We start from the raw sequence: 55,739 nt of genomic DNA on the forward strand, positions 1-55,739 counted from the left end.
GCCCTGCGGGCTGTGGCGAGTGACTTCTTGCTGGCCCAAGAAGTCACCAAGAAGGCCTTCCCCCGCCAATCCGACCGCGATGCGGTTTCCCTCGACTCGGTCGCTAGGTCGGACGGACCGCCGCAGATGGAGCATCCATGCCCCGCTGCGGCTGCGCCATCATCCCTGATGGCGCTCCTGACCTTGCTCCCTCCCCTCGGCGGATTGAAGGGGGGGCCAATACCCTGCCCGGCCGTGACTGAGGGGGCTCTGTTTTGTTGGCCGCTACTCGGCGCTCGAAATGGTGGGTGTCCCGATTTTACCTATATGCATTTTTCGGTTACCTCACTAAACGCCCACTCTGAGAAGACCCTCTCAAGCTTGTACCGATCCATATTTTTTCCTTGATAAATACTATCCGCAACAATGTCATCTTGGTTTTCAACAAATTTCTTATATGCAAGCAGATACGAACTACAAAGCTCTTTAAGTTGCTCATTTTTATCTAAGATAAAAAATGGGAGCTTTATAATTGGAGGCTTTATCTGTGTAACAATAGGAGTACTTAAGTCGGGTTCGTCAGTATGAATTTTGCGCAAATGTTCGAATAGCGCATACGATAATGTGCCTTTGGTATAGTAAAAAAGATCACAATAAAACTTTGCATCTAGTCCATCTCTCTTTTCCGGGTGAGTTACATACTCGACATCAGGAAATGGAACGCATAAACCTTCATTTTGAAAGTGAACGACAGGCAACTCATGCATAACGGCATTTTTGTACTTAAGCAAATAATCGTACTTTACGGGTTTTTCAATTAGAGTATTTTGCCACCAAAAATTACCACCTCGATAATCATCTTCAGATATCGATATAGTAAAATCTGGATCCAACGCATAAAATGCACCATTAACTCCATTGTAGATCCAGTTATCTGTATCTTCTAGGAGCAGTTTAAAGCGAGCTGCAGCAGGTAAATCAAGCCCAAAACGCTCCAGCCACATTGCTTTAATATCTTGAGGGTTTGCACAAGAGTCTTTTGGTGTATTTGTGTCCTTTATCCGTGAATATACCGTACCTGCTCTGAGTATTTTATTGCGATGATTAACTTCTTTCGTAAAGTAGAAAGGCTTTAGCCTTTCATTTTTAATGCTCAAAACCGCTACAGATTTTTCAGCATATGGCTGCTGTCTTAGATAGCCAATAACATCGGCTTGAGAAAAACGACACTCCTCTGAGTCTAAGCCAACAACCTCAAAGTCATCATTTATACCGAATATCAAAAATCGATCGCCATCGTGAATCACGTTTGCCAAACACGTAATGTCATGTAGTAAGTCAAAGAGGTTATCATGAAATTTCTGTTTAAAATCCCACCACAGCCCCTCACTCTTTGACGAAAGTAGGTTATCTAACAGTTTTTCCATATTTCCTCATGATGCATATAACGTCGCGCTCTGCGTCAAATTTAAAGCGCAGCGGAAAATTTGTCCGCCAGCAGCGCCTTGTTAGCACTTCACTTCCGAACAATGACATCTGGCATTTTTAAAAAAGAACCATCACCTCTTCCATAATGGAAGAACCCCCATCTTTTTTCCGGATCAAGAAGATCAACTTTACATATGTGGTGATGGCTTGCTTTTACTGTTGGGGAAAATAGGCGAAATCGAAGCTCTTCAGTGTTTATCTCTACAATAAGCCCAGAAAAATCCAAGTCATAACAGCTTTCCAAAATCTTATGTGTATCACTTGGGAAATTTTCTTTGTATATTTCATTATATCGAGGTTGGAAATATCTGATCAACCCAGCTTCAACCAAGCATATTTGTTCACGCTCTGATAGATGATTTTTAATGATACTTCTAAAACGGTCCATATCTCGATAATCTGATATTACATTTCCTGCTCTGCCGTCCATTTGCGTGATTATTCTATATGGAGCGTACTCGAATGTTAGTATCTGAACTTCATATTCAGGGGATTCATATTGAGCTTGGGCTAAAATTTTCTGCAATGTCGAATGACTTTTTAATCTATCAAATGCTGTCCTTGTTCCATCACCAAATGCTTGCCCAACATATAGCACTTCGATATCACTAAGCTCTGTGTTTTCGAGATGCCATCCACTTCCCATACAAATAGCGCTAGCTGGAAGGTATCTTATTTCATTTCCGTCTTCATCTAGAGTTAATATTTCTCGATGTGGGTATGCTGAGAGTTTTACCTCGGTCGCCCCATCCAACAATGGAAACTCAAATGAAAACTTCTTTTCTCTTAAAACCCCTTCAATACGGTATATTATCTTTCCAGATAACACCCCATCCTGATATTTAAATGATTCCTTACAATAGGAAATAATCGGAGTTTTTCCTATTACATAAATATGGCAGTTATTTGCCACATCCTGCTCTTGCGCCCCCATAGTCCCGCCAGTCATAAACTGACTGGCTGATGTTAAAAGCCATCTAGCAGAGCACAAATTTACTGCAAACTCGGATAAAAACTTTTTCTTCGATTCTTTCATATCATGGTTCTCTAATATGGAGTGCATAACGCCCTGTTAAGGTGTGAGCAACAAAATGGTGGGTGTCCCAGAATCCGCTGGCGCAATAGCGCTCTCATTTCTTCTGCTCGAGCCTCACAGGCATCAGCTTCATTCTGAGAGCCTCTAAACTCAAAAATTTTCTGCCTTGTGACTACATCATGTAAAGAAAAAATCCAGAAACGGCAATTCTTTTCGTCATTAGAAAGAGTGCTATCGGCAAGGTATCAAAATGGTGGGTGTCCCAGAATCCTAATTCCTACACTCTGTAGAAACGCTTTCAAGAGCCTTTTTATCCACGATTTACGACCTACTCATAACGCCGTTGTAACCGGCAGATAATAGTTGGCTAAAATTTGTGAAGCACGAACAAAGCCAACTGTTATTTGTCCGCGTTTACGACTTTGTTAAATGCCCTATATAGAATTTGCTATATTAGCAACCTCTCGATAAAGAGCTCCTGCACTTGACGTAGCTGAGGTAAGATCAATATCTCTTTCTTTAAAATAATGGATACCCTGCGGTTTGCAATGGTCGTAAATTTCATTAAGCATTTCTGGGCTATGTCTTTGTACTATGTATATTCTAGAGTTTACATAGTTAGTAAATTGATTTGCCGTAATATCGATAAATTCATTCTCCACTTGAATCCATACATGACTTTTTACATCTGGATAGCTCTCATGATTATTCAAACACCATATAATCTTTGGTTCAAAACCTTTTTCTCTGAGGTACGCTGCCAGCATATTATTTGCAATATCGCATGAACCGAAAGGGAAAGAATTTAACTCCCCCCATCTTGGTAACATGAAATATTTGTGTGATTGGTAATCAACTACTTGCAAAAGAGCATTTCGAAATTTATGTATATATTCTTTCATTTGACTTCAAAGCTTAATTTGGGCATTTAACGCCGCGCTCAGCCGTAGACAAAAATGGCGCTTGTTTTGGAGCTTTTTGCAAAACAAGTGACAGTTTTGGCTGTCGGTTGCAGCGCCTTGTTAGCCATTTGACTTTAAAACATTAGCTAACTTCTCGATCGAACTATCTATTTGATCAGAACCAATTTCCAATTTAATAATAACTCTGGATCTTATTTGATCTGCAATATCAGTTCTACTTGGTGCCCAGTCACCGTACACAAAATCATCTAGAGTGATAGGGATAAGAATTTCTGAACCGCCTTCCTTGGCCTCTCGTTCAAGAACCCTTTCAATTTCATTTAAAACACCCGACCTCGCAAGGGATTCTTTGGAAGAAAATTGGGACAGTCACCACTTTGGTTCTGTTGGCCACTATGAGGCGCTCAGATGGCGGGTGTCCCAATTTGGTGCTTACTGAGCATCTAAAAAGAGCAATAATAAATATATTGTTCGTATTTTCACTTCGTCTTTGTCGATCAGAATAAGGTGCGATCATGCTGAAATCAGCAATCCCGCTGAGGCCACAAATGCAAGTGGATCAGGTCGGCATGGCACTATGGTAAAAATACTAGCTCCAAGTGTTATTGGTTTTTGCATAGCGTACGACCTGATATATTGCTATGTTTTCAGTTGCCAACAGCCTGATTATTTCAGGTATGCATTGAATGGGTAGCTCCATTTCATAGCCATGGGCCAAGGGTTCTATTTTTTCAGCACGTGCAGGGCCAAGAAAACCAGAGATGATTTTCTTGGCCATACCATCATGATCACGAATCTCGAAATAGACACGGTACATGTCAGATGTGTAATCCAGTGGTGTACCTATTTCTTCGGCCTCATATGGCGGTACTGCGTCTGTATTGTTCATGTTGCCTCTGAACTCTTTAATTTGTGTAATGTGCGAAAGACATTGTATGTTAAAATTTGGATAGTCACTATTTTGGTTCTGTTGGCCACAACGCAGCACTCAACACTATGGGTGTCACAATTTAGTGTTTGATTGAGACTCGGATCTGGAGTCGCTCTAATACCTGAATTAAGTCGTACCGCGGAGCTGCGTTGGATCGCATGAATTATTAGATTTTTCTGGCACGCACAAATAAAACGTCCTGAGAAGTGAAGTCGCTTTCCTGAACGAGGTCGGATTTTGTTTCGATAACAGAAAACCCGGTCTCCAAAAGCAATGACTCCAGTTTCTCAATTGTGAAGTAATGATCCCATAGCACATAGGTTGATGGTTCGCCTGAGGCGGGGATGACAATATATTTTTGTCCCCAAACCTGTTCTTTATCAAAATGCTGGCATTCTGACAGAACGTAACAGGGTGACTCTGACCAGAACCCACCGGCACTTACTTTTTCCCAAGAGAGTCCTGCTATTTTATTTTTCTAAATACCTTTTCCGAATACATCAAATACCAACACGCCCTCTGGGGTAAGTAACTGATAAACATTCAAGAGAAACGTTTTTTGTTGTTCGCTTGTCAATGCTCCAAAGTCACAATAGATACAGGTTGCTATATCAAAATCACCAATATCCATTTTTTCGAGGTAAGACTGATGATGATACTGAACATCCAGTCCTTTTTCTTTTCCTGACTCAATAGCATGCTTAATCGCTGATTCGTTAATATCCACACCTACAGCTGCCCATCCGCGAGCGGAAAACTCCTGAGTGTAAAGACCTGGTCCGCAGCCAAGATCAATAATAGAGCCTGTACCAGACTGATTTTTTAGAACCCAGTCAACGGTTGCTCTGATTGTTTTTGGCTTACGGCTCGCTGCATCAGAATCTGGATTTAGATGTGCTCTTAGCAGTTGCTCTCGAATATAGGGAGCCGACCAGATGTTTGCGTTTCCAGTTTCGTATAGTTCCATTAATTCCCTCGAAAATATAACTCCGCTCCAGCCTGATACGGAATGCGACATTAAATCAATCACTTTACATCTTGCCGCTGGATCTGAATGTATTCTCTTGACCTATTTTTTACGCAACCATTACGACTGTATAGAAAAAGCGAAGGCATTGGCTATGGCAAGCGTCGGCAAGGCTACCGCCCCTGAATGACAGCCTCCAGTCTGCTGCTGTTAACCGGCGATGTGGTGCAGGCCTGGCTCATGGGTGACTCCGGTGAGACGGTTGCCAAACGGCTATGTTAGCGAGCGAAGCGGGGGAGGGAAGAGGGAGATGATGGTTTCCTGAGCAAGATCAATAAATTAATCGGCCTAGGGAGTGCTGGGGTAGCGCCGTGATAGCGAGGGGGTTTATCGGTTCGTTGTTTCAGCGATCAGCAACAGCCGCAGAGCAGGGTATTGGCCCCCTTAAATCCGCTGAGGGGAGGGCGCAAGGTCAGGAGCGCCAGAGGGGCAAGATCTTCAATACCAAGTGCATCAACAACCGCTTCAGAGGGGCAGGGTATTGGCTCCCCCTTCAATCCGCCGAGGTGAGAGAGCAAGGTCAGGAGCGCCATCAGGGATGATGGCGCAGCCGCAGGCGGCACATGAACGTGCCGTGTGCAGCGGTCCGTCCGACCTAGCGACCGAGTCGAGGGAAACCGCGTAGCGGTCGGATTGGCTGGGGGTGGCCTTTCTTTTGGTGACTTTTCTTTGGCCACGCAAAGAAAAGTCACTCGCCAAAGCCCGCAGGGCGGGCGAAACCCCTTCGAGGGCAAGGCCCTCGTGTTCAAGATCCCCGTCGTAGGCAAGGAGCTAGACTGAGCTCCTCCAAGTGGGCGGGCGAAACCCCTTCGAGGAGGAACTCCTCGCATCCCATGCGGCGAAGCCGCATCAAAGTGCCAGCCATCGGCAAGGAGCTCGACCGAGCTCCTACGCGCTGAAGCGGTAGACTAGACCCCGTCGGGGTGCGGGGAGAGCCCCTTTCTGATGCGCTGGATCCCGGCTTCGTAGAGGCCATCCGGCCCCTCCTGATCCTCACGGGTATCGAAGATCTTGAGAAACCACATGTACTGACCGGGATAGCGGCTCAGCTGCTGCTGCACCATGTCGTTCATCCGGCAGGTGTCCGCCATCACATCGCCGCTGGGGTAGTTATCGAACGGCGCCTCTATCTCCAGCCGATAGCAGTGATTGGCCTCGTCATAGCAGGCCAGCAGCGGCACCGCCTTGGCGCCACTTGTCTCCACCAGACGGGGCAGGGCGGGCAGGGTCGCCTTCGAATGGCCGAAGAAGGGGGCAAAGATGCTCTTCTCGCGACCATGGTCCTGATCCGGCAGATAGAAGAAGCTGCGGCCGTTCTTGATGGTTCTGATCACCGCCTTGATGCCGGCGCTGCGCTCATACACCCGGCAGCCATTCTTGGCGCGCGCCCGGTTGAGGTGCCAGTCAAACACAGGGTTGCGCGCCCGCTTCATCATGGTGCACATGGGCACGCCGCGCCGGGTGAAAGCGTACCCCGCCGCATCCACCGGCCAGGTGTGCGGCACCACCAGGATCACAGGGCGTCCGGCGGCCTGCTCGGCTTCGATATGTTCCCAACCGTTCACTTGGATCCGGCTCATCAGATAGCGAGGGCTGCGCACCGTGAACTCGCCAAACCCCAGCAGGCTCTTGAGGCCGACCCGGATCGAGGTGAGTGCGATGGCGTCGCGCTCGGCCGGGGTCTTGTGCGGGAAGCAGATGGCCAGGTTGGTTCTGGCGATATAGATCTGCTTTTTCGAGATGCGAAACACCAGGGGCGCCAGCGCGACGGCGAGCCGGTCCCGCAGTCGCACCGGTACAAAGGCCAGCAACATCAGCACGGCCAGCGCCAGCCAGCTCAACCAGTAACGGGGATGCAGAAAACGGGCCTCGAACGAGGAATCAAAAACGGGATCGGGGGCAGACATGTCATGAGCCAGGCAAAATGGGGAGCTGCATTGTAGTCATCCCGACAGGTAATACCAGTTATGCCTTCAGCGCGTGCGACAAAAACGGGATCGCCGCCTCGAATATGCCACTGCATGGCCCCGAAAATTGGACAGTCACCATTTTGGTTCTGTTTACCACCATGCGGGGCTCAGAACGGTGGGTGTCCCGATTTCCTGCAATACCGAGTGCATCAACAACAGCTTCAGAGGGGCAGGGTATTGGTTCCCCCCTCTGATTCGCCGAGATGAGGCCATCAGGCCAGGTCGCGAGACAGGGATGTCGAGCGAGAGGCGGCGGTCCAAGGATGGACCGTCGGCGCGTACCGTTGGCCTGATGGCTGAGGCGAGGGCACTCGACGAAGGAGAGCGAATCAGCGGGGGGTGGCCTTTCTTTTGGTGACTTTTCTTTGGCCACGCAAAGAAAAGTCACTCGCCACAGCCCGAAGGGCAGGCGAAACCCCCTCGAGGAGGAACTCCTCGCGTCACATGCGGCGTAGCCGCATCAAAGTGCCAGGCATAGGCAAGGAGCTGGGCCGAGCGCCTCTCGGAAAGAGGGGAGAGAGGAGGGGGATTATCCCCCCTTCTCCTCCTGAGGTGGGGTGGCGGTCACCGTCACCTCGATGGCGAGCCCCTGGGCCAGCAGCACCTGCAGATCCTTGAGGTACTCCTCGAGCGTTGGCTCTTCGAGCAGACGGGCCAGCTCGTTGCCGACCGGAGTGAAGCGGTAGTAGATAAGCTTGATGTGGCCCTGCTTGCCATGCAGGCGCCAGCGTTGGTGGCTAAAGGCCAGCTCCAGCCCCTCGGCGGGCAGATCGCCCGACTCCAGCTCTCCCTTGTGCAATAGCCCCAGCTCGAACAGCTGCAGCAGGGCGTTGTAGGGGAGGCGGTATTTACCGAGCCCCATATGGCTGCTCTTGGCCCGGGTCAGCAGCCGGGCGCCCTGATAGAGGCCGGTGAGCAGGCGCCGCTCGTCACTGCCGGCATAGTGGCAGGAGAGGGCGCACAGGCGTTGAAACAGCATGGCATCGCGCTGGGTCATCTCCTTGAGGGTGGCCAGGGCGCGGATGGAGAAGCTGCCCGGTGTCACCACCTCGAGGGCGAAGATGCGCCCCCACAGCTGCTGCATGGGCACAGAGCCTATCTCTTCGGCCAGCTGCAAGAAGCGGGTCACCCAGTCCGGATCCGGCTCGCCCCCGGCCACTATCTCGCCGCAGTGGCGCTGGGCCATTACCATGATGGTCTCGAGGTTGCGCTGGCGGGTCGCTTGCTCGGCGGCGAGGCGAAAGGTGGCGCGCTGCTCGAAGGTGCTGTCGCTGTTTTTGGTCAGCATGCCGTCGATATGGCGGCTGCGCGCCAGGCGCAGGGTCTGCTCCTGGCTGCTCAATATGTTGGTGTTTTCCCGCTTGGGTGGGGGGAGATCGGACATGACGCATTCCCTGTGATGCAATGACGAGATGTTACTCCCGGATGGGCCATGAAAAAACCACCGCATGAGGCGGTGGTTTCGGTTTATGCCGCGGGCGGAGGTTACTCCTCGTAGGGGACCACCTCGACCGCCTCCATGGCGTAGGAGGCGGTGGCCATCTCGTGGGTCGAGCTCACCACCTTCATGGTGCCCTTGACCCAGATGGCGTCCCACAGGTCGTCCACCGGCGCCCCCTTGGGGAAGCGCACATAGACCACCTGGTTGGTGGGCGGGGCCGGCACGTGAACGCAGGCGCCAAAGTAGGGCACCAGCAGGAAGGCGGTGATGGTCTTGGCATCCCCCTCCAGCGGGACCACGAAGCCGGGCAGGCGCACCGGCTTTTCACTGAGCGCCTTGACCACGCCGCCGACCGGTTGCGGGGCTGACATGGGGTTCCCTTCATGGCTGACCGCAGGGGGCGGTGCATTGCGCTCGTTGGCGGGGATCAGGGCGTCCCAGTCGATGGTCTTGTACTGGGTGGCGCCGGCCGATCCCATCCAGAGCAGGGCCAGCAGGCCCAGTGCGATACGTTTCATCGGTATTCCTCTTGTCAGATCAAAAACGAATGCTCATGCCATCGCTCAAGGAGTAGCGGTAGGCGCGCCAGGCCGGCAGCAGCCCGATGACGAGGCCGGCCAGCCACACCAGCACGAGCAGCTGCCCTTCGCGCAAGGTGGGCAGGGTGAGGGGGAATTGCAGGCCATAGTGGCTTGAGAGCAGCGGCGCCGCGATAAGTTGGGCACCGTAGAGCAGCCCCAGCCCCATCAGGATGCCGATGCTGGTGAGGGCCACCGCCTCCAGGGCGAGCAGGGCAAACAGGTGGCGCGGCGTGGCCCCGAGGGAGCGCAGTATGGCGAGCTCGCGGCGCCGTTCGTTGAGCCCCGCCAGCAGGGTGGTGAGCATGCCGATGAGGCCGGCCACCACCACGAAGCCGGCGATGACAGCCAGCGCCGTCTCGGCCACGCTCATCAGCCCCCACAGCTCTTGCAGGGCGGCGCCCGGCAGGATGGCCATCAGGGGTTCGCTCGGCCAGGTGTTGATGGCGCGTTGCAGCTGAAAGGCGAGAATGCGCTGGTTCAGCCCCACCATGAAGGCGGTGAGGGTCTTGGGAGTGAGATCCTGGGCCAGCGCCTGCTCGGCGGAGACCGCCTTGCTGTGGCGCCCCGTCTCCCACCCCAGGTGGATCGCCTCTATGCCGGCGAGCGGCACATGCACGGTGCGATCGATGGGGGTGCCGGTGGGGGCCAGGATCCCTACCACCTTGAACGGCAGGTTGTCGTGCCGGGTGAACGAGGTGTTGCCGGCCCCGTGGGCGATGACGATGGATTGATCGAGCCGGTAGCCGAGCTTGCGCGCCACGTCGGCGCCGAGCACAGCCTCAAAGGGGGTCTCGAAGGGGCGCCCCTCGGCCAGGGTCAGGGGCTGCTGGCGGCCGTAGCGCAGGTATTTGAAGTAGTCCCCGTTGGTGCCGAGCACCCGAAACCCCTTGTGAGAGTCGCCGAGGGAGAGGGGGATGGTCCAGGCGATGCCGCGCTGGGCGCGGATCTTCTGGTAGGTGTCCCAGCCCACGTTGTTGGTGGGGTTGCCGATGCGAAACACGGAGTAGAGCAGCAGGTTCACCTGGCCGGAGCGGGCGCCGACGATGAGGTCTGTGCCCGAGACGGTGCTGGCGAAGCTGTCGCGGGCCTGGGTGCGCACCCGCTCCACCCCGAGCAGCAGGGTGACGCTGACGGCGACGGCGAGCAGGGTCAGGCCGGCGGTAAGCCGGCGGGCCCACAGGCTCTGCAGGGCGAGTCTTAACATTGGCTCCTCCGGTTCAGTTGGCGCAGATCTTCGACCCGGGGGAAGAGGGGCTCGAGGCCTGGGTCGTGGCTGACGAAGATCAGGGTCGAGCCCTGTTTGTCACACTCCTCAAACAGGAGCCGGATAAAGGCGGCCCGGTTGTCGCTGTCGAGGGCCGAGGTGGGCTCGTCGGCGATCACCAGAGGGGGGGAGCCTATCAGGGCTCGCGCGGCGGCCACCCGCTGCTGCTGGCCGATGCTCAAGGCGTGCACCGGGCGGGTGTGGAGCTCGTCGGGCAGCTGCAACGCGCGCAGCAGGCGGCGGGCCTCGGCCTCGGGCGGGGCGCAGAGGCGCTCGCGCTTTTGCGGCGAGAAGGTGAGGGCGCTGGTGACGTTCTCAATCACGCCGAGATAGGGCAGCAGGTTGAACTGCTGGAAGATGTAGCCGAGCTCGGCGGCGCGAAACCCGTCGCGGGCACGGGAGGAGAGCTGGGCCAGTGATTGGCCCAGCACCTCGAGCGTGCCGTGGTTGACGGTCTGAATGCCGGCGAGCAGCCCCAGCAGGGTCGACTTGCCCGATCCCGACGGTCCCTTGATAAAGACCCGCTCCCCTTCGAGCAGGGTCAGTGACGGGATCTCGAGCACGGGGTCGTGGCCCGGCCAGGCGAAGCCGAGATCACTGATGTTTACCACGGTACGGCTCATGGCTTACCAACCCAGGGTCTTGTTGTCGGGGGTCAGCTCACCGGCCACCTGGCCACCCGGGATCAAGCCCTGCACGGTCAGCTTCTCCAGGCTCGGGTAGAAGGTGAAGAGGCCGGCCTCGAGCCCCTTGAGCTCGGTCGGTTGTTGGCAGGTGAAGGTGTAGGTGGCGCCGAGATCAGCGTGCCCCTCGTGGTGGTCGTGATCGTTGGCATCATGATGGTCATGGTCATGGTCGTGCTCATCCTCCTCCTGACCGCCCTGAATCACCTGTTCGGTCAGGGTGCAGCCGGCGGCGGGAGTCGGGATGAACAGGCCCTCGGCGGCCTTGAGCCGGGCCAGGGCCTGGGCCATGCGGGCCTTCTCGTCGTCAGTTTTCGGTGCGTGCTCGAAGCCGATCAGGTCGGCGGCGGGGGTGGTCAGCTCCAGCATCAGCTGGTTACCGTCTTGCACCAGGTTGAGCTGGCCGTGGCCGTGCTCGTGGGCGCCGTGACCGGCACTGGCGTGATCGTCGTGGTGGGCGCTGGCAGAAAAGGCGGCAGCCGCCATCATCAGGGCGATAGTCTTCATAGTTACTCCTGTTAAATCAAAGGGATTGGTGCCATCAGAGGCTCGAGTAGAGGCGATTTAACAGGGGGGTGCCCGGATCGGGTAGTGGCCGGGGGCCGAGAGGGGGATGAATTCGTGCAGGCAAGGGGTGGCCTGCGGGGTGCCCGGCGGTGAGGGTAGTGCCGGCGCGGCAGTGCCGGGCAGCCACTTACCATCGAGATGGACGGCACAGAGTTGGCACAGATGGGGGTGATCGGGAGCCAGGCTGTCGAGCTGGTGCACCGCCAGGGCGGGTTGCATCCATAGCCAACCCGACAGCCAAAGCCAGAGCAGGGCGCGCATCTTGAACATCTTGATGGGGATCGCCCCTGCTCCTCTTGGTTAGATATGGGACTTGATCAGCCCCATGACCTGTTCAATATCGTTTTGTGCCAACTGGCCATCCTTGACGAACAGCACCTTGCCATCCTTGCCGACCAGCACGATGGCCGAGCTCTCCGGCGCCAGATCCCAGGCGTTGCGGGCCATGCCCTTGGCATCGAGCACCATGCTCGACCAGGGGAACTCTTTCTTGCTGTCCTCGGCGCTGCTCTTGACGAAGCCCGAGGTGCCCCAGATGGCATCATTGCTGTTGATGATGGTGACCGTCTGGTACTTCTCATGGGGCAACTTGGCGGCCTTAATCGCCTCGATCATCGGGGCGTTGAGCTCCTTGGCGCTGGAACGACCCGCGATGTGCTGGATCAGGTAGACCTTGCCGGTGAGCACGCCGCTCTGCCAGGGCTGGTAGGCGATATCCTTGCCACTGAGCACCAGCTCGCCACTGTCGCTGATCTTGACGACCGGAACAGGGGTGGATTCCTTGATGTTGTGAGCCATGGCCAGGGGCGACAGCAGCGCCAGGGTAAGAGCCAGGTGTTTCATCCTGATGACACTCCTTTTGTTATGTTATAACGGTTTGAGCCCAGTGGGAACGGGCAAAATGTATCCTAATCTGATCCGACCTGTTTAAAAAGTGTTAAGTGGTGTGGCCGGCATCATGAGGGGACGCAGCATGCCACGGGGAGCGGCAAATGCCACTGCCCCTGCTACTGGTTGGATCAGTGGATCAATAGAGGGGTTCGCTGACCAGAGGGATCTTCGACAGCATCATCTGTTGCACCAGCACGGGAGAGCCGGTGAGCAGCACATGGGGTTGGCTGTTGATCTGGACCGTCTCACCCTTGATGCCACTGTCGGCCGTGATGGCGAGCCAGGCGGGGGAGACGCTGCCGACGCTGATATCGGGGTAGATGATAGAGAGCGAGTAGTCAGGCAGCAGCTCGGCCAGCAGGGCCGCCATCAGCAGGGCCCGCTCGTCGCTGTCGGCCCGGTTTTGCTGAAGTGCCTGCAGGGGAGGGGCGAAGTGATCCATCTGCTCTTTGGGGCTGGGGATGGCCGCTATCCACTCCTGAATCAGGGCGACGCTCTTGGCGGTGTCGGGCTGGATAAACTGCCTGGCCAGGGGCTGCAGCGCATGCTTGAGCTGATAAAAGAGCTGGGAGTAGTTGGGGCGCACACAGGGCAGACGCCGATCGGTCGGGTGAACGCAAGGGGTGATGCGCAGGGCATAGAAGGCATCTTCCTGATATTGATGGTATGCCTGCCAGAAGATGATGGACTCCGGGCTCTGATCTCGCAGGGCGAAAGCCTGCTCGAGGTTGGCAAACTTGACCGCTCCCTCCGGGCTGAGCCGGTTGATCTCGGCGAGGGTCCCCTGCAGCTTCTCTCCCATCTGGTCAAACAGGGTCTCGAGGGGAAAGTTGAGGGCCTTGTCCAGGGTGACCATCTCCAGGCGGCTGGCCTCGAGCGCACTCTCATCGGCCGAGAAGGTGATGTGGTGTTTGTGGCCATCCGGTGAGTGCCATTGCCACTGCAGGGTCAGATTTTCGGCCTGAGTGAAGGGAGAGAGGGTCATACTCAGCAGGACAGGGAACCACTTCATGGCTGTTCACTCCGTAGTGACCCCTTGACGGCGTGTGCCAAGGGAATAAGTTAATTTCTAGGTGAATCCGTACGGCGATGGAGCACTATCTGTCTGCTTTCTAAACAAGCTCATGAAATCGCTGTTCTTTTTTTTCTAAAAAAAATCGGTATGGGAGGAGAAATGGGCGCCTGGGGATCGGGTCTGTTGTTGGTGGCACTGGGCATGGCGGTGCCGGCCATGGCGGGGAGCGTGACCGTGACGCGCGGGGATCAGAAAGTGGATGCCTTTGCCCTGCGCGATCAACTGGCGCGTGAACACGAGTGGCAGGAGTGGCTGCGCCATCAGGAGGCGCTCAAGTGGCTCGAGGTGCTGCCGGTCAACTGTGAGCTGGTGAGCAAAGACGATGGCAGCTATCGCTGTGGCGGGGAGTGGTATCGGCAATACAACCAGGACGGCAAGGATATCTACATTCGCGGCGAGCCGCAGGCTCCGGCCACGCCGCGCACCGTGCCGGACGCACCGCACTAGGTGAGGCCAGAATGCAAAAGGGGCGCCCGTGGGCGCCCCTTTTTCGATCACGCCTTACTTCTTGGCGCGCTCGACGGAGGAGAGGATCTCGGCCTCGGCTTCGGCCTTGTCGCCCCAACCATCAACCTTGACCCACTTGCCGGCTTCCAGCTCTTTGTAGCGCTCGAAGAAGTGCTGGATTTGGGCCTTGAGCAGCTCAGGCAGATCGTTGACGTCCTGGATGTGGTCGTATTGCTTGGTCAGCTTGGAGTGCGGAACGGCCACTACCTTGGCATCTTGACCGGATTCGTCGGTCATCTTCAGCACGCCAACCGGGCGGCAGCGAATGACGGAGCCAGCCAGCAGCGGGTAGGGAGTCGGAACCAGCACGTCAACCGGGTCACCGTCCAGGGACAGGGTGCCGTTCACGTAGCCGTAGTTGCACGGGTAGAACATGGGGGTGGCCATGAAGCGGTCAACGAAGATGGCGCCGCTGTCCTTGTCGACTTCGTACTTGATCGGGTCGGCGTTTTGCGGGATTTCGATGACGACGTAGATGTCTTCGGGCAGGCTCTTGCCGGCCGGTACCAGGTTCAGGCTCATGACGTTTCCTTAAAACGGTTGAGGCGGAAATAAAGTGCAGACGCACATTATAGCGAGCTCGCTTCAAATGACCATATCAGGCGCCTCGCGCCATCCTTCCCGTGCCAAACCGGGGGCGTGATTGCTAGAATGGCGCCCTACTGACATGAAAAGGAAGCGGTATGCACATTCACATCCTCGGGATCTGCGGCACCTTCATGGGCGGTCTGGCCGTGTTGGCCAAGCAGCTCGGATACCGGGTCACCGGGTCGGACGCCAACGTCTATCCCCCCATGAGCACCCAGCTGGAGCAGCAGGGGATCGAGCTCATCGAAGGCTATGACCCCGCCCAGCTCGATCCGGCGCCGGATCTGGTGGTGGTCGGCAACGCCATGAGCCGTGGCAACCCCTGCGTGGAATATGTGCTCAATCGCAACCTGCCTTATGTCTCCGGCCCCCAGTGGCTGCTCGAGCACGTGCTCAAAGATCGCTGGGTGCTGGCCGTCGCCGGCACCCACGGCAAGACCACCACCGCCAGCATGCTGGCCTGGGTGCTGGAGTACGCCAAGCTGGAGCCCGGTTTCCTCATCGGTGGCGTGCCGGGTAACTTCCCGGTGTCGGCACGGCTCGGCGCCGCTCCCTTCTTCGTGATCGAGGCCGACGAGTACGACTGCGCCTTCTTCGACAAGCGCTCCAAGTTTGTTCACTACCGCCCGCGCACCCTCATCATGAACAACCTGGAGTTCGACCACGCCGACATCTTCCCTGACTTGGCCGCCATCCAGCGTCAGTTCCACCACCTGCTGCGCATCGTGCCGGGCACCGGGCGGGTCTTCTATCCCAAGGCCGATGCCAACCTGGCGGCGGTGCACCGGATGGGCTGCTGGAGCGAGGTCGAGCTGGTGGGGGAAGACGCCACCTGGCGCGCGGTCAAACTCAAGGCCGACGGCTCCGCCTTCGAGGTGTGGCTGGACGGGCAGAAGCAGGGTGAGGTGCACTGGTCCTGCATCGGCGAGCACAACGTCAACAACGGTCTGATGGCCATCGCCGCCGCCCGCCACGCCGGGGTCATGGTGGAGCACGCGATCAAAGGCCTGTGCGAGTTCCAGTCTCCCAAGCGGCGCATGGAGCTCAAGGGCGAGGTGGCCGGCATCCGGGTCTACGACGACTTTGCCCACCACCCGACGGCGATCGCCACCACCCTCGGCGGCCTGCGCGCGCGGGTCGGCGGCGAGCGCATCCTGGCGGTGCTGGAGCCGCGCTCCAACACCATGAAGCTCGGGGTGCACAAGGAGGAGCTGGCCGGCTGCTTTGGCGATGCCGACGAGGTGTTCTTCTTCCAGCCCCCCAACATCGGCTGGGATCTGGGGGAGGTGACCCGTCACATGGCCAAGCCGGGCAAGGTGTTTGGCGATCTGGAGACCCTGGTAAACCGGCTGGTGGCCGAGTGCCGCGACGGGGATCATATTCTCATCATGAGTAACGGTGGCTTTGGCGGCATTCACGACAAGCTGCTGACCCGCCTCAAGGAGTATCACGGCCTGGCATGAAACGCATCACCCTCGCCCTGACGGGCGCCTCCGGCGCCCCCTATGCCCTGCGCCTGCTCGAATGTCTGGTGCAGGCCGACTATCGGGTCTATGTGCTGGCCAGCAGCGCCGCCCGGGTGGTGCTCAAGACAGAGCAGGGCATCGACTGGCCCGCTTCGCCCCAGGCCCTCTCGGCGCGCTTGTGCGCCGACTACGGCGCTCGCGAGGGGCAGATCGTCGCCTGCGGCAAGGAGGAGTGGTTCTCGCCGGTGGCCTCCGGCTCGGCGGCCCCCAAACAGATGGTGGTCTGCCCCTGCTCCATGGGGACAGTATCTGCCATTGCCCACGGAGCGTCGGACAACCTCATCGAGCGGGCGGCGGATGTGGTCATCAAGGAGCGCGGCCAGCTCATTTTGGTGCCGCGCGAGACGCCGTTCTCGGCCATCCACCTGGAGAACATGCTGAGTCTGGCGCGTCTCGGGGTGACCATCATGCCGGCCGCGCCGGGCTTCTATCACGAGCCGCGCAGCATCGATGACCTGGTGGACTTCATGGTGGCGCGCGTGCTCGATCATTTAGAGGTAGAGCACACCCTGTGTCAGCGCTGGGGCTATTCCCCCACCTAGGGGCGCGGCATGAATATGAGAAGGGGGCCTGTGAGCCCCCTTTTTCGTTTTCAGAAGTGATAGAGCCAGGAGACCCCTCCGAAGTAGCCCCCGTAGTGTTGGTTCCATTCACCCAAGTTGGCCTCTTCCCCCAGATAGAGGTAGTCCTCATCGCTCACCCGCTCGTAGCGCAGATCCAGCTTGAGGGCCTGGCGTTCGTCCAGCTGGTAGAGGGCGTAGCCGCTGAGCCGGTGCAAGGTGCTGGTGAGATCCGGATAGTCATAGCCGGCACTGGCTTCATTGCGACCCCGTCCATAGCTGTAGCTGTAGTCGAGCCCCAGGGTCAGATCCCGCTCCAGAGCTTGCTTCTTGGTGAGCCCCAGCCCCACTGTGGTGATCTCGTCGCGCACCAGGGTCTGATAGGGAGCCCAATCGGGGGCATAGCGGTAGGCGTGTTGCTGATCCGACGCTATCCACTGCTGATTGAGGAACAGGCTGAGATCGAGTCGCTCGGGCAGCGACCAGTTGGCCGCGAGATCGACCCCATAGTCCCTGTCCTGGCTGCGCCCGATATCGGGCTCGGGATAACTGTCTTCGGCCCACCAGGCCTCTGCCGTGAGGGCCAGGGGGTCGTTCACCTGCCAGGTGAGATCCCCCCTGAGTTCGGCCCTGTCTCTGTCGGCCAGATAATATTGACGCAGGGTAGGACTGCCGCCGCTATCCCCCAGCCACTCGGAGCCGGTGCGGCGGCTGAGGCTTAACTTGGTGCCGGCGCTCAAGGGGCCGACCGGCTGGTAGCGGCCTCGCACAAAAATGGTGTGCAGATCTGTCTCACGCCGATCGGCCTCGTCCCGTTGGTCGCCCCGGTAGAGATAGCCGCCCTCCAGCTTGAGAGTGCGGGAGAGGCGATAGCTGGCGCCAAGCTCCCCCTTGCTGTGGCTGCGGTCGGTCAGGGGACGCTGCCGACCCGTCACCACGTAGCGATCCGACTCATCCTGGCGGTCATAATGCTCGGCACTGGCCTTGAGGGTGAGCGCCCGGGATATCCGGTTGAGCCAACGGGCGTCGGCCTGCCAGGTATTCACCCGCCCGTTGAAGTTCTGTTGGGTCACCGGCGTGTTGGCAAAGGGATTGAGGCCGCCGCTGGAGGTGGCCTGACTCATCATGACTCGCCCGGTGAGGCTCTGGCGATCCCAGTTGCTCCTCCCGGAGAGGGTGAGGCGGTGGTAGTCGTTGTCGGGTTCATAGGCGCGATCATTGAGATAGGGGTTGGCCTGGCTGCCGTAGTAGAGAGCCTCATGCTCGTTGGTGTAGAGAGAGCCGTAGTAGCTGAGATCGACCAACCACCCCTTGGCGAGGTAACTCACCCCTGCATCCATCAGGGTCGTCTTCTGATCCTGAGGTATGGGGAGCCATCCCGGCATGGCGCCGAGCCCGGGCAGGGTGCTGGTGTAACCGGTCAGGGTGCTGCGCCGGGTCTCATGGCGCAGGCTGGCATGGGGCTGCCAGGGGCTCTTGGGGGTGAATTTCAGACCGAGTGAAACCTGCTTTCGCACCGTCTCCTTGTCAAACGGGGTGAGGGGGCCGGCCGAGAGGACTCCCCCCTCACCCTGATAGACGCTCACCCCCCGGTTCCAGTAGTAGGGGCTCTCGCGATATTCGAAGCGTCCCCTCAGCCCGTCGTAGCGGCCCGCCTCGGTGGCGATGGAAAAGCGCTTCAGACCAAGGTCGGTCGCCTGCATCTGGCCATATTCGCTCCCCTCTCCCCGGTAGTGGAGGTCGGCGTTCAGGGTGCCAAGCATTCCCTGGTCATAGTTGGTGGGCACCCAGTTGCGAAAGCGGCTGGCGCCGTCATCGTTGAGGTAGCCGACGCCAACCCCGACCTCCCCGTGCCAGCCCTGATAGGGCTCGCACGCGTTGCAGCGCCAGCGCCCGGTATCGGCTTGCTTGGCCTGTTGCAGGGCATAGTCGTCGGCGGCCTGGCTGGCGAAGACCGTCAGCAGGGGCAGGCAGAGAGTGTAGTGGCGCATGGCTCCTCCTCAGCGTCTCAGGCTCTGGCCGTTGGGGTGATTACTGCCGTGAACTTGCCCGTGGCAGTTGAGGCAGCTCCCGCCCCGCACCTTGAGATCCCCCTCGGGGATCGCCATATTGGCGTGGGGCTCGCTGTGGCACTCCTGGCAGAGTTGTGGCAGTCGTTTCTTGAGCAGCGCGCCCTGGATAGCGCCATGAGGCTCATGGCAGAGGGCGCAGTCCTCGTTTGCCGGCTCGTGCTCCCAGAGGAAGGGACCACGCTTCTCGGCGTGGCACTCGTAACAGGCCTCGTTAGTCGAAGGCTGCTTGAGATCGGCCGGGTTGATGGATTGGTGCGGGTTATGGCAGCTGGCACACGCCATAGCCCCGTTCTGCAGGGGATGGCTGGATCGCTTGTGCAGATCGGCCTTCTCCTTGGCGTGGCAATCGGTGCACACGGCCGTCTGAGTGGTGCTCTCGCTCATGGGGTCTTTGGCCTGGTGTACCCGGTGACAGCTGGTGCAGGTGAGATCCTCGCTGGCGTGGCTGCTGGCATGCCACCCCATGCGCCGGGTGTCGGTATGGCAGGAGAGGCAGACGCTGTTTTGTTTCTCGGCCGGGACGGGAGAGTTGGGCCCGAAGGTGATCATGGGTTCTCTCGGCTCTCCCTTGCGCGGATTGCGGGCGTGATTGCCAATCGGACCGTGACAGGCTTCACACTGACGATCCCCCATGGGGCCGTGAGCGTTGCCCGGATTGCCGTGCACCGAGTGAAAGATACCGGTCGCTGGCTTGTCCGACTCCGCATCGTGGCAGCGCAGGCAGGTGTCCGCCCCCTTGGTCGAGTAGCTCCCCTGGTCGAACTTCTTGTCCAGCACGGCCTCAACCTCTTCACGGGGATCGGCAGCCTCAACCACGGCCATCATCCCCATCAGCAAGCAGAGCGCCAACCCCCAGGTTATCGTCCTTGTCATCTCGTGACTCCCTCAATGTGCCGAGCGGGGTTGCCCCCGCCCGGGTCTTTAGTTAGCGCGGTAGTCGTATACCTTGTGGACCTTGTCGACCCCCTGTTCCTGGCCCACCGCGTGGCAGCTGGCACACTGCTCGGTGCCACTGGCGGCGGTGGCACTGTCGGCCCCGAACACGGCACCATTGCCCTGCATGTGAGTTGCCCACTCATCGCCGCTGGCCGGTGTGGTCGCGTTGACCAGGCCGAGGGGGGACTTGAGGTGACAGCTGGCGCAGACCACCAGGGTGGGGCTGAAGTACTTGGGATTCTTGTTGTCCGCCGTGGTCGTGGCGAGCGAAGGCCTGGCGTTCTGCTGGTTGGGCAGGTTGTATTGGGCCTGGGTGTGGCAGTTCTCACAGTTGTTGATGACACCGGGGAAGCGTGACTCCCCGTCCCGGTGAGAGCCCATGGCGTGGAAGGAGTGGACGTGGTACTTGAGATCGGCCGGGAAGCCGGCATAGAAGGCGGCCCGGGTCGCATTGTGGCAGCTGGTGCACTGCACGAAGTCCTTGGCGTTGTGATTGCTTTCGTGCACCGTCAGATCCTTGTGACAACCGTTACAGTTGGCGCGGTTGACACCGACCGGCTCCTGATAAGAGACCGGGCTGCCCCCGAGATCGAAGGCCCCATGAGCCACGTTGGCGGCGATGGTGTGCAGGTCGGCGTCTTCCGGATTGCCTGAGCGATCCACCAGGGAGCTGCACTGGGCCAGACTGGCCGGGTTACCATTTTCCAGCGCCTTGCGATCGGCGCACAGGGCCATCTCAGCATTGGCGACCACCAGCACGGCGTTGTCTGCCGGTACCTTGGTCATGCTCTTTTGGCACAGGAACAGCCCATCGCCCTGCGCACTGCAGCCGCTGGCCATGTCGATCCGGTTTTCGGAGTAGCTGATGGCATCCCCCTGTCCATTGTCCCAGTTGACCAATACATAGGCTCTGCCGGTGGCCAGGAATGGCTTGAGCTCGTCGAGGCTGTTGAACCCGACGCCGTCTTTGGTCAGGCGCACCTCGACCAGGATATCGGGGGCCTGATAACGGGCACTCTCGATGGTCATCTTAAGGGTATCCCGGCCGGCCTGGAGCACGGCCAGACGACCCTCATGCATCACCTTCACCGAGGCCTGCCGCACCGTCGGATTGGGGCCGTGGCAGTTGGCGCAGTACATCTCGGTCGAGGCGAAGTGGTTGGCGCTGTGGTCCTCGTGGCAGGAGCCGCACGTCTCTGTACTGGGGACGCTGAACCAGTTGTTGGCCTGAGGCGTCTGGCTGTTGCTGTCGTCATGGCAGGTCGAGCAATTGCGCAGTTCTTGCGGGAAATGCACCCCCGACAGGGTGCCTGCGTCATTGGCCCCATAGATGTGCTTAGTGTCGCGAAAGCCATAGACCATGTACTGACCGCCGTCGGTCGCTTCAACCTGGGGCAGATCCCGGCCGCGGTGGATCTTGTGCAGCATGACCCTGAAGTCGAGACTGACTTCGTTCTTCTCCACCTTGTTGACGAAACTGCGACCATACCCAGTGTTGCCCTGATTGTGGCAAGTGACGCAGAAGGGGACCTCGACCCGGCCCCCCCCGTGCAGGGCCAGCTTGTCGTGGCAATTGTTGCAGCTCTTGGTCTCGGCTATGGAGCGGCTGCTGACGGGGCTGCCATCGGGCACCCAGTCATAGGTCGGATTGCTGATATCGGAACTGTCGGTGGCCGCGAGCTGGATCCCGAGCCGGGTGGTTCGGCTGGTGACAAACTGCAGGGGGTGGCCATTGACCGGATCGGTATCGGCGCCATAGGGGACTTGCTTGATGAGATAGGTATAGCGGCCGTCACCGTGGTCGGTCAGGGTCGCGTTGGCGGCCGGGTTGGTGGTGGGTTGGATCACAGAGGGGACGCTGGAGGCGCTGTCAGCCGGTCGATTGCGAGTCCGGTTGAGCAGGCTCTGCCAGCGGCTGATGCTACCGGCACGCCCCTGCTCCTCTTCGATCAGTTGAGCCAGGGTGACGGCGGGGGTGAGCCCTGTGATGGGGCGCCCCTGGCTGTCCATGACGCTGAACTCGACGGTCAGGCTGCGGCTCTGGGCATCGTAACGGGGCGAGGTAATGGTGACGCCGGGTTTCCCACTGGGGGGAGGGGTATTCTTGTCGCTCTCACCGCCACCACATGCCACTACCCCCACCACCATCAGGGTAGCGATCACTGCATTCCAGATTTTCATATTGTTGTTCCTTTGATGCAGGCCCGGCATCGGCCCAGCTCCATTCCTTGTGACACTGCTCAAAAGTGCTTTTGTTTTTCCTGCCTTGCTATCGCCATGGCGTGTGCGCCATCTCACGACCTTGTCCATTAAAAAGGTAGGTGATTTGCGCTCGTCTATTCTCACAATGATGTCAATAAGGGGCGTTTTGTGACCGAGTGAACGGATTGAGCGGTAGCAACAGGGAGCAGAAACAGATGAAAAAAGCGATGGCAATGGTGTTGTTGCTGGGGGGGATGCAGGCGGGCGTCGCACAGGCGGCGGTCGAGGAGATGGCCAAGGAGTGCGATGCCTGTCATGGCCCCAAAGGGATTAGCCTCTCTCAGGCCATCCCCACCATAGGCGGGCTGCCTGCCGTGAACCTCGGCGAGCAGATGCGAACCTATCTGGAGGGGCGGCCCGCCAAGCGGGTGAACCAGGTGTCGGGGGATACCAGTAAGGCGGGGGACATGACCCAAGTGATGAAGTCCTTGTCCGATGCGCAGATCGATGCCCTGGCGGCCTATTATGCCGCACTCCCCTTCGTCCCGGCCAAGCAACCCTTCGATGGGGCCAAGGCGGCGGCGGGCAAGGCGCTGCATCAGGCCAAGTGCGAGAAGTGCCACACGGGAGGGGGGCGTAATCCGGACGATGAATCTTCCCTGTTGGGGGGGCAGATGAAGGAATACCTGCTCTACTCCCTGCATGAGTTCAGGGAGGGTAAACGCGATGTGGACAAGAGCATGAACAAGGCACTCGCGGCCATGAGTGAGGCCGATCTGGCAGCCCTGGCCGAATACTACGCCAGCTTGCAGTGAGGAGGGGCCGGTGAGCGACAAACCGAGTCTGTGGCGCCGTCTGTGGACCATACCGGGAGCCCGCTGGCGGCTCGGTGTGCCGCTGGGAGGCCTGCTCGCGTTTCTGTTGGGTGCGATAGCGCTGGCCGGGTTTAACGGTGTGCTGACTTATACCAACAGCAACGAGTTTTGCTATAGCTGCCACCTGGGGATGGACAGCATAGTCACTGAGTATCACGCCTCTGCCCACTTCAAGAATACCCAGGGGGTGGTGGCGGCCACCTGCGGCGACTGCCACGTGCCCCATGAGTTGCTGCCCAAACTGTGGGTCAAGATCCGGGCCACCAAGGATATCTATCTGAGGCTGAAAGGGGAGATCACTCCGGACAACTTCGACAAGGAGCACAGGGCCAGATTGGCAGCCATCGCCACGACAGAGTTCAAGGAGAGTGATTCGCACACCTGCCGTTTTTGCCACGATCCGGCCAGGATGGACCTGGAGAATCAATCCAAGGTGGCGGCAAGGCGTCACAAGGGGATGGTGGCGCGGGGAGAGACCTGCATCGATTGCCATGCAGGGATAGCCCATCAACTGCCTCGGGGCGAGTGACACGGGCACAAAAGAATGAAGGCGGCCTAAGGTCGCCTTCACTCCGATCACCGGCGATTCATTATTTGATTCAGGCCAGAGCGAGGGCCTGGGGGACACCGACTTTAATGGGGGCGGTGACGTATTGGTAAACGGTTTCAACGACCTCACTGCGCAGGGGGCGCTCGGGGGCGTTGATCATCTGCATCATCAGGTAGCCAAAGCTGGTCAGGATACGGGCCAGGGCGAGGGCACTCAGTTCGCTCTCGATCTCACCGCGATCGAGGGCCTTCTGCAGACGGGGGGTGATGTGTTCGAGGATCTCGTCCAGCAGTTTGACGTAGCGTGGCCACACCTCGTCGCGGACGGAAGAGCTCCACTCCAGCCAGATGTTGGCGTGGTCGGGGCGATCGTAGGCCACGTCGACGAACAGCTCCACATGACGGCGAATGCTGTCACAAATGGGGTGGTGGTCGCCGTAGGCTTCGGTCATCAGCTGACGAATGAAGGTCTCGACCTCGCCGAGCACCTCATCGACCAGCTCTTCGCGGGTGTTGAAGTAGTTGAAAACGGTCGCCACTGACACCTTCGCCTCTTCGGCAATTTCGGCATGTCCGGCCCGACCGATACCGCGTCGGGAGAACACTTCAATGGCACATTCCATGAGTTGGGAACGGCGAGCCACCGGCGAGAGCCGGGTGCGCCGTCTGATTTCTGCGCGTGGTTCCATCATATTGTCTTTCTTTTATTGGATTTATGGTTGTATGAATCTGTCGTTGTCGACTTAGCCTGTGATCACTGAGCACTTTACCAACTAAATTAATCTGGTTAAAGAGTGATGTGCCTGACGACACAGATGACAGATGTTACAATTTGCCACTTTCGAATCGAGAAGCGTCATGTGTGGGACATGACACGGTTGGAGTGAAACATGAAACATACCGTTGAGGTAATGATCCCCGAGAGTGAAGTGCAGGCCCGTATCGTCGAGCTGGGCAAGGCCATCACCGAACACTATCAGGGCACCGACGAGCTGGTGCTGGTGGGTCTGCTACGCGGCTCCTGCGTCTTTTTGGCCGACCTGTGCCGTCACATCGAACTGCCGGTGAGTCTCGATTTTATGACTGCATCCAGCTATGGCACCGGCATGCACAGCAGCCGCGACGTGCGCATCCTCAAAGACCTGGATGATGACATCAAGGGCAAGGATGTGTTGATCGTCGAAGACATCATCGACACCGGCTATACCCTGAACAAGGTGCGCGAGATCCTCTCTCTGCGTGAGCCCAAGTCGCTGACCATCAGCACCCTGCTCGACAAGCCTTCCCGTCGTGAGGTGCAGGTGCCGGTCGAGTGGATTGGCTTCGCCATTCCCGATGAGTTTGTGGTCGGCTGCGGCATCGACTATGCCCAGCGCTATCGCAACCTGCCCTATATCGGTAAGGTAGTGCCTCAGGAGTAATGGGCACCCAGGCGCTTCGGTGGCGCCCGGCAGCAGAGGTGGCCCAGTGCCGCCTCTTTTGTATGAGGCAACGACAAGATTGCCGTGCATGAGCAGAGGACATGATGAAAGCACTGGAAATCACGGAACTGAGAAAAACCTACCCGGGAGGCGTCGAGGCGCTCAAGGGGATCGATCTCTGCGTCGAGGAGGGAGACTTCTTCGCCCTGCTGGGCCCCAATGGCGCGGGCAAGTCGACCACCATCGGCATCATCAGCTCGCTCGTGAACAAGAGCGCCGGCCAGGTGAAGGTGTTTGGCCATGACATCGACCGGGATCTGGAGAAGGCCAAGGCCCAGCTCGGCCTGGTACCCCAGGAGTTTAACTTCAGCCAGTTCGAGAAGGTCGGACAGATCGTCATCAACCAGGCGGGCTTCTACGGTGTGCCGCGTGCCGAGGCGAAGATCCGCGCCGAGAAGTACCTGCGCCAGCTCGACCTGTGGGAGAAGCGGGACATGCAGGCGCGCACCCTCTCCGGGGGCATGAAGCGGCGCCTGATGATAGCCCGCGCCCTGATGCACGAGCCGAGGCTCCTCATCCTCGACGAACCGACCGCCGGGGTCGACATCGAGATCCGCCGCTCCATGTGGCAGTTCTTGCGCGATCTCAACCGCCAGGGGGTGACCATCATACTCACCACCCACTATCTGGAAGAGGCCGAGATGCTGTGCCGCAACATCGGCATCATCGACAAGGGCCGGCTTATCGAGAATACCAGCATGAAGTCCCTGCTCGGCAAGCTCGGTCGCGAGACCTTCCTGCTCGATCTGACGGCCGAATGCCCGGCGGCCCTCGAGCTGCCCGGCTATCACTGCCGCTGTGTCGACAGCCGCACCCTGGAGGTGGAGCTCGACAAGAGCCAGACCCTCAACGGCCTCTTCGCCGCCCTGAGCGAGTTGGGGATCGGGGTGCAGAGCATGCGTAACAAGGCCAACCGGCTCGAGGAGCTGTTTGTGCGTCTGGTGGAAGAGGGGAGAAAAGCATGAATTCGCAGGCCTACTGGATCGCCTTCAAGAGCATTCTGGCCAAGGAGGTCACCCGTTTTACCCGCATCTGGGTACAGACCCTGGTGCCGCCGGCCATCACCATGAGCCTCTACTTCGTCATCTTCGGCAACCTCATAGGGTCGCGCATCGGCGAGATGGGCGGCTTTAGCTATATGGAGTTCATCGTGCCCGGCCTCATCATGATGTCGGTCATCACCAACTCCTACTCCAACGTGGCCTCTTCCTTCTACAGCGCCAAGTTTCAGCGCAACGTGGAAGAGCTGCTGGTGGCCCCGGTGCCCAACTACGTCATCATCGCCGGCTTTGTCGGGGGCGGCGTGGCCCGCGGTCTCTGCGTGGGGCTGATCGTGACCCTGGTGTCGCTCTTCTTCGTGCCGCTGCAGATCCATCATCTCTTCAGCGTCTGCGTCACCGTGCTGCTCACCTCCATCGTCTTCTCCCTGGGCGGGCTTATCAATGCGGTGTTCGCCAAGAGCTTCGACGATATCAGCATCATTCCCACCTTCGTGCTGACGCCGCTCACCTACCTGGGCGGCGTCTTCTACTCCATCACCCTGCTGCCCCAATTTTGGCAGGGGGTGTCCCAGGTCAACCCCATCATCTACATGGTCAACGCGTTCCGTTACGGCTTTCTCGGCATCTCGGACGTGCCGCTGACCACGGCCTACCTCATCATCGGTGGCTTCATCGTTGCCCTCTATACCCTGGCCTGGTGGCTGGTCTCGCGCGGCATCGGTTTGCGCCACTGAGGCGGGTTTGCAAGGAACAAGGCGCTGCGGCGCCTTTTTTATGCGTGTCGCACCGGCTCGACCCTGACAAGGGGCGGTCGCACCGCCCATATCCTTCATTTTCGTGGGGTCGATCATCATGGGGTGGATTGTCAAACGACGACAAGTTGTTAGACTAGTTGCCTACCCATTAAGAGGTGTTTTATGGCGTGGCGCCTTCCCGCCCGACTGCTTCTGGGGGGCTTTTTCCTCCTCTCGGCGATCTTCAAGACCCTCTCTCCCGCCCTCTTCGTGCAGCAGATCGATGCCTTCGGGCTGGTGTGGTCTTCGCTGCAACCCGCGGTGGCCTGGGGGGTGATCGCCCTGGAGGCGTTGGCGGGCGGCGCAGTGATCATGGGGCGGCGCTGGGGCGTCTGGCTGATGATCGCTCTGCTGCTGATGTTTATCGCCGTGCTCGGATACGGCGTCGCCATCGGTCTCGACATCGCTTGCGGGTGCCTCGGCAAAGCCGATCTGGGCTCATTGCCTCAGGCTATCGGGCGCGATCTGCTGATGCTGGCCATGGCGGCCGCTCTGCTCTTTCCATCTCGCCCCTTCTCTCTCCCAACCAAGGAAGTGTCATGATGAAAACCCGTTCCCTCTCCCTGCTCGCCTCGCTGGTGGCGGCCTCCCTGATGCTGGGCGGCTGTGGTGACAATCAGTTCGAGCAGGAGGTCAAACTGGAGCAGAGTGCGGTGCAGCTGGCCAACGAGACGGCGCAGGGCCACTACCAGCTGATGACGGTGGCCGAGCTCAAGGGGCGTATGGACAAAGGGGAGGCCATGGTCATCCTCGATACCATGCCGCTCGATGCTTCTTACAAGAAGGGGCACATTCCGGGGGCCAAGAACTTCGTCTTCGTCAAAGAGGCCAAGGCCGAGCCGGTCTGGAGCGAGATAGTGGAAGGGGAGGGGAGCGAGGCGCAGCTGCTGGCCCTGCTCGGTGAGGACAAGGATCGCCCCCTGGTGATCTATTGCGGCTTCGTTCAGTGCGGGCGCAGCCATAACGCCGCGGCCTGGGCCGTGGCTCAGGGGTATCGCCAGGTCTATCGGGTGCCGGGTGGCATCTTTGCCTGGAAAGGGGCCGGTTACCCCCTCGCTACCGACTAAACGAAAGACCCGCCATCCGGCGGGTCTCTTCTTGGTCAGCCTCCGGCCCGCAGCGGGCAGAGGCGAGGGCGTGCGCGTTACAGGGCGACGCACTGATTGTCGATGAGGCGTGCCTTGCCCAGGAAGGCGGCCATCAGGATCACCGCCTCGCGGCTCTGCTCATCGAGCGGGAGCAGGGTGCGGGCATCGACGATGTCGATGGCGTCGGTCTTGAAGCCCGCCTGGTCCAGGGCGCGGGCGCCGTCGCGCACCAGGGCCTCGAGGTCACGCTCGCCGGCGGCCAGTCGGCTCGCCAGGGTTTGCATCACCTGGGCCAGGGTCGGGGCGATGGCGCGCTCGGCAGCGGTGAGGTAGCCGTTGCGTGACGAGAGGGCCAGGCCATCGTCGGCGCGCACCGTGGGCACGCCGACGATCTCGATGGGCATGGCCATGTCGTCGACCATCTGGCGAATGAGCGCCAGCTGCTGAAAGTCTTTCTGACCGAAACAGGCCACGTCGGGCTGCACCAGGTTGAAGAGCTTGGTGACGACCGTGCTGACGCCGCGGAAATGGCCTGGGCGCAGGGCGCCTTCCAGCAGGGCAGACAGACCCGGCACCTCGACGAAGGTCTGGTTGGCCAGCCCCTTGGGATACATCACCTCCGGGGTTGGGGTGAACACCAGATCGGCGCCGGCGGCGCGCAGGGCGTCGCAGTCCTGCTCCAGGGTGCGCGGGTAGTTGGCCAGATCCTCGGCCCGGTCGAACTGCATGGGGTTGACGAAGATGCTCACCACCACGCGCTCGGCGCGGGCGCGGGCCTCGGCCACCAGGGTCAGGTGCCCCTGGTGCAGGTTGCCCATGGTGGGCACGAAGGCGATGCGCTCGCCGGCGCGGCGCCAGGCGCCAAGGGTGGAACGAAGATCGGCGATCTGTGAGACAACCAGCATGAGATGAACTCCTAAGCTAAGGGGGCCTGTGGCCCCCTGATGTCAGTTGAAGCAGTGCTCCGGGCCGGGGAAGGTCCCCTCGGCCACTTCCTTGATATAGAGGCGGACCGCGCCACGCAGGTCGCCACCCTGGATCAGGAAGTTCTTGGTGAACTTGGGCACATAGCCAGAGGTGATGCCGAAGGCGTCGTGCATCACCAGGATCTGGCCGTCGGTGACCGGGCCGGCACCGATGCCGATCACCGGGATGCGCAGGGCCTTGGTGATGCGCTCGGCCAGGGAGACCGGCACGCACTCGAGCACCAGCAGCTGGATCCCGGCCTCTTGCAGGGCCAGGGCCTGGCGGTAGATCTCCTGGGCCTGGAACTCGTCACGCCCCTGCACCTTGAAGCCGCCGAAGACGTGCACCGACTGGGGAGTCAGCCCCAGGTGGCCGCACACCGGCACCCCGTTGCGGGTCAGGTGGCGAATGGAGTCACACAGCCACTCGCCCCCCTCCATCTTGACCATGCGCGCACCGGCGGCCATCAGGCGGGCGGCGTTCTGGTAGGTCTGCTCCGGGGTGGCGTAGCTCATGAAGGGCAGGTCGGCGATGACCAGGGACTTCTCGGCACCGCGGGCCACGCAGCGGGTGTGATAGACCATCTCGTCCATGTTGACGGCGAGGGTATCGTCGCCCCCTTGCAGCACCATGCCGAGGGAGTCGCCGATGAGCAGCACATGGGCTCCCTCGTCGTCGAACAGCTTGGCGAAGCTGGCGTCATAGGCGGTGATGGCGGTGAACTTCTGTCCCTCCTGCTTCATCTTCAGCAGGGTGGCGGTGGTGATCTTGCTCATAAAGGCTCCTACACGGCAGGGGCCGGCGCCACGACCATGAGGCCGTTACGCGGGCACTGGGCAACCAGATCTGACAGGGACGAGCCACAGGGCAAGCTGAGACGGGGGGCTACTTCGTGCAGGGGGAGCAGCACAAACTCCCGAACCTTCATGCCGTAGTGGGGCACGGTGAGACGCTCGTGCTCGATGACGGTGTCACCATAGAGCAGCAGATCGAGATCCAGGGTGCGGGGCCCCCAGCGCTCATCCTTGCGAACACGTCCCTGTTCCAATTCGATACGTTGCAGTTCATCCAGCAGCGCCAGGGGGGCGAGGGCAGTCTCCAGGCCGACCACGGCGTTGACGTAGTCGGGCTGGTCCTGCGGCCCCATGGGCCGGCTGGCATAGAAAGATGACGCCAGTACCAGTCGGCTCTCTGTCACCTGGCGCAGGGCCTCGACGGCGCGCTGCGCCTGCTCGAGGGGGGCGTCCAGGTTGGAGCCGATGGCGACGAAGGCGAGGGTCATTACTCGGTGGCCGGCTTGCGGCGACGCGGACGACGCCGGCGGTTGCTGCGCTTCTTCTCACCGCGCGGCTCGTCACGGCTGGCGTCCCGTTGCAGCTGCTGACGCGACTCGGGGGCGGACTCCACATAGCGCTCCCACCAGCTGGCCAGCTCACCGAGGCCTCGTTCGACCCGGTTGCGCAGCAGCAGGAAGTCGTAGGCGGCGCGGAACTTGGGGTGCTCCATGGCGCGTTCGGGGTGGCGTCCCTGGCGACGGGTCAGACGGGTCTGCAAGGCCCAGATGTCGCGAATGTCGGTGGTGAAGCGGCGTGGCACTGCGATGACGCGGGTCTGGTTATCCAGCACCTCGTTGACCGCCATCATGAAGGCGTCGTGCCAGGGCAGGCCACTCTCGTTCTCCAGCACCCGGGCACGGCTCTCGACCGGTCCCCACAACAGGGCGGCGTAGATGAAGGCAGGGGTGACGCGCTTGTCGTCCTGCACCCGCTTGTCGGTATCGATCAGCGCCTGCTCGATGAAGCGCTCGCAGACCGAGTCCCCGTTCGGGGTCAGCAGCGGAGTCAGCTGCGGGAAGAGTTGCTGGAACAGGTTGTAGTCGCGCAGCTGGCGATAGGTCTCCAGGGCATGACCGGCCAGGAACAGCTTGAGGGTCTCCTCGAACAGGCGGGCCGCCGGGATATCCTGCAACAGGGGCGCCAGCTCGCGGATCGGCGCCGCGGTGCGCGGGCTTATCTGCATATCGAGCTTGGCGGCAAAGCGCACCGCCCGCAGCATTCGTACCGGGTCTTCCCGGTAGCGGGTCTCGGGGTCACCGATGAGCTCCAGGCGACGGGCCTGCAGATCCTCCAGGCCCCCTGCGAAGTCGTGCAGGGTGAAGTCCTTGGCGCTGTAGTAGAGGGCGTTGACGGTGAAGTCGCGGCGCTCGGCATCCTCTTCGATGGTGCCGTAGACGTTGTCGCGCAGCAGCATCCCCTCTTCGCTCTGGGCGGAGATGTGACGGCTGTTGTTCACCTGATGGTGGTGGCCGCGGAAGGTGGCCACCTCGATCACGTCGCGGCCAAACACGATGTGAGCAAGACGGAAGCGGCGGCCGATGAGACGGCAGTTGCCGAACAGGGCCTTGATCTGCTCCGGGGTCGCCTCGGTGGCGATGTCGAAGTCCTTCGGCATCTTCCCGAGCAGCAGGTCACGGACGCCACCACCGACCAGATAGGCCTCGTAGCCGGCCTTGTTCAGGCGGTAGAGTACCTTGAGCGCATTCTCGCTGATCTCCTTGCGCGAGATGGAATGCTCATCGCGGGAGAGGATGCGGCGTTCATGGATGACGGGGGCTTGCTGCTCGGATTCCATCGGCATGCCGCCCTCTTCCTTGCCTAGCACCTTGCGGCAAAAGTTTGCGATCTGGGAAAAAATGGTACACCTCGATAACTCTGTTTGACGGGAGGCCAAAAAATAGCGGCCTATGATAGCTCAGGCCCGACCAAATGAAAAACCATCTAGCCCGTCACGGGCGATGGCAGGCTGATCCGGTGCGGTACCCGTGCCAGTTGCCAGTGGTGGATGGCCCACTCGAGCAGCCGGGCCGGCGGGGCCCCGTGCAGATCGCCGGGGGCCGGATGGCCGAGAAAGGCCAGTGCCGCCAGCAGAGGGGCGCCGGGGTCGTCCGGCAGGGCTCGGGCATGGTTCTGCTTGGAGAGCTTGTTGCCATCGGGCTGCACCGCCAGCGGCAGGTGCACCCAGGCGGGGACGGCGGCACCCAGGCGCTGATAGAGGGCTATCTGGCGCACCGTGGGCTCGAGCAAGTCGGCCCCGCGCACCACCTCAGTGATGCCGCTGTCCATGTCGTCGATGACCACGGCCAGGTTGTAGGCGTAGAGACCGTCGCGCCGGCGCACGATGAAGTCTTCTCCGGCCAGGGCCGGTGCCACCTCGATACGCCCTTGCAGGGTATCGTCGAAGTGATAAACCGGGTGGCGCTGGCGCAGTCGGGCGGCGCAGCCCGCCGGGCCGAGCCCCAGCTCGCGGCAGGTGCCGGGATAGAGGCCGCCGGCGGCCGCTATCTCGCGCCGGGTGCAGCGACACCAGTAGAGATCGCCGCTCTGGTAGAGGCGTTCGATGATCTCGTCGTAACGGGCATGGCGCCGGCTCTGGTACATCACCTCCCCATCCCAGGTCAGGCCGTAGCGCTCCAGGGTGCGCAGAATCAGGTCGCTCGCCCCCGCCATCTCGCGCGGCGGGTCTATGTCCTCGATGCGAACCAGCCACTGTCCTCCCTGGGCTCGTGCCTGCAGATAGCTGCCAAGGGCCGCCACCAGGGAGCCGAAGTGAAGGGGGCCGGAGGGGGAGGGGGCGAAACGCCCGACATAGGGTGGTGTCATGGTGTCAAGGAAGTCGTCGCGCGGTTGGGGTATGCATTCTGCGCCCCTGACAGAAAAACTCAAGCCTGCTCGCCATCGACCTTGGGAGAGTGGCACGCATCTTGTAATGCTGCTGGGCTGTGGATGGCAGCATCCACCCTTGCTCTTGGCGAATCCGTTCGCCTTCCGTCATGGTTTGGCCGCCTTTGGGCGGCCATTTTTTTACGTGGCGCCGATGTTGGGGGTTGGCACGGGACCTGCAAACTCTTCGGCGTCCTGCCCGCAGGATGTGTGTGTTCATTTCAGGTATTGGACTGGCCAGCCGGCCAGTCCGTTTTTTTTACCTCAGCGTGAGCCTGCCTCTGCCCCATGATGGGGCGCCTTTGCGTCCTGGTTGTGCAGGTTACGGCTGTCGATGGCCAATTTACCTATCATCTGGCCCCCCTCGAGGATGCGATGAGCCTCTGCCAGGCTGGCCGGGGTGAGTCGCGCCAGGGTACGGGTCAGGGTGGTGCGCACCAGGCCCTCGTCCACCATGTGGGCGACCTCCCCCAGCAGATTCCCTTGGCGCTGCATATCCCCGGTCTTGAACAGGGATCGCGTGAACATAAACTCCTGGCTGAAGGTGACGCTCTTGGCCTTGAGCAGGCTCATGTCCCAGGGCTCGGCCGACTCGGCGATGGTGCAGATGTGGCCAAAGGGGGTGATGAGATCGCTCATGCTCTGCCAGTGTTGCCCGGTGGCGTTGGTGCAGAAGATATAGTCGACCCGATCGATCCCCTCTTCGGCCAGCGACGCCGGCAAATGGTGATGGTTGACCACCTTGTGTGCCCCCAGGCTCATGACCCAGTCGCGGCTCTCGGGGCGCGAGGCGGTGGCGATCACCTCCACATGGGGCAGCAGGCGGCGCGCCAGCTGGATGGCGATGGAACCCACTCCACCGGCGCCGCCGATGATGAGCAGGCGTCCCTGACTCTCATCGTGCAAGCCGATGCGCTCGAACAGGCTCTCCCAGGCGGTGATGGCCGTGAGCGGCAGGGTGGCTGCCTCCACATCGCTGAGGCGTTGCGGGGCGAGGGCGACGATGCGCTCGTCCACCAGTTGCAGGGCGGCGTTGCTGCCGGGGCGGCTGATGTCGCCGGCGTACCAGACCCGATCGCCCACCTTGAAGCCGGTCACAGCACTGCCGATGGCGATCACCTCACCGACCGCGTCCCAGCCCAGCACCCGCGGGGTTGGCTCGACCTTGGCCTTGGGGGCACGCACCTTGACGTCGACCGGGTTGACCGAGACGGCGTTGACCCGTACCAGCAGATCCCGGGGGCCGGGCTCGGGGGCGGGCAGATCGGCCTCGATGAAGCAGTCGGGGTGATCGCTCGGCAGATAGTGGGTCAGGGCAATGGCTTTCATGTGTGCGGCTCCGTGGCTTGGGGGGAATTGGTGGCCACTCTAGCGCCTGTTATTATTCCGATTAAGTTGGGTAATCCATAAAGAGTGTTCGTATAAATGAACAATCAGCCGCTCGATCTGATGGGACTGTTTGCCGTACTGGTGGAGCAGGGGAGCTTTACCGCCGCCGCCGAGCAGCTCGGCATGCCCAAGTCTTCGGTGAGCCAGAAGCTGGCCCGCCTCGAGGCGCACCTCGGGGTACGGCTGCTGCAGCGCACCACCCGGCGCCTGCACCTCACCCCGCAGGGAGAGGCCTATTATCAGCACTGCCGGGTGATACGGGAGCGGGCGAGTCAGGCCGCCAGGGAGATGAGTCTGTTGCAGGAGACGGCGATCGGACGGCTGCGGATCACGGCGCCCGAGGCGACCGGCATCCTGTTGCTCGGTGGCTGGTTGGCCGGGTTTCAGCAGGCTTACCCCGGGGTCAGCATCGAGCTGGTGCTCTCCGACGAGCAGCGGGACCTGATAGGGGAGGGATTCGATCTGGCGATGCGGGCGGCGCCGCTCAAGGATTCAAGCCTCATCTGCCGCAAGGTGGGGTCGGTGGCGCGTCATCTGGTGGCGGCGCCCGCCTATCTGGCGCGGCGAGGGGAGCCCCATACCCTGGCCGAGCTCAGTCAGCACGAGTGTCTGGTGCACCACTCTCTGCCCCTGTGGCCTCTGGCAGAGCGGCCCTTCATGCCCCCCTCCCGCACCCAGAGCAACAGCCTGCTGGCCTTGCATCAGATGGCTCTGGGCGGGGCCGGCATCGCCCTGCTGCCGCACCACCTGTGCGGCGATGCCTTGCAGGCCGGAACCCTGTGCCGGGTGCTGCCACAGCTGGCGATCCCCGATAACCCCTTCTACTTCGTCTACCCGAGTCGGGAATATCTGGCGCCAGCCCTGGTTGCCCTGATGGAGTGGGTGCAGCAGCGGCTCCCCTTCGCCCGTCCTTACTCCTGAGCGGGGTGGACCGGGTGGTTGCCGAGGGGAACCGACTGGCGCTCGGCCAGCATGCGGATCTGGGCCTCGATGGGCCCGGCGTTGGGGCCCAGCACCAGTACCAGTTGATGCTCGTTGATGACCATCCAGGAGAGGCAGCCGAGCTGGGGTAGCCGGCTCTGATCGACCCGCCCCATGCTCTCGACCCGCAGGCTGAGCCGGGTCAGGCAGACGCTGATGGCTTGCAGGTTGTCGAGCCCCCCCAGGGCCTTGAGGTATTGAATGGCCAGCATCTGAGGATCCCCCGCGGGGGCGCAGGCCGCCGTGGCATGGCCCAGGGGGGTGAGCTGGCACAGCTTCTCCCCGCCCAGCAGCAGCCAGAAGGTGAGGGCATAGACCACGAAGAAGAGAATGCCGATGGGGATGAGCCAGAAGGCGTTCACGCCGCTCGGGGCGCACAGCAGCAGATCGAGCAGGCCGGCCGAGAAGTAACTGCCCACCTCGATGCCGATCATCTTGCACAGGGCCAGGGAGAAGCCGGTCAGCAGGGCATGGGCCAGAAACAGGCGTGGTGCCGTGAAGGCAAACAGAAACTCGATGGGCTCTGTGATGCCGAGCAAGGCCGAGGTGAGGGCCAGGACCAGCAGCATGCCCCCCTGGGCGCCCTTGGGCCTGTGCTGCCGGTGCAGCCAGATGGCCAGGGTCGCACCCGGCAGGCCGAACATGATGATGGGGTAGAGGCCGGCGACAAACTCGGCGTGAGGGGGCAGAGCCTGGGCCAGGGCATCCAGATCGCCGGTGCCGATGCCGACCAGGCTCCCCAGCACCTGGTGCAGGCCGAAGGGAATGAGCAGCCGGTTGAGCACCCCGTAGCAGAAGGCCCCGAGCGGTGTGTCGAGCAGCCGCTGGGCGAGCAGCACTATGCCCTGCTCGAAGGCGGGCCAGAGACCGGCGAGCGGAAACACCAGCAGCAGGCAGGCGAGGGCCGACAGCAGCATGGCCAGCGGCTCGCCTTGCAAGGGATGCAGCACGCGCGGCAGCCGCAGAGCCATGGCCCAGGGCCAGCAGAGGGCGACCGTGATACCGGCCAGCAGGCCGCACATCATGTCCGCGTGCAGATGCGGCAGCAGGCTGTCCATGGCGCTCGAGAGCAGCAGATACCCCACGGCACCGGTCAGCGCCTGGCCGCCGTGGCCGCGTTCGCTCAGGCCAAAGGCGATGGCGATGGCATAGATGAGGGGCATCTGGCCGAACAGGGCCTGGCCGGTGAGGCTCAAGACGGGGAGCTGCAGATCACCTAGGCGGATCAGCAGGGCCGCCAGGGGCAGCAGAGAGACCGGCAGCAGCAGGGCGTAGCCGAGCCGCTGCAGGGTCTTGGTCAGGGGGCGAGTCAGGTGCATGCCAGGGCTCTGAAATGTGATGCGGCGCACAGTTTACCCTAGTCATCCCCATTTGGGGATAGCGTTTTCACCCCCTGGGGTCACGACTCCTCGAACAGGGCGCGTACCTCGGCCTCGGGCGGCGGGGTCAGCCGCGTGACGATCACAAAGGCCAACAGGCCGGCCAGCAGGCTCGGCACTATGGGGTGCACGCCCCAGGGCTTGATGGCCAGTTGGTTGAGCAGACCATAACTGATGGCGCCGGCCAGCATGCTGGCGAGCGCCCCGGCGCCGTTGGCCCGCGGCCAGTAGAGGCCGAGTACCAGGGGCCAGAGGAACACCGCCTGCAGGCCGCCGAAGGCGAGCAGGTTGAGCCAGATGATCATCTCGGGGGGCTTTAGCGCCGCCACCAGCACCAGGGCGCCGAGGATCAGGGTGCACAGCAGGGAGAGACGCGGCACCTGGGCCCGCATCCGCTGCTCGCTCGGGCGCACATAGTTGATCCAGAGATCCTTGACCAGGGTGGCCGAGGCCTGAATCAGCTGGGAGTCGATGGTCGACATGATGGCGGCCATGGGGGCGGCGAGGAAGACCCCGGCGAGCCAGGGGGGCAGCACCTCCATCATCAGCGAGGGCATGATCTTGTCCGGACTATCCATGCCGGGCAGGATGGCGCGCCCCAGGGCGCCGGCCAGGTGCATGCCAAACATGAGAAACGCGCTCACCAAGGTGCCGATGAGAATGCCCCGGTGCAGCGCCTTGCTGTCGCGATAGCCAAAGCAGCGCAGGGCCGAGTGGGGCAGGCCGATCACCCCGAGACAGACCAGCACCCAGAAGCTCAGCATGAAGGGTTGGGTCAGCATGTCGCCGGCCCCGGAGGGGCTGACCAGCTTGGGGTCGATCTCCTGCAAGCCGTGGATGAGGTTCGGCAGGCCATCCCCGGCCACCAGAATGCCGCCGAGCAGGGCGGCGGTGCCGATCACCATGATGAGTCCCTGCAGGGCGTCGGTCATCACCACGGCGCGAAAGCCGCCGATCACCGTATAGAGCAGCACGCAGCCGGCAAACAGGAACAGCCCCTGCTGGTAGGAGAGGCCGGTGGCGGTCTCGAGCAGGCGCGCCCCGCCGATAAACTGCACCACCATGGTGGCGATAAAGGCGAGCACTATGGTGAGCGAGCCGATGATGACCACGGCGCGGGAGCGGTAGCGGGCCCACAGCATGTCGTTGATGGTCACCGCATCGACCCGGCGGGCTATGATGGCGAACTTCTTGCCGAGCACCCCCAGGGTGAGCCAGACGGTGGGCAGCTGGATCATCGCCAGCAGCACCCAGCCGAGCCCCACCTTGTAGGCGGCGCCCGGCCCGCCGATGAAGGAGGAGGCCGAGGTGTAGGTGGCCACCAGGGTCATGGCGAGCACCAGGCCCCCCATGCTGCGATTACCGATGAAGTATTCGCTCATGAAGTTGTCGCCGCCGCGGTGGCGGCCGGCCCAAAAGCCCACGGCCAGCACCAGCAGCAGATAGATGACGAGGGGCAGCAGCAACTCAGGATTCATCGCCGGGCTCCGTGTCGTTGAGATCCACCTCGACGAAGAGACGCTCGACCATGAAGGCGCACAGGGCGATAAACAGCAGGGGCATCACCATGCAGCTGAGCAGGAACCACAGAGGAATGCCCCACAGCGCGATGGCCTCGGGGACGGCGTACGCGCTGGCGTACCAGGCGATGAAGTAGAGCAGGGCCAGCCCGAGACAGAGCAGGGCTTCCCGGCGGGCGAGGATGAAGCGGTTCACCTTGGCCTCCAGCAAAACGGGGGGCGCAGAGGATAACAAAAAAGGGCCGTGTCGCCACGGCCCTTTTGGGGAGAGTCCTTACAGACCCAACTTCTTGTGCAGGTAGTGGATGTTGGTTCCACCGTGCTGGAAGTTCTCGTCCTTCATGATCTCTTTTTGCAGCGGCACGTTGGTCTTGATCCCCTCGACCACCAGCTCGTCGAGCGCCTGGCGCATGCGGGAGATGGCGACGTCGCGGTTCTCGCCGAAGCAGATAAGCTTGCCGATCATCGAATCGTAGTAGGGCGGCACCTTGTAACCTGCATAGATGTGGGAGTCCCAACGCACGCCCAGACCACCCGGCGCGTGGAAGCGCTGGATCAGGCCCGGCGAGGGCAGGAAGGTGGCCGGATCCTCGGCATTGATCCGGCACTCGATGGCGTGGCCACGAATGCGGATGTCCTGCTGGGTGATCGACAGGGGCTGGCCGGCGGCGATGCGCAGCTGCTCCTTGATGAGATCCACGCCGGTGATCTGCTCGGTGACCGGGTGCTCTACCTGAATACGGGTGTTCATCTCGATGAAATAGAACTCGCCGTTCTCGTAGAGGAACTCGAAGGTACCCGCACCGCGGTAGCCGATCTCGAGACAGGCGCGCACGCAGCGCTCGCCGATGTTGCGGCGCATCTCTTCGGTGATGCCCGGTGCCGGCGCCTCTTCGACCACCTTCTGGTGGCGACGCTGCATGGAGCAGTCACGCTCGCCCAGATAGAGGGCGGTACCCTGGCCGTCGGCCAGTACCTGGATCTCGATGTGACGCGGGTTCTCGAGGAACTTCTCCATGTAGACCATGTCGTTCTTGAAGAACTGACCGGCCTCGGACTTGGTCAGGGCGATGGCGCCCGCCAGCTCGGCCTCGCTGCGTACCACGCGCATACCGCGACCACCGCCGCCGCCGGCGGCCTTGATGATCACCGGATAGCCGATGCGCTTGGCGATGGCGGCGTTACGCTTGGCGTCGTTGTCGACCGGACCGTCGGAGCCCGGCACGCAGGGCACGCCCGCCTTCTTCATCGCCTCGATGGCGGAGACCTTGTCCCCCATCAGACGGATGGTGTCGGCACGCGGACCGATGAAAATGAAGCCGGACTTCTCGACCATCTCGGCGAAATCGGCGTTCTCGGAGAGGAAGCCATAACCGGGGTGGATGGCCACGGCACCGGTCACCTCGGCCGCGGCTATGATGGCCGGGATGTTGAGGTAGGAGTCGGTACTGGCCGGCTTGCCGATGCAGATGGACTCATCGGCCAGCAGCACGTGCTTGAGCTCGCGGTCGGCGGTGGAGTGCACGGCGACCGTCTTGATCCCGAGCTCCTTGCAGGCGCGCAGGATCCGCAGGGCGATTTCGCCCCGGTTGGCGATGACAACTTTATCGAGCATGTGACGTCCCTTATTCGATGATGAACAGCGGTTCGTCAAACTCCACGGGCTGGCCGTTCTCGATCAGGATGGCCTTGATCACGCCGCTCTTGTCGGATTCGATCTGGTTCATCATCTTCATGGCTTCGACGATGCACAGGGTATCGCCGGCATTGACCTGCTGACCCACTTCCACGAAGGCCTTGGCCTCCGGGCTGGAGGAGCGGTAGAAGGTACCGACCATGGGGGAGCGGACCAGGTGACCACTCGGGGTGGCGTCGGCGGCCGGGGCGGCAGCAGCCGGAGCGGCGGCAACCTGGGCAGCCGGGGCGGCCATCTGCGGCATGATCATCTGCGGGGCGGCAGTCACCTGACCGCCGAAGTTGCGGCTGATGCGCACGGACTCTTCGCCCTCGGAGATCTCCAGTTCAGCGATGCCGGACTCTTCAACCAGTTCAATCAGTTTCTTGATCTTGCGGATATCCATTAGCATTCTCTTTCTTCTTTTGTCTGTGCGTGAAGATTATGCGGCGCGCAGATGACGCACGGCCGCGGTTAAGGCAAACTCGTAGCCGGCCGCTCCCAGGCCACAGATGACGCCTTTGGCGACATCGGAGAGATAGGAGTGGTGGCGGAAGGGCTCCCGTGCATGGACGTTGGACAGGTGCACCTCGATAAAGGGGATGGCCACCCCCAACAGGGCATCGCGCAGGGCGACGCTGGTGTGGGTGAAGGCGGCGGGGTTGATGACGATGAAGTCGACCCGGCCCATGGCCTGATGAATGGCCCCGATCAGTTCGCTCTCGGCGTTGGACTGCAGGTGCTCAAGCTCGACCCCCAGGGTATCGGCCTGTGCCTGCAGATCGGCGACGATGTCGGCCAGGGTCTGGCTGCCGTAGATGCCCGGCTCCCGTTTACCCAGCAGATTCAGGTTCGGGCCGTTGAGCACGAGAATGCGGTGTTTTGGGGCCATGTTCGCGTATCCTCGGCGAAATTGCTGCGATCTTGCGGGGTTTTTATCCCAAGAGAGCAAAGTAGCCATTTTTTGTCCGATCGAGTGTGCCGTAGCACACAGATTTCGCAATTATATTGATTTCGTGAAAAATCACAGCATTTTACTGGTCTAATCTCTACATTAGTCTCTTTTTTGAACAGGTGGCCGGTTTGACATGAGCCCTGACAATGTTTCTAAATGGGCCCTGCTGATTGGACTGTAGAGGAGATCAAGCGATGAAACCCCTTCTGGTTTTGATGGCCGCCCTGGCCTTGGGAGGATGCGCGGTGAGCACCGGCAACGGGATGGAACAACTCAAGGCGCATCAGTGGCAACTGACCGGTGCCAAGGGTGACACCTTCACCCTGCAGGTGGCCGGCGAGCGCCTGGCCGGACGCGGTGGCTGTAACCGTTACTTCGGTGCCATCGAGCGGCTCGATGCCAGCACCCTCACCCTGGGCCCGGTCGGGGCAACCCGCATGATGTGCGTCGAAGGCGATCTCGCTGCCCGCGAGGGGGCGTTCTTCACCACGCTGGGGCAGGTCAAGGGCTACGCCGTGGCAGGGGATCGCCTCGAGCTCAAGGGCGCCGACGGCGCCGTGCTGCTCACCTTGGAGCGCCGGGGCGCCGCCCAATAACCCCCCAAGGGCCGCCGCCGCGGCCCTTCGCCTTTCCCCTTATGCGACGCTGGCTGTCGCACTTGCCTCGCCCGGCAGGGCATGCGCCCTGACACGCCTCGTCATCCCCCCCTCTGATACTTGAAGCGTTTCTTGCGCCGGTAGGGGAAGACATCCTCGATATGGCCGTCGCGGATGCGCCGCTGCTGCTCTTGCCAGAAGCTCGCCTCGAACATCTCCTTGTGCAGGGCCAGCATGATCTCGCGCACCCTGGGCTTTTGCAGCAGGAAGGTGGCGAACTCCTCGGGGAAGATGTCGCTCGGCCCCACCGAATACCAGGGCTCGGCGCACAGCTCATCCTCGGGGTAGCGCGGCGGCGGGATCTGACGGAAGTTGCACTCTGTCATGTAGCAGATCTCGTCGTAGTCATAGAAGACCACCCGGCCGTGCCGGGTCACCCCGAAGTTTTTAAACAGCATGTCGCCGGGGAAGATGTTGGCCGCCGCCAGCTGCTTGATGGCGTTGCCGTACTCCTCAAGCGCCAGTCGGGTCTGTTGCTCGTCGGCCTGCTCCAGATAGAGGTTGAGCGGGATCATCTTGCGCTCGGTATAGAGATGCCTTATCACCAGTTTGTCGTGGGTGATGGTCAGCGCCGAGGGGGCCACCTTCTGCAGCTCGGCCAGGAGGTCCGGGTGGATGCGCTCGAGGGGGAACTCGAAGTTGGTGAACTCCTGGGTGTCGGCCATGCGCCCGACCCGGTCGTGCTGCTTGACCAGCCGGTACTTCTCTTTGACCTGCTCGTGGCTCACCTCCTTGGGGGGGGTGAACTCGTCTTTGATCACCTTGAACACCACGTCGTAGGAGGGGAGGGTAAACACGCTCATCACCATCCCCTTGATGCCGGGGGCGATGACAAACTGCTCCCGGCTCTGGGCCAGGTGTTGCAGGTAGTGGCGATAGAGCTCGGTCTTGCCGTGCTTCTGGCAGCCGATGGCGTTGTAGATCTCGTAGTCCGCCTTGTTGGGGAGGATCTGGCGCAAGAAGGCCACATAGAGGGCCGGCGCCGGGGCATAGACCATGAAGTAGGCGCGGGCGAAGCCAAACACGATAGAGGCGATATCGGGCTCGAAGATGACGGTGTCGACGCTGATCGCCTCGCCGCTGTTGAGCAGGGGCAGCAGGAAGGGGAACACCTGGCCGTCGCAGCGCACCAGCCCCACCAGATAGGCCGCCTTGTTGCGATAGAACACCTCCTTGAGCATCTCCAGGGTGAAGGGGCGCTCTTGCAGCACGGCCGGGCCGCTCTCGGCCAGGTGGCGGCAGATATCCATGATGTCGCGCCGGCTGTCCTCATAGGGGAGGGTGAAGCGCACGTCGCTCAAGATTTGGTTCAGGGTCGTCGGCAGGCTGGTGGCATCGCTCTGGTAGCGGCGCAGCAGGGTCGAGAGACTCGGGTTATCGCCGCGGGAGAGGAAGCGGTGGATGTAGAGGTTCTCGTCCTTGATGTTGCGATGGCGGAAGATGCGCCGATAGACGGAGTTGAAAAACGACTCGGCTACCTCGAAGTTCTCACAGCCTGGCAGCAGATCGCTAAAGGCCCCCTTGACCCGCTTGAGCAGCTCCTGATTGACGTGGTGCTCGCCCATCATCTGGCGGATAGAGGCGGCGGTGGCCCCCACGTGATAGTCGTAGAGGCGGATCCGCTCACGCCCGGCGAGCTGCACCCCGAGCCAGTCACAGTGCTCGAAGCGGCTCTTGGCGCCGCGGGTGATCTCGAGAAAGCGGCTGTAGAAGGCCTCGAAGCGCTGCAGTATGGTCCTCGCGACCTCCTGCTCCAGAGTCGGTTTCATTCATCACCTTCCTTGTGGCTTTTTTGGCCACTATGGCAAGCTTCAAACGGCTGTTCAAGTGGCATTTTTGTGGCGGAAACGGTAGATTTCGCCCCCTATTTGCCCGAGAGGAATCCCCCATGAAGCTCTATTTTGTGCTGGTGTCGCCGGCCCGTCCCGAGAATGTTGGCGCCGCCGCCCGTGCCATCAAGACCATGGGCTTCGACGCCATGCGCATCGTCGCAAGCCAGGCCCACGAGGCCGAGCAGGCGAGCTGGGTGGCCCACGGCGCCCAGGAGGTGCTCGCCTCGGCCGAATCGTTCGATACCCTGGAGGCGGCGCTTTCCGACGTGGATCTCGCCATTGCCACCACGGCCCGCCAGCGTGGCCGCTATCAGCACTACCTGACCCCGGCGCAAATTCGCGAACAAATTGCCGCGAAAAAGCTGGAAAAAGTCGCCATTGTGTTCGGTTGTGAGGAGTCGGGGCTCTCCAACGAGCAGCTCGGCCACTGTGACCTCATCAGCTATCTGCCGCTTAGGGTCAGCTACCCCTCGCTCAACCTCGGCCAGGCGATCATGCTGTATGCCTGGGAGCTCAGCCCCCTGCTCGACGCCCCCGAGGCGCCCGCCGACGAGGCGGTGAGCGAGGCCCAGGTCAGGGTGCTCAAGGGGACCACTTCCGAATTACTCGGTGAACTGGGGGTTTCGCAGGATGAAAAACTGCATCACTGGGCGATGGACCGGATTCCCATGCTGCCCCAGCGCGATCTCAACATGCTCCATCTCTTGTGCAAGGACCTTGCCCGTCGCCTCGGTCTGAAAGATTGAGTTGACAGCCCAAGGCCCCTCGGGGTATTGCTAAAAGCACTTTCGATTCAGAGATGTCGTTCATGGCTCAGCGTCAACGTATCACCACCACCATTATTACTACCGGTACCACCATGGGTGGCACTGGGGTCGGCTGATACGCGAACGAAACAGGTTCAAACATCACCAAAAGGCCCGTACCACCCAGTACGGGCCTTTTTGTTAGGCAAATTACAGGGAGAGAAGAGATGCGAGTGTTGAAGTTTGGTGGGTCCAGTCTGGCGGATCCCGAGCGTTTCCTGCGGGCCGCCGAAATCGCCATTAACACCCATAGCCAGTCCCAGGTGGCCCTGGTGCTGTCGGCCCCGGCCAAGGTGACCAACCACCTGGTGGCCCTGGTCGAGCAGACCAGCCGCGGCATGGACGCGAGCCAAACCCTGAGCGATATCCGTGCCATCTTCGAGCGGGTGCTGGCCGGCCTCAAGAGCGCCTGCCCGGCGCTGGATGACGCCAGCCTCAAGGCCCGTCTGGACGAGGAGCTCGGCAGTGTCGAGCGCATGATGCGCGGCATCGCCCTGCTCGGTCAGTGCCCGGACAACGTCCAGGCCCGCATCCTGAGCCGTGGCGAGAACCTCTCCATCGCCTTCATGACCGGCCTCTTGCAGGCGCGCGGCATCGAGACCGGCTTCATCTGCCCCGAGCAGCTGCTGGTGACCGACGGCAACTTCCTCGAGGCCCACGTCAACATCGAGGCCTCCCGCCAGCGCTTTGCCGCGGCCGGGCTCGATAACCAGCGCTTCTACCTGATGCCGGGCTTCACCGGCGGCAACGACAAGGGCGAGACTGTGCTGCTCGGTCGCAACGGCTCTGACTACTCGGCCGCCGTGCTGGCCGCCTGCGTCGACGCCGAGTGCTGCGAGATCTGGACCGACGTGGAGGGCTGCTACAGCTGTGACCCGCGCCTGGTGCCGGACGCCTACCTGCTCAAGACCCTCTCCTACAAGGAGGCGATGGAGCTCTCTTACTTCGGCGCCAAGGTGCTGCACCCGAAAACCGTCGCCCCGGTGGCCCAGTTCCAGATCCCGTGCCTGATTAAAAACAGCTTCAACCCCCAGGGCCCCGGCACCCTGATCGGCCCCGACAGCGGTGACGATGGCCTCAAGGTCAAAGCCATCTCGGATCTCTCGGGCATGAGCATGTTCAACGTCTCCGGCCCCGGCATGAAGGGCATGGTCGGCATGGCCGGCCGCATCTTCGCCGCCGTCTCGCGCGCCGGGGTCAGCATAGTGCTCATCACCCAGTCATCCTCCGAGTACAGCGTCAGCTTCTGTATTCACAGCTACGACGAAGAGAAGACCCGCAAGGTGCTCGAGCGCGAGTTCGCGCTGGAGTTCAAAAACCAGCTGCTCGAGCCCCTCGAGGTGGTCAGCAACCTGGCCATCATCTCGCTGATCGGTGACGGCATGCGCACCAGCAAAGGCATGGCGGCGCGCTTCTTTACCTCCCTGGCCCAGGCTTCCATCAACATCGTCGCGATCGCCCAGGGCTCGAGCGAGCGCTCCATCTCGGCCGTGGTGCGCGCCGGCAAGGTGGCCGAGGCCATCAAGGCCTGCCACCAGAACTTCTTCGGCAGCCAGCAGTTCATCGATCTCTTCATGATCGGCGTGGGCGGTGTCGGCGAGGCCCTGGTCGAGCAGATCCGCCGCCAGCAGCCGGTGCTGGCCGAGCAGGGCATAGGCCTGCGCGTCGTGGCGCTGGCCAACAGCCGCCAGATGGTGAGCTGCCCCGATGGCCTCAAGCTCGACAACTGGAAGGCCCAGCTCGCCGAGGGGCGTGGCAGCTTCACCCTGGAAGAGGTCAAGCGCCTGGTGGAAGAGAGCCACATCATCAACCCGGTGATCGTCGACTGCACCTCGAGCGAAGCCGTGGCCGCCCAATACGCCGACTTCCTGGCCGCCGGTTTCCACGTGGTGACCCCGAACAAGAAGGCCAACACCGGCTCCATGGATTACTACAAGGCCCTGCGCCGCACCGCCCAGCAGACCCGCCGCAAGTTCCTCTACGAGACCAATGTGGGCGCCGGCCTGCCGGTCATCGAGAACCTGCAAAATCTCATCAAGGCGGGCGATCGCCTGCGCGCCTTCGACGGTATCCTGTCGGGCTCGCTCTCCTTTATCTTCGGCAAGCTCGACGAGGGCATGGCTTTCTCCGAGGCGACCCAAATTGCCCGCGGCAACGGCTTCACCGAGCCGGATCCGCGCGATGACTTAAACGGCATGGACGTGGCGCGCAAGCTGCTCATTCTGGCCCGCGAGGCCGGCATGCCCCTCGAGCTCGCCGATGTGCAGGTCGAGCAGGCCCTGCCGCCCGGCTTCGATGTGAGCGGCGATGTGGCGTCCTTCATGGCCCGCCTGCCCGAGGCCGACGGCTGGTTCCGTGACCAGTTCGCCGCGGCCCAGACCGAGGGCAAGGTGCTGCGCTACGTGGGCTCCATCGAGGGGGGCAAGTGCAAGGTCGCCATCAAGGCGGTCGGCCCGGACGAGCCGCTCTTTAAGGTCAAGGACGGTGAGAACGCGCTCGCCTTCTTCTCGAGCTACTACCAGCCCATCCCCCTGGTGCTGCGCGGCTATGGCGCGGGGGCGGACGTGACCGCCGCCGGGGTGTTTGCCGACATACTGCGCACCCAGAACTGGCAGCAGGAGATCTGATGATGAGTGCAGACATGCGCGACAGCGTGGTGGCCTATGCGCCGGCATCGAGCGCCAACTTGAGCGTCGGCTTCGACGTGCTGGGGGCGGCGCTGGCCCCCATCGACGGCTCCCTGCTCGGCGATCGGGTGCTGGTCGAGGCGGGGGACGCCCCCTTCTCCCTCGCCGCCGTCGGGCGCTTTGCCCACAAGCTCCCCGATGATCCGAAAAAGAACATCCTCTATGACTGCTGGGTCGGCTATGGGGAGGCGCTGCAAAAACAGGGGCTCGCCCTCAAGCCCCTGCACATGGTGCTGGAGAAAAACCTGCCGGTGGGCTCGGGGCTCGGCTCGAGCGCCTGCAGCGTGGTGGCGGCGCTGGAAGGGCTCAACGCCTTTCACGGCCATCCCCTTGGCGAAGAGGCACTGCTACTGCTGATGGGGGAGATGGAGGGGCGCATCTCGGGCTCGGTCCACTACGACAACGTCGCCCCCTGTTATCTCGGTGGCATGCAGCTAATCGTCGAGGAGGCGGGCATCATCAGCCAGGGCATTCCGGCCTTCGACGAGTGGTACTGGGTAGTCTGCTACCCGGGCACAGTGGTGTCGACCGCCGCGGCGCGCGCCATCCTGCCGGCCCAGTATCGCCGCCAGGACTGCCTCACCTTCGGCCGCCGTCTGGCCGCCTTCGTGCACGCCAGCTACACCGGCCAGGAGCCCCTGGCCGCCAGCGTGCTCAAGGATGTGATTGCCGAGCCCTACCGCGCGGCGCTGATCGAAGGCTTTAACGAGGTGCGCGATCACGCCGCCCAGAACGGGGCCCTGGCGACCGGTATCTCGGGCTCGGGCCCGACCGTGTTCTCGGTCATGAAGGATGCCGCCCAGGCCGAGCGCCTCAAGCGCTGGCTGGAACTCAATTTCGTCAAAAATGAAGATGGTTTTGCCCGTGTCTGCAAACTCGACCTGCAAGGGGCACGGATCACAGGAAGCGAGCTATGAATCTGTACAACATCAAGGACAACAGCGAACAGGTGAGTTTTTCCCAGGCCGTGCGCCAGGGGCTGGGACGCGGTCAGGGGCTCTTCTTCCCCGAGGTGATCTCGCCCCTGGAGGACGTCGACGCCCTGCTCGATCTGCCCCTGCGCGAGCGCTCCATCCGCCTGCTCGGCCATCTGCTCGGTGACGAGGTGAGCGAGGCGACCCTGCGCCAGATGGTCGAATCCGCCTTCACCTTCCCGGCGCCGCTCGCCAAGGTCAGCGATCGCATCCACGCCCTGGAGCTGTTCCACGGCCCGACCCTGGCCTTCAAGGACTTCGGCGGCCGCTTCATGGCCCAGTGTCTGGCGGCGTTTCGCACCGATGAGAAGATAACCATACTCACCGCCACCTCGGGCGACACCGGCGCCGCCGTGGCCCACGCCTTCTATGGGCTGGCGGGGATCGAGGTGGTGATCCTCTATCCCAAGGGCAAGATAAGCCCGCTGCAAGAGAAGCTCTTCTGCACCCTGGGCGGCAATATCCGCACCATCGCCATCGAGGGCGACTTCGACGCCTGCCAGGCCCTGGTCAAGCAATCCTTCGATGACGAGGCGCTGAAAAAAGCCATTGGCCTCAACTCGGCCAACTCCATCAACATCAGCCGCCTGCTGGCCCAGGTCTGCTACTACTTCGAGGCCATCGCCCAGCTGCCCAAAGCCGAGCGCGCCAACGCCGTGGTGAGCGTGCCGTCGGGCAACTTCGGCAACCTCACCGCCGGCCTGATCGCCAAGGCGCTGGGGCTGCCGGTGAAGCGCTTTATCGCCGCCACCAACGCCAACGATACCGTGCCCCGCTACCTCAAGAGCGGCGTGTGGGAGCCGCACCAGACGGTGGCGACCCTGTCGAATGCCATGGACGTGAGCCGCCCCAACAACTGGCCGCGGGTCGAAGAGCTGTGTCGCCGCATGGGCTGGGCCCTGGAGACCCTCAGCTCTGCCATGCGCAGCGACGAGCAGACGGTCGATGCCCTCAAGCGCCTGCACGCCGAGGGATATCTGTGCGAGCCGCACGGCGCCATCGCCTGGGACGCCCTGCAAAGCGAGCTGAAAGAGGACGAAGTGGGGGTGTTCCTCTGCACCGCCCACCCGGCCAAGTTCAAAGAGAGCGTGGACGAGATCCTGGGTCTCGATGTGCCCCTGCCGGGGCCGCTCGCCAAGCACGCCGAGTTGCCGCTGTTGTCGGTCACTCTGCCGGCGGAGTTTGAGCGGTTAAGGGCGTTTTTGGTGGACTAAGCCAATAAAAAAATCCCCCGTCTTTTGCAAAGGCGGGGGATTTTTGTTTTCGTTGTGTGGGAGAGCGTCGATGGGGAGCTAGTCCCCTACAGCATGTTCAAAAAAGGATCTGAAAATTATAACGAAGGAAGTGTTTTCTAAAATAGCGTAAACGAGACGTCGATTTTAGGCCGGTGTCAGGTGATAACTAGACCGATACAGCCTGCCTTCTATTTTTATTGGTTATCATCTTCATTATGTTTGCTATTGCATCATCTATTCTTCGATTGTTCTTGTTTTGGTGGCTTCTTATTTTCAACATGCGAATATAGTCATTGGCGATGTCTTTTATATTTGATGTTGTATTAAACTTGATTAGTAGCTTAATGTGGCCCTCTGCTAAAGTAACCAATGGATAGTCTGTGTCATCATTATAGTTATTAGAATCCAAGCGAAGTAGAATTTCCTCAGCTTCACTTACATTTCGCATAGCTTCTTCTTTAGTCTTAAATTCAGCGCATATCAATAGCTGTTGTGCATATGCATGTTCTGTTTGCTTCATTTTCCATGATGTTACCGCATTTCTTAGTATTTGTAGTGCTGTGTCATGTCTTTTAAAATGACGTAAAGATAAACCATACTGGAGATAAAAAAGACCATCTAACTCAAAATACTTCTCATGATCTTTATATAGACTTAATATGTCGGCCTCACTGCCATGATAGTAATTTTTTATAAAATTGTGATTTATTGCATATTTAAATATCATGAGAACGCTTCTGGATAAATTTCTAGATATAGGTCGCTGTGTTCTGGTTAGAGACATTAGCAATCCACGAATCGCGTTATCTTTGATGTTTAAAGTTACTTTCCCGTCGAAAAGTTTGTCCATATAGATTGGATGTCGTGCCCTTAATTGATTGTTGCTTATATGAACAATACCATGCATGGATGAAATTAATGTTTCGAAATGGGTGGTGACTTTCATATGTTCGAGAGCGGATAAGCATAGATCCTTAGGGAACTCTAAGCTATGTATTGTGGCAAGGCCAATCAAAACAAGGAAAAGCTTTTCGTCATCTGAACTTAAGTTGTTAAAATCGTTTTCTATTATTTTTTCAAAGCCATACCCTGTTGTCAATTCCATTAAGCCAATTAAGAGTTGTTTTTTTGATCGCCGCAATAACTCTTTTACTCTTCGATCTTCAGGGAGTTTTTCGATTCTAGACCATGGTCCATAGAGGCGTAGTTTTTCAAGAATTCTCTTTGCATCATCTTTGGTAATTTCATTAGATAATGTTATGGTAGGATTATAACGTTCTAGTTGCCTCTTTATTCTTCTATGCCATACATTTGTGCGTTCTCCACATATGAATATGGCATTATTAATTTCTGTTGACTCTAAGCACTCGATTAATCCGTCAATTACAGTTGACACTTTATCTATTACAAAGTAATACTTATTAGGAGTTAGCTTTTCTATATTTTTAATTTGATGCAGTAAGTTGCTGATCGGTTCTTTTAGGTAGAATACAGTATGTCCTCTCATGTTAAGATCTTTGGCTGTGCTCATTAAACAGGTGCTTTTCCCTGAGCCTGCTGGGCCATGGATTACATGTAATATATTGTCTTCGTTTATGCTTTCCATGAACTCATCATAAAAATCAAGATGTGCAGGTATATCATCTGATATTTCTTCCCATGTAGGTTTGAATCCATAATAAAACTCCCTTGTTCTACCATGATTTTTGTCGAAACTTGGCTTGAGTAGTTTTTCGACAAATGAGATGTTCAATTTTTGTTGATCATCATCATCGCTGATGAATTTGTATCCTGGATTTCTCGCCTCAGCTATATCCATAAGTTTAGGTGCAGGCGATAGTTCTTTTCTAATCCAGTTTGCAAAGTCATTTAATGTAGCACATTCATGATGAATGCCCATTGATGATAATGACAATTTGTCTATAGTGGTTATTTCCGGTGTTATTATCAATGAATCGTTTTTGTTCGCTTGGCCATTCCAACAAGATTTGTAGTATTCCAATTGCTGCTTGAATAGAGGCTCATCCAGTTTTGTTCCAATGAATATAAACTTGTAGTTAAGATAATCCCGGCCAAGTTGTTTATACCATTCACTAGGGTTGTTTGAAGCCGCTGCATATTCAAGAGGGGAGAATATTAAACCATCTTCGAATTTATTGATGCATCCATTGAGCTTGATAATGTCTACACATGATAAGGTCTGGTCTATCTCACTCCATATTGATCGAGTCGTTTTTATTGATATGCTCTGTTTTGATTCTTTATAAAAAGCCTTTTCCAAACTATCATCTATGTTTAGAGTATATATTCTTGACCATGGTATTTTTGCTATCTCTGTCAAATCATTGGATGGCTTTGTCCCTTCAAAACGTTCACAAAGAATAGATTTTAATCGTGCGCCTAAGGAATGTTTTGCGATTTGATAAACTTCTGGTAGCTTACCAGGTTCATATTCAATATCTAGTGCATCACATAGCTCTTTGGATAAACCTTCTGCCATTAAAATAGAGTTGCCTCGCTTGTCGAGCGAGTCAAATGACGCCCCTGCGCCTAATAAAAGCATGCAATTTCCATTTAAAATACTCTTCTTTATATTGTGGTTCATATGTGTCCGCAATTGGGTGTGGTTGAAGGGGTTAACATGGACACCCATCGTTGTTTGGGGTTATTGGGAGTCCGGCTCTACAGTTGATGGATGTTTGTTGAAGCGGGAGGTGTGTGATGCCTCTGCCTCGTCGTAGCGAAGCTGGCGGATACGCCTTATTACCGTTGTTGCTCACGCCATGTCAGGCGGGGAATAACAATTTAAATCGGTCTCTGCACTCTATTTCTTTTAAGGCTGCCGGTGATTAATAACGCCATGCGCCTAAAGAAATCCAGAATAGGAAAGCGGCAGTACTAAAACAGTAAGTGCCGCTGTTATTGTGCGCCTGTGTCTGGCGATAAGTGCCTTGTTCCCGCCGCGGCCTTTTCGGAGTGAATGGATATCGACATTCATCTGGTGAGGCGGGTTAAACAGGGTGTTTTCTGCCTCTTTCCCGCGTCGCCTTAGGGTCAACCCCTAACGCAGCCAGGGGGTGAAGGTGATGCCGATCAGCAGCCCCTCTGGGCTGAGCAAGCGGGTGACGCTCTGGCCCCAGGGCTCTGCACGGTTGGCGACCAGCAGGCGATAGCCGCGCTCGAGCAGGCTCTGGGTGGCCGCGGCCATGTCGGCCACGTCGAACTCGATCCAGGCCTGGGGGACCGGCAGCTCGGGGGGCCAGCGCTCGTCACCAAAGCAGGAGAGCGCCGCCTGCGCCAGGGGCCAGAGGGCGAAATGCTTCACCCCCTCCAGCACGCCCGGATCCGGCAGCAGATACGCCTCGTTGCCCGGCATGGGCTTGAGGGGCAGACTCAGCCCCGCCACATAGAATGCCTGGCTCGCCTCAGTGTCGCGGGTGATGGGCCCGAATCCGGCGACAAACAGCACGCCCAGCCCCGCAAAGCCTTGCTCCATAGCAACCTCCTGTTGTGTACCCGTTGACGCGCCCGGCTTGCGTGGGCTCTTTTGTAGTCCAGGGGCGGTGCGGCCACGCCGGTGTGCCGCCTCCTGCTCTGTTACAAGGCGCTCTTCTCGCAGGTGGGGTTGCCCTCTTCATCGTGCACGCCGCAATCCCAGCGGTGGGTGCCGTCGCTCAGCACCGCATAATCGATCTCGGCGGCGTCGAGGTTGACCCCTTCGAGCTCGGTCAGGCGCAGGTTCATCGACCAGACCCGCTGCCCGTCGGTGACGAACTGATCCGAGAGGGCCTTGATGCGAGCGCTGTCGACCCCGGCAGGCAGGGGGGCTACCTTCTGCTTGCCGCTGTAGAAACCGTCCTTGGTCACCGCCGACGAGAAGTTCAGGCAGTGAAAGCTGGCGCCGTCCACCTCGGGCTGTTTCTCCCCCTCGAAATAGAGGGTGCCATCCAGGGTCGCCCAGCCTTGGCAGGTGTCGTGTAACCTGACGTCACCTTGGTGCGGGATCACCACCGTCTTGTCGGCCACATAGTAGTAATGGCGCCGATCGGCGGCCTGACCGTGGCCGGTCTTGAGACTCTTGGGATCGGCGCCGCTGAGCACCTCGCCGGTGACGAGAAAGACGTGGCGCCCGTCGCTATAGAAGGGGTGGCTCAGCGCCCTGAAGGCCTGGGTATCGACCTTGACCGCCACCGGCTCGCAATAGGCGTAAGCCTGGCTGCCACTTAACAGAAAGCTGCCCAGCGCCTTGGCGTTATCGAGGCTAAGCTCGGCCGGCAGCAGGCGCTCGTTGCAGTAATGGCGTCCCTGTGAGGCGGCAAGGCTAAAGTCATCGCCGCGGTAGATCACCTCGAAATCGGTCGGCGACGCCTTGGCCAGGGGTTGCCCCGGCTGGTTGCCATAAGGCTTGAAGAGAACGGTCTCACCCTCTGACTGATAGGGGGGTGAGACTTCGGCGTGGGCCATCAGTGGCAGGCACAGGGCGAGCAGAGCGCGGTAGTAAGGGGTCATAGGGCCTCATGGGAGAACGAAAGAGGCGCCGCGCGAGCAAACGCCACGCTACCGCCCCTGAATTACAGCTTCCAGTGCGCTCGGGGTCTCGGGAGGATAGGTCCCATCGCTGACGCCGGGCACCGGCCGCTATGATATTCAATCCGGTCTTGTCTGGGCCAGAAGTTCGTGGTCATTTGACGCTATTTGCCGTGGTTTGTTTGAACCCGATCAAAGTTCCGCGGCCACCAGGGGGGGCGCCCTTCGCCGGCGCGTGGTGGCGGGGTTACCTCTGAGCGAAAGCCAGCAAGCCGCCGGGCGACCAAAAAGCGGCCAGTTGCTTGATCTTTTGGGAAAAGTTATTTGCATTTTGGGGCCGGCTTGGGTAAAAATCTGCGCCACGGAGAGATGCCGGAGTGGCCGAACGGGATTGACTCGAAATCAATTGTGGTAGCAATACCACCCAGGGTTCGAATCCCTGTCTCTCCGCCAAATTGTAGTCCGAGATAGTCTGGGACAGTATAGAGAACCCGCATGGCATAAGGCCTTGCGGGTTTTTTAGTGTCCGGCGAAGTCCGATTGGATTTGCCTAAAACCGGTGTTTTTTGGTACATGTTTTGGTACATGACGTGCGGCATTACGATGGAGCGTGTACCAATGCCAAGAATTACCAAACCCCTCTCTGCCACTGAAGTGCGTAACGCAAAACCCCGTGAGATCGAATGGACTCTTTCAGATGGGAACGGCCTTGAGCTGTGTGTCTCCCCCAACGGGAATAAGCTGTGGCGCTTTCGATACACTCGACCAAATGGTTCACGTACCCGGATCTCGCTAGGCGCATACCCGGAGATATCGTTGTCGGACGCCCGTGATCAGGCAGATGCATACCGCCGGTTGCTTGCCAAAGGCAAAGACCCCCAGGACCAAAAGGCTGAAGAACGACTTGCAGCCAACCTCACCTTCCGCATTGTTGCCGAGGAATGGAGAGCGCTGCACCAGCGCAGGGTGACAGCTGAGTATGCCAAGGACCTGTGGAACTCATTGGAGCGGCATGTGTTGCCCGGATTGGGGCATATCCCGATCCAGCAAGTGACGGCACAATATGCAATCGCTGCATTGCGCCCTCTCAAGCTGGAGGAGAAGCACGAGTCTGTTCGACGTAGTTGCCAGCGTATCAACGAGATCATGACGTATGCCGTCAACTCGGGCTACATCATGGCCAACCCATGTGCAGGTATCCGTCAGGTATTTGATAAACCAACTAAGCAGCACTTGCCCAGTATCGAGCCAAGTCAGTTACCCGTTCTTCTCCGAGCAGTAAACCAAGCCAGCATTACCGTGATTACGCGTAATCTCATCATGTGGAGCCTCCATACCCTTGCTAGGCCGGGTGAGGCCGCAACAGCCCGGTGGGATGAAATTGACTGGGATGCCAAGGTATGGCGTATACCAGCCGAAAAGATGAAGCGTCGCCGGGAACATCAGGTACCTCTCACTGATCAGGCTCTCGATATTCTGCACGCAATGAAGCCGATATCGGGCAGGTTTCCCTACGTCTTTCCCGGGGAACGTAATCGACGTAGCCACTGTAACAAGTCAACGGTCAATATGGCTCTGAAGCGTATGGGATTCGCTGACAAGCTTGTCGCACATGGGTTCAGGTCACTTGGAAGTACGGTGCTCAACGAGCGAGGGTTTGCAAAGGATTTGATTGAAGTCGCACTGAGTCACATGGATCGAGACGCGGTACGTGCAGCTTATAACCGTACCGATTTCCTAGAAAGACGCAGGCCTATGATGGAGTGGTGGAGCAACCACATTCAGACTATGGCGCGTAGAGCCACTGAGCTTGACGAGGAAGAGCCCATGTTAGATGTCGATGCTTATAGCACCGAACTTGTTAATTGATGCTCGCAGACCTTATTGAGCTGTTTAACCTATCGAACGGCTCATATCATGAGGCCATTTGACAGTGTCATTGTGTCATTGTGTCATTGTGTCACGACATCACTGCGAGCTTCTTGGCCCATGTGGGTGTACGCTCGTTCTTGCTCTGACGCCGCTAAATCCTCCTAAGCGCTTGCTGGCCACGTGATAATGGGGCAAGTTCCCCCTTGTTTTTGGATTGTGCTTTAGAGCCTCTGAGGCGTTCTGGGCGAACAAGCGCTGTGCTTCCTCTTCTGCCTTGCTCGCAAGCTCGGGGGCGAGTGGGGGCTGCTCGATGCCTTCTCGTCCCGCCACATAGAGTGGTCCACCCACATCATCATCGTACCCATCGTCATTCTCATGGATGGCCCTCAAGTCGTCCTGAGTGAAGTCGTCGCCAAGCAACTGAGCTAGGCGCAGCCATACCCAAGATTGGTAGAGGTTGTCCCGGTCGTACTCTTCAATGAGGGCAAACATGGCCTGTGTATCGCCTCTGTGCGCTGCTTGCGTCAACCA

General features: G+C 59.7%; 53 protein-coding genes and 1 tRNA gene (1 of these 54 cut by a window edge). 18 read left to right on the plus strand and 36 right to left on the minus strand.

Annotated features, from left to right (window positions below; genetic code table 11):
- Positions 1 to 302: 302 nt before the first annotated feature.
- The 14 genes from BN1121_RS19125 to BN1121_RS02255 all read right to left on the minus strand — a co-directional run bounded on the left by BN1121_RS19125 (position 303) and on the right by BN1121_RS02255 (position 13,793).
- Positions 303 to 1,406: an ATP-binding protein gene (locus tag BN1121_RS19125; protein WP_043157300.1), complete on the minus strand. Its 1,104-nt coding sequence runs from the start codon at positions 1,404 to 1,406 to the stop codon at positions 303 to 305.
- A gap of 89 nt (positions 1,407 to 1,495) precedes the next feature.
- Complete coding sequence (locus BN1121_RS02195) at positions 1,496 to 2,503, minus strand: hypothetical protein (protein ID WP_043157302.1); 1,008 nt, start codon at positions 2,501 to 2,503, stop codon at positions 1,496 to 1,498.
- A 434-nt stretch (positions 2,504 to 2,937) separates the two neighbouring features.
- Positions 2,938 to 3,405: a hypothetical protein gene (locus tag BN1121_RS02200; RefSeq protein WP_043597091.1), complete on the minus strand. Its 468-nt coding sequence runs from the start codon at positions 3,403 to 3,405 to the stop codon at positions 2,938 to 2,940.
- Positions 3,406 to 4,015: 610 nt separating this feature from the next.
- Complete coding sequence (locus BN1121_RS02205) at positions 4,016 to 4,315, minus strand: hypothetical protein (RefSeq protein WP_231552985.1); 300 nt, start codon at positions 4,313 to 4,315, stop codon at positions 4,016 to 4,018.
- 520 nt (positions 4,316 to 4,835) lie between these two features.
- Positions 4,836 to 5,324: a class I SAM-dependent methyltransferase gene (locus BN1121_RS19130; protein WP_161624293.1), complete on the minus strand. Its 489-nt coding sequence runs from the start codon at positions 5,322 to 5,324 to the stop codon at positions 4,836 to 4,838.
- A gap of 968 nt (positions 5,325 to 6,292) precedes the next feature.
- On the minus strand, positions 6,293 to 7,291 hold the full coding sequence (gene lpxM / locus BN1121_RS02215; RefSeq protein ID WP_005350473.1) for a lauroyl-Kdo(2)-lipid IV(A) myristoyltransferase: 999 nt from the start codon (positions 7,289 to 7,291) through the stop codon (positions 6,293 to 6,295).
- A gap of 592 nt (positions 7,292 to 7,883) precedes the next feature.
- The gene (locus BN1121_RS02220) at positions 7,884 to 8,738 is read right to left on the minus strand and encodes a TIGR03899 family protein (RefSeq protein ID WP_005350475.1); all 855 of its coding nucleotides are present in this window, start codon (positions 8,736 to 8,738) and stop codon (positions 7,884 to 7,886) included.
- 101 nt (positions 8,739 to 8,839) lie between these two features.
- Positions 8,840 to 9,313: a DUF3299 domain-containing protein gene (locus BN1121_RS02225; RefSeq protein WP_005350478.1), complete on the minus strand. Its 474-nt coding sequence runs from the start codon at positions 9,311 to 9,313 to the stop codon at positions 8,840 to 8,842.
- 19 nt (positions 9,314 to 9,332) lie between these two features.
- Entirely contained in the window at positions 9,333 to 10,580 is a 1,248-nt protein-coding gene (locus tag BN1121_RS02230) for an ABC transporter permease (protein ID WP_005350481.1), read from the minus strand.
- Complete coding sequence (locus BN1121_RS02235; protein WP_005350483.1) at positions 10,574 to 11,263, minus strand: ABC transporter ATP-binding protein; 690 nt, start codon at positions 11,261 to 11,263, stop codon at positions 10,574 to 10,576. Before BN1121_RS02235 ends, BN1121_RS02230 begins: the two co-directional genes overlap by 7 nt.
- A gap of 3 nt (positions 11,264 to 11,266) precedes the next feature.
- Positions 11,267 to 11,830, minus strand: coding sequence for a DUF2796 domain-containing protein (locus BN1121_RS02240; protein WP_005350487.1), 564 nt, complete (start codon positions 11,828 to 11,830; stop codon positions 11,267 to 11,269).
- A 57-nt stretch (positions 11,831 to 11,887) separates the two neighbouring features.
- The gene (locus BN1121_RS02245; protein ID WP_005350492.1) at positions 11,888 to 12,160 is read right to left on the minus strand and encodes a hypothetical protein; all 273 of its coding nucleotides are present in this window, start codon (positions 12,158 to 12,160) and stop codon (positions 11,888 to 11,890) included.
- A 30-nt stretch (positions 12,161 to 12,190) separates the two neighbouring features.
- Positions 12,191 to 12,733: a YtfJ family protein gene (locus tag BN1121_RS02250; protein WP_005350495.1), complete on the minus strand. Its 543-nt coding sequence runs from the start codon at positions 12,731 to 12,733 to the stop codon at positions 12,191 to 12,193.
- 184 nt (positions 12,734 to 12,917) lie between these two features.
- A complete protein-coding gene (locus tag BN1121_RS02255; protein WP_005350499.1) occupies positions 12,918 to 13,793 on the minus strand; it encodes a hypothetical protein in 876 nt (291 codons plus the stop codon).
- 162 nt (positions 13,794 to 13,955) lie between these two features.
- Between BN1121_RS02255 and BN1121_RS02260 the strand changes: the two genes are divergently transcribed.
- Positions 13,956 to 14,303, plus strand: a complete 348-nt coding sequence (locus tag BN1121_RS02260; protein WP_005350509.1) for a hypothetical protein — start codon at positions 13,956 to 13,958, stop codon at positions 14,301 to 14,303.
- Positions 14,304 to 14,357: 54 nt separating this feature from the next.
- On the opposite strand, the gene ppa is transcribed toward BN1121_RS02260, so the two are convergent.
- Positions 14,358 to 14,885, minus strand: coding sequence for an inorganic diphosphatase (gene ppa / locus BN1121_RS02265; protein ID WP_005350511.1), 528 nt, complete (start codon positions 14,883 to 14,885; stop codon positions 14,358 to 14,360).
- A 161-nt stretch (positions 14,886 to 15,046) separates the two neighbouring features.
- On the opposite strand from ppa, the gene mpl reads away from it, so the two are divergent.
- A complete protein-coding gene (mpl, locus tag BN1121_RS02270) occupies positions 15,047 to 16,414 on the plus strand; it encodes a UDP-N-acetylmuramate:L-alanyl-gamma-D-glutamyl-meso-diaminopimelate ligase (RefSeq protein WP_005350512.1) in 1,368 nt (455 codons plus the stop codon).
- Positions 16,411 to 17,019 carry a flavin prenyltransferase UbiX gene (locus tag BN1121_RS02275; protein ID WP_005350514.1) on the plus strand — a complete coding sequence of 203 codons (609 nt, stop codon included), beginning with the start codon at positions 16,411 to 16,413 and terminating at the stop codon, positions 17,017 to 17,019. Before mpl ends, BN1121_RS02275 begins: the two co-directional genes overlap by 4 nt.
- Before the next feature lie 50 nt (positions 17,020 to 17,069).
- Here BN1121_RS02275 and BN1121_RS02280 read toward each other — a convergent pair whose 3' ends face one another.
- The 3 genes from BN1121_RS02280 to BN1121_RS02290 form a co-directional block, all read right to left on the minus strand.
- Positions 17,070 to 19,028: an MtrB/PioB family decaheme-associated outer membrane protein gene (locus BN1121_RS02280; protein WP_005350516.1), complete on the minus strand. Its 1,959-nt coding sequence runs from the start codon at positions 19,026 to 19,028 to the stop codon at positions 17,070 to 17,072.
- A 9-nt stretch (positions 19,029 to 19,037) separates the two neighbouring features.
- On the minus strand, positions 19,038 to 19,940 hold the full coding sequence (locus BN1121_RS02285; protein ID WP_407921482.1) for a DmsE family decaheme c-type cytochrome: 903 nt from the start codon (positions 19,938 to 19,940) through the stop codon (positions 19,038 to 19,040).
- Positions 19,941 to 20,030: 90 nt separating this feature from the next.
- Entirely contained in the window at positions 20,031 to 22,226 is a 2,196-nt protein-coding gene (locus BN1121_RS02290; RefSeq protein ID WP_005350520.1) for an OmcA/MtrC family decaheme c-type cytochrome, read from the minus strand.
- A gap of 236 nt (positions 22,227 to 22,462) precedes the next feature.
- On the opposite strand from BN1121_RS02290, the gene pdsA reads away from it, so the two are divergent.
- On the plus strand, positions 22,463 to 23,062 hold the full coding sequence (gene pdsA, locus BN1121_RS02295; RefSeq protein WP_005350522.1) for a periplasmic diheme shuttle PdsA: 600 nt from the start codon (positions 22,463 to 22,465) through the stop codon (positions 23,060 to 23,062).
- A 10-nt stretch (positions 23,063 to 23,072) separates the two neighbouring features.
- Complete coding sequence (locus BN1121_RS02300; RefSeq protein WP_005350524.1) at positions 23,073 to 23,651, plus strand: NapC/NirT family cytochrome c; 579 nt, start codon at positions 23,073 to 23,075, stop codon at positions 23,649 to 23,651.
- Between the two features lie 70 nt (positions 23,652 to 23,721).
- On the opposite strand, the gene BN1121_RS02305 is transcribed toward BN1121_RS02300, so the two are convergent.
- Positions 23,722 to 24,360: a TetR/AcrR family transcriptional regulator gene (locus BN1121_RS02305; protein ID WP_043157317.1), complete on the minus strand. Its 639-nt coding sequence runs from the start codon at positions 24,358 to 24,360 to the stop codon at positions 23,722 to 23,724.
- 201 nt (positions 24,361 to 24,561) lie between these two features.
- Here BN1121_RS02305 and hpt point away from each other — a divergent pair, with 201 nt between their 5' ends.
- From hpt to BN1121_RS02330, 5 genes are all read left to right on the plus strand, one after another.
- Positions 24,562 to 25,092, plus strand: a complete 531-nt coding sequence (gene hpt / locus BN1121_RS02310) for a hypoxanthine phosphoribosyltransferase (protein WP_005350527.1) — start codon at positions 24,562 to 24,564, stop codon at positions 25,090 to 25,092.
- 104 nt (positions 25,093 to 25,196) lie between these two features.
- Positions 25,197 to 26,117 carry an ABC transporter ATP-binding protein gene (locus tag BN1121_RS02315; protein WP_081606413.1) on the plus strand — a complete coding sequence of 307 codons (921 nt, stop codon included), beginning with the start codon at positions 25,197 to 25,199 and terminating at the stop codon, positions 26,115 to 26,117.
- Entirely contained in the window at positions 26,114 to 26,887 is a 774-nt protein-coding gene (locus BN1121_RS02320) for an ABC transporter permease (RefSeq protein ID WP_005350536.1), read from the plus strand. Before BN1121_RS02315 ends, BN1121_RS02320 begins: the two co-directional genes overlap by 4 nt.
- Before the next feature lie 183 nt (positions 26,888 to 27,070).
- On the plus strand, positions 27,071 to 27,490 hold the full coding sequence (locus tag BN1121_RS02325; RefSeq protein WP_005350538.1) for a MauE/DoxX family redox-associated membrane protein: 420 nt from the start codon (positions 27,071 to 27,073) through the stop codon (positions 27,488 to 27,490).
- On the plus strand, positions 27,490 to 28,014 hold the full coding sequence (locus BN1121_RS02330) for a rhodanese-like domain-containing protein (RefSeq protein WP_005350546.1): 525 nt from the start codon (positions 27,490 to 27,492) through the stop codon (positions 28,012 to 28,014). The genes BN1121_RS02325 and BN1121_RS02330 overlap by 1 nt, the downstream gene beginning before the upstream one ends.
- Positions 28,015 to 28,091: 77 nt before the next feature.
- On the opposite strand, the gene panC is transcribed toward BN1121_RS02330, so the two are convergent.
- From panC to BN1121_RS02360, 6 genes are all read right to left on the minus strand, one after another.
- Positions 28,092 to 28,940: a pantoate--beta-alanine ligase gene (gene panC, locus BN1121_RS02335; protein WP_005350549.1), complete on the minus strand. Its 849-nt coding sequence runs from the start codon at positions 28,938 to 28,940 to the stop codon at positions 28,092 to 28,094.
- A 42-nt stretch (positions 28,941 to 28,982) separates the two neighbouring features.
- Positions 28,983 to 29,777 carry a 3-methyl-2-oxobutanoate hydroxymethyltransferase gene (gene panB, locus BN1121_RS02340; protein WP_005350552.1) on the minus strand — a complete coding sequence of 265 codons (795 nt, stop codon included), beginning with the start codon at positions 29,775 to 29,777 and terminating at the stop codon, positions 28,983 to 28,985.
- Positions 29,778 to 29,785: 8 nt separating this feature from the next.
- Positions 29,786 to 30,283 (minus strand): 2-amino-4-hydroxy-6-hydroxymethyldihydropteridine diphosphokinase, encoded by a 498-nt coding sequence (gene folK / locus BN1121_RS02345; protein WP_005350554.1) that lies wholly within the window; start codon positions 30,281 to 30,283, stop codon positions 29,786 to 29,788.
- The gene (pcnB, locus tag BN1121_RS02350) at positions 30,283 to 31,731 is read right to left on the minus strand and encodes a polynucleotide adenylyltransferase PcnB (RefSeq protein ID WP_043157307.1); all 1,449 of its coding nucleotides are present in this window, start codon (positions 31,729 to 31,731) and stop codon (positions 30,283 to 30,285) included. Before pcnB ends, folK begins: the two co-directional genes overlap by 1 nt.
- Before the next feature lie 47 nt (positions 31,732 to 31,778).
- Positions 31,779 to 32,660, minus strand: coding sequence for a tRNA glutamyl-Q(34) synthetase GluQRS (gene gluQRS / locus BN1121_RS02355; protein ID WP_005350557.1), 882 nt, complete (start codon positions 32,658 to 32,660; stop codon positions 31,779 to 31,781).
- A 324-nt stretch (positions 32,661 to 32,984) separates the two neighbouring features.
- On the minus strand, positions 32,985 to 34,049 hold the full coding sequence (locus BN1121_RS02360; RefSeq protein ID WP_005350559.1) for a zinc-binding alcohol dehydrogenase family protein: 1,065 nt from the start codon (positions 34,047 to 34,049) through the stop codon (positions 32,985 to 32,987).
- Between the two features lie 96 nt (positions 34,050 to 34,145).
- Between BN1121_RS02360 and BN1121_RS02365 the strand changes: the two genes are divergently transcribed.
- On the plus strand, positions 34,146 to 35,030 hold the full coding sequence (locus tag BN1121_RS02365) for a LysR family transcriptional regulator (protein WP_005350560.1): 885 nt from the start codon (positions 34,146 to 34,148) through the stop codon (positions 35,028 to 35,030).
- Here BN1121_RS02365 and BN1121_RS02370 read toward each other — a convergent pair.
- The 6 genes from BN1121_RS02370 to aroQ form a co-directional block, all read right to left on the minus strand.
- Entirely contained in the window at positions 35,021 to 36,409 is a 1,389-nt protein-coding gene (locus tag BN1121_RS02370; protein ID WP_043597096.1) for a PTS transporter subunit EIIC, read from the minus strand. The two genes, BN1121_RS02365 and BN1121_RS02370, sit on opposite strands and share 10 nt — an antisense overlap.
- A gap of 80 nt (positions 36,410 to 36,489) precedes the next feature.
- Entirely contained in the window at positions 36,490 to 37,947 is a 1,458-nt protein-coding gene (gene panF / locus BN1121_RS02375; protein WP_005350565.1) for a sodium/pantothenate symporter, read from the minus strand.
- The gene (locus BN1121_RS02380; RefSeq protein WP_005350567.1) at positions 37,937 to 38,185 is read right to left on the minus strand and encodes a DUF997 family protein; all 249 of its coding nucleotides are present in this window, start codon (positions 38,183 to 38,185) and stop codon (positions 37,937 to 37,939) included. Before BN1121_RS02380 ends, panF begins: the two co-directional genes overlap by 11 nt.
- Positions 38,186 to 38,263: 78 nt before the next feature.
- Positions 38,264 to 39,604: an acetyl-CoA carboxylase biotin carboxylase subunit gene (gene accC, locus BN1121_RS02385; protein WP_005350570.1), complete on the minus strand. Its 1,341-nt coding sequence runs from the start codon at positions 39,602 to 39,604 to the stop codon at positions 38,264 to 38,266.
- A gap of 10 nt (positions 39,605 to 39,614) precedes the next feature.
- Entirely contained in the window at positions 39,615 to 40,070 is a 456-nt protein-coding gene (gene accB / locus BN1121_RS02390) for an acetyl-CoA carboxylase biotin carboxyl carrier protein (RefSeq protein WP_005350572.1), read from the minus strand.
- A 36-nt stretch (positions 40,071 to 40,106) separates the two neighbouring features.
- On the minus strand, positions 40,107 to 40,556 hold the full coding sequence (gene aroQ / locus BN1121_RS02395; protein ID WP_005350573.1) for a type II 3-dehydroquinate dehydratase: 450 nt from the start codon (positions 40,554 to 40,556) through the stop codon (positions 40,107 to 40,109).
- Positions 40,557 to 40,813: 257 nt separating this feature from the next.
- Between aroQ and BN1121_RS02400 the strand changes: the two genes are divergently transcribed.
- Positions 40,814 to 41,215: an META domain-containing protein gene (locus BN1121_RS02400; protein WP_005350574.1), complete on the plus strand. Its 402-nt coding sequence runs from the start codon at positions 40,814 to 40,816 to the stop codon at positions 41,213 to 41,215.
- A gap of 101 nt (positions 41,216 to 41,316) precedes the next feature.
- Here the strand turns inward: BN1121_RS02400 and aceK are convergent, their stop codons facing one another.
- The gene (gene aceK, locus BN1121_RS02405) at positions 41,317 to 43,044 is read right to left on the minus strand and encodes a bifunctional isocitrate dehydrogenase kinase/phosphatase (protein WP_043597101.1); all 1,728 of its coding nucleotides are present in this window, start codon (positions 43,042 to 43,044) and stop codon (positions 41,317 to 41,319) included.
- A 119-nt stretch (positions 43,045 to 43,163) separates the two neighbouring features.
- Here aceK and BN1121_RS02410 point away from each other — a divergent pair, with 119 nt between their 5' ends.
- The 4 genes from BN1121_RS02410 (at position 43,164) to thrC (ending at position 48,788) form a co-directional block, all read left to right on the plus strand.
- Complete coding sequence (locus BN1121_RS02410; RefSeq protein ID WP_005350575.1) at positions 43,164 to 43,853, plus strand: tRNA/rRNA methyltransferase; 690 nt, start codon at positions 43,164 to 43,166, stop codon at positions 43,851 to 43,853.
- A gap of 227 nt (positions 43,854 to 44,080) precedes the next feature.
- The gene (thrA, locus tag BN1121_RS02415; protein WP_005350576.1) at positions 44,081 to 46,540 is read left to right on the plus strand and encodes a bifunctional aspartate kinase/homoserine dehydrogenase I; all 2,460 of its coding nucleotides are present in this window, start codon (positions 44,081 to 44,083) and stop codon (positions 46,538 to 46,540) included.
- 2 nt (positions 46,541 to 46,542) lie between these two features.
- Complete coding sequence (thrB, locus tag BN1121_RS02420; RefSeq protein WP_043157319.1) at positions 46,543 to 47,517, plus strand: homoserine kinase; 975 nt, start codon at positions 46,543 to 46,545, stop codon at positions 47,515 to 47,517.
- Positions 47,514 to 48,788: a threonine synthase gene (gene thrC, locus BN1121_RS02425; RefSeq protein WP_005350586.1), complete on the plus strand. Its 1,275-nt coding sequence runs from the start codon at positions 47,514 to 47,516 to the stop codon at positions 48,786 to 48,788. The genes thrB and thrC overlap by 4 nt, the downstream gene beginning before the upstream one ends.
- 187 nt (positions 48,789 to 48,975) lie before the next feature.
- On the opposite strand, the gene BN1121_RS19135 is transcribed toward thrC, so the two are convergent.
- From BN1121_RS19135 to BN1121_RS02435, 3 genes are all read right to left on the minus strand, one after another.
- Positions 48,976 to 51,414: a P-loop NTPase gene (locus tag BN1121_RS19135; RefSeq protein WP_197065734.1), complete on the minus strand. Its 2,439-nt coding sequence runs from the start codon at positions 51,412 to 51,414 to the stop codon at positions 48,976 to 48,978.
- A 456-nt stretch (positions 51,415 to 51,870) separates the two neighbouring features.
- A complete protein-coding gene (locus tag BN1121_RS02430) occupies positions 51,871 to 52,305 on the minus strand; it encodes a VOC family protein (RefSeq protein WP_005350589.1) in 435 nt (144 codons plus the stop codon).
- A 101-nt stretch (positions 52,306 to 52,406) separates the two neighbouring features.
- Positions 52,407 to 53,318 (minus strand): DKNYY domain-containing protein, encoded by a 912-nt coding sequence (locus tag BN1121_RS02435; protein WP_005350613.1) that lies wholly within the window; start codon positions 53,316 to 53,318, stop codon positions 52,407 to 52,409.
- 381 nt (positions 53,319 to 53,699) lie between these two features.
- On the opposite strand from BN1121_RS02435, the gene BN1121_RS02440 reads away from it, so the two are divergent.
- A tRNA-Ser gene (locus BN1121_RS02440) sits at positions 53,700 to 53,789 on the plus strand.
- 165 nt (positions 53,790 to 53,954) lie between these two features.
- Positions 53,955 to 55,205, plus strand: coding sequence for an integrase domain-containing protein (locus tag BN1121_RS02445; RefSeq protein ID WP_043597104.1), 1,251 nt, complete (start codon positions 53,955 to 53,957; stop codon positions 55,203 to 55,205).
- Between the two features lie 99 nt (positions 55,206 to 55,304).
- Here BN1121_RS02445 and BN1121_RS02450 read toward each other — a convergent pair whose 3' ends face one another.
- Positions 55,305 to 55,739 carry the 3' portion of a hypothetical protein gene (locus BN1121_RS02450; protein WP_043157309.1) on the minus strand. The gene runs 102 nt beyond the window's last position, so the window shows 435 of its 537 coding nt (coding positions 103-537); its start codon lies off the right edge, out of view — the gene reads right to left on this strand; it ends in the stop codon at positions 55,305 to 55,307.

This window comes from Aeromonas diversa CDC 2478-85, from assembly GCF_000819805.1.
Taxonomy (GTDB): domain Bacteria; phylum Pseudomonadota; class Gammaproteobacteria; order Enterobacterales; family Aeromonadaceae; genus Aeromonas; species Aeromonas diversa.

Bases quoted from the DNA above. Each gene is read 5' to 3' on its own strand.
- BN1121_RS02225 (WP_005350478.1), bottom strand. From the start codon at position 9,313: ATGAAACGTATCGCACTGGGCCTGCTGGCCCTGCTCTGGATGGGATCG.
- BN1121_RS02320 (WP_005350536.1), top strand. From the start codon at position 26,114: ATGAATTCGCAGGCCTACTGGATCGCCTTCAAGAGCATTCTGGCCAAG.
- BN1121_RS19135 (WP_197065734.1), bottom strand. From the start codon at position 51,414: ATGAACCACAATATAAAGAAGAGTATTTTAAATGGAAATTGCATGCTT.
- BN1121_RS02255 (WP_005350499.1), bottom strand. From the start codon at position 13,793: ATGAAGTGGTTCCCTGTCCTGCTGAGTATGACCCTCTCTCCCTTCACT.
- mpl (WP_005350512.1), top strand. From the start codon at position 15,047: ATGCACATTCACATCCTCGGGATCTGCGGCACCTTCATGGGCGGTCTG.
- BN1121_RS19130 (WP_161624293.1), bottom strand. From the start codon at position 5,324: ATGGAACTATACGAAACTGGAAACGCAAACATCTGGTCGGCTCCCTAT.
- ppa (WP_005350511.1), bottom strand. From the start codon at position 14,885: ATGAGCCTGAACCTGGTACCGGCCGGCAAGAGCCTGCCCGAAGACATC.
- BN1121_RS02435 (WP_005350613.1), bottom strand. From the start codon at position 53,318: ATGACCCCTTACTACCGCGCTCTGCTCGCCCTGTGCCTGCCACTGATG.
- accB (WP_005350572.1), bottom strand. From the start codon at position 40,070: ATGGATATCCGCAAGATCAAGAAACTGATTGAACTGGTTGAAGAGTCC.
- BN1121_RS02235 (WP_005350483.1), bottom strand. From the start codon at position 11,263: ATGAGCCGTACCGTGGTAAACATCAGTGATCTCGGCTTCGCCTGGCCG.
- BN1121_RS02360 (WP_005350559.1), bottom strand. From the start codon at position 34,049: ATGAAAGCCATTGCCCTGACCCACTATCTGCCGAGCGATCACCCCGAC.
- hpt (WP_005350527.1), top strand. From the start codon at position 24,562: ATGAAACATACCGTTGAGGTAATGATCCCCGAGAGTGAAGTGCAGGCC.
- pdsA (WP_005350522.1), top strand. From the start codon at position 22,463: ATGAAAAAAGCGATGGCAATGGTGTTGTTGCTGGGGGGGATGCAGGCG.
- thrC (WP_005350586.1), top strand. From the start codon at position 47,514: ATGAATCTGTACAACATCAAGGACAACAGCGAACAGGTGAGTTTTTCC.
- gluQRS (WP_005350557.1), bottom strand. From the start codon at position 32,660: ATGACACCACCCTATGTCGGGCGTTTCGCCCCCTCCCCCTCCGGCCCC.
- BN1121_RS02250 (WP_005350495.1), bottom strand. From the start codon at position 12,733: ATGAAACACCTGGCTCTTACCCTGGCGCTGCTGTCGCCCCTGGCCATG.
- BN1121_RS02280 (WP_005350516.1), bottom strand. From the start codon at position 19,028: ATGCGCCACTACACTCTCTGCCTGCCCCTGCTGACGGTCTTCGCCAGC.
- BN1121_RS02260 (WP_005350509.1), top strand. From the start codon at position 13,956: ATGGGCGCCTGGGGATCGGGTCTGTTGTTGGTGGCACTGGGCATGGCG.
- BN1121_RS02400 (WP_005350574.1), top strand. From the start codon at position 40,814: ATGAAACCCCTTCTGGTTTTGATGGCCGCCCTGGCCTTGGGAGGATGC.
- BN1121_RS02445 (WP_043597104.1), top strand. From the start codon at position 53,955: ATGCCAAGAATTACCAAACCCCTCTCTGCCACTGAAGTGCGTAACGCA.
- BN1121_RS02330 (WP_005350546.1), top strand. From the start codon at position 27,490: ATGAAAACCCGTTCCCTCTCCCTGCTCGCCTCGCTGGTGGCGGCCTCC.
- folK (WP_005350554.1), bottom strand. From the start codon at position 30,283: ATGACCCTCGCCTTCGTCGCCATCGGCTCCAACCTGGACGCCCCCCTC.
- aceK (WP_043597101.1), bottom strand. From the start codon at position 43,044: ATGAAACCGACTCTGGAGCAGGAGGTCGCGAGGACCATACTGCAGCGC.
- BN1121_RS02230 (WP_005350481.1), bottom strand. From the start codon at position 10,580: ATGTTAAGACTCGCCCTGCAGAGCCTGTGGGCCCGCCGGCTTACCGCC.
- thrB (WP_043157319.1), top strand. From the start codon at position 46,543: ATGAGTGCAGACATGCGCGACAGCGTGGTGGCCTATGCGCCGGCATCG.
- BN1121_RS02275 (WP_005350514.1), top strand. From the start codon at position 16,411: ATGAAACGCATCACCCTCGCCCTGACGGGCGCCTCCGGCGCCCCCTAT.
- thrA (WP_005350576.1), top strand. From the start codon at position 44,081: ATGCGAGTGTTGAAGTTTGGTGGGTCCAGTCTGGCGGATCCCGAGCGT.
- BN1121_RS02290 (WP_005350520.1), bottom strand. From the start codon at position 22,226: ATGAAAATCTGGAATGCAGTGATCGCTACCCTGATGGTGGTGGGGGTA.
- BN1121_RS02430 (WP_005350589.1), bottom strand. From the start codon at position 52,305: ATGGAGCAAGGCTTTGCGGGGCTGGGCGTGCTGTTTGTCGCCGGATTC.
- BN1121_RS02240 (WP_005350487.1), bottom strand. From the start codon at position 11,830: ATGAAGACTATCGCCCTGATGATGGCGGCTGCCGCCTTTTCTGCCAGC.
- BN1121_RS02315 (WP_081606413.1), top strand. From the start codon at position 25,197: ATGAAAGCACTGGAAATCACGGAACTGAGAAAAACCTACCCGGGAGGC.
- lpxM (WP_005350473.1), bottom strand. From the start codon at position 7,291: ATGTCTGCCCCCGATCCCGTTTTTGATTCCTCGTTCGAGGCCCGTTTT.
- BN1121_RS02305 (WP_043157317.1), bottom strand. From the start codon at position 24,360: ATGGAACCACGCGCAGAAATCAGACGGCGCACCCGGCTCTCGCCGGTG.
- BN1121_RS02220 (WP_005350475.1), bottom strand. From the start codon at position 8,738: ATGTCCGATCTCCCCCCACCCAAGCGGGAAAACACCAACATATTGAGC.
- BN1121_RS02200 (WP_043597091.1), bottom strand. From the start codon at position 3,405: ATGAAAGAATATATACATAAATTTCGAAATGCTCTTTTGCAAGTAGTT.
- BN1121_RS02245 (WP_005350492.1), bottom strand. From the start codon at position 12,160: ATGTTCAAGATGCGCGCCCTGCTCTGGCTTTGGCTGTCGGGTTGGCTA.
- BN1121_RS02285 (WP_407921482.1), bottom strand. From the start codon at position 19,940: ATGGGGATGATGGCCGTGGTTGAGGCTGCCGATCCCCGTGAAGAGGTT.
- panF (WP_005350565.1), bottom strand. From the start codon at position 37,947: ATGAATCCTGAGTTGCTGCTGCCCCTCGTCATCTATCTGCTGCTGGTG.
- BN1121_RS02195 (WP_043157302.1), bottom strand. From the start codon at position 2,503: ATGAAAGAATCGAAGAAAAAGTTTTTATCCGAGTTTGCAGTAAATTTG.
- BN1121_RS02205 (WP_231552985.1), bottom strand. From the start codon at position 4,315: ATGAACAATACAGACGCAGTACCGCCATATGAGGCCGAAGAAATAGGT.
- panB (WP_005350552.1), bottom strand. From the start codon at position 29,777: ATGAGCAAGATCACCACCGCCACCCTGCTGAAGATGAAGCAGGAGGGA.
- BN1121_RS02370 (WP_043597096.1), bottom strand. From the start codon at position 36,409: ATGCACCTGACTCGCCCCCTGACCAAGACCCTGCAGCGGCTCGGCTAC.
- aroQ (WP_005350573.1), bottom strand. From the start codon at position 40,556: ATGGCCCCAAAACACCGCATTCTCGTGCTCAACGGCCCGAACCTGAAT.
- panC (WP_005350549.1), bottom strand. From the start codon at position 28,940: ATGCTGGTTGTCTCACAGATCGCCGATCTTCGTTCCACCCTTGGCGCC.
- BN1121_RS02410 (WP_005350575.1), top strand. From the start codon at position 43,164: ATGAAGCTCTATTTTGTGCTGGTGTCGCCGGCCCGTCCCGAGAATGTT.
- BN1121_RS02325 (WP_005350538.1), top strand. From the start codon at position 27,071: ATGGCGTGGCGCCTTCCCGCCCGACTGCTTCTGGGGGGCTTTTTCCTC.
- accC (WP_005350570.1), bottom strand. From the start codon at position 39,604: ATGCTCGATAAAGTTGTCATCGCCAACCGGGGCGAAATCGCCCTGCGG.
- BN1121_RS19125 (WP_043157300.1), bottom strand. From the start codon at position 1,406: ATGGAAAAACTGTTAGATAACCTACTTTCGTCAAAGAGTGAGGGGCTG.
- BN1121_RS02365 (WP_005350560.1), top strand. From the start codon at position 34,146: ATGAACAATCAGCCGCTCGATCTGATGGGACTGTTTGCCGTACTGGTG.